The organism is Massilia scottii, assembly GCF_030846495.1.
GTDB classification, from domain to species: domain Bacteria; phylum Pseudomonadota; class Gammaproteobacteria; order Burkholderiales; family Burkholderiaceae_D; genus Telluria_A; species Telluria_A violaceinigra.
The window spans coordinates 1-52,865 of the sequence record NZ_JAVCWM010000039.1 but is presented as its reverse complement, the minus strand read 5'-3'; the positions used below and the strand labels follow the sequence as shown (position 1 = coordinate 52,865).

General features: G+C 49.6%; 74 protein-coding genes. 48 read left to right on the top strand and 26 right to left on the bottom strand.

Annotated features, from left to right (window positions below):
* The 13 genes from RBA41_RS31460 to RBA41_RS31400 all read right to left on the bottom strand — a co-directional run.
* On the bottom strand, positions 1–1,256 hold a 1,256-nt coding region (locus RBA41_RS31460), incomplete at its 3' end, for a type IV secretory system conjugative DNA transfer family protein (RefSeq protein ID WP_306628294.1).
* Positions 1,253–2,215, bottom strand: a complete 963-nt coding sequence (gene virB11, locus RBA41_RS31455; protein ID WP_306628293.1) for a P-type DNA transfer ATPase VirB11 — start codon at positions 2,213–2,215, stop codon at positions 1,253–1,255. The genes virB11 and RBA41_RS31460, both read right to left, overlap by 4 nt.
* A 62-nt stretch (positions 2,216–2,277) precedes the next feature.
* Positions 2,278–3,675, bottom strand: a complete 1,398-nt coding sequence (gene virB10 / locus RBA41_RS31450) for a type IV secretion system protein VirB10 (RefSeq protein WP_306628292.1) — start codon at positions 3,673–3,675, stop codon at positions 2,278–2,280.
* Complete coding sequence (locus RBA41_RS31445; RefSeq protein WP_306628291.1) at positions 3,626–4,489, bottom strand: TrbG/VirB9 family P-type conjugative transfer protein; 864 nt, start codon at positions 4,487–4,489, stop codon at positions 3,626–3,628. The genes virB10 and RBA41_RS31445 overlap by 50 nt, the downstream gene beginning before the upstream one ends.
* Entirely contained in the window at positions 4,486–5,205 is a 720-nt protein-coding gene (locus tag RBA41_RS31440; RefSeq protein ID WP_306628290.1) for a VirB8 family type IV secretion system protein, read from the bottom strand. The genes RBA41_RS31445 and RBA41_RS31440 overlap by 4 nt, the downstream gene beginning before the upstream one ends.
* A 2-nt stretch (positions 5,206–5,207) precedes the next feature.
* On the bottom strand, positions 5,208–6,191 hold the full coding sequence (locus RBA41_RS31435; RefSeq protein ID WP_306628289.1) for a TrbL/VirB6 family protein: 984 nt from the start codon (positions 6,189–6,191) through the stop codon (positions 5,208–5,210).
* 112 nt (positions 6,192–6,303) lie between these two features.
* Positions 6,304–6,939: a type IV secretion system protein gene (locus tag RBA41_RS31430; protein ID WP_306628288.1), complete on the bottom strand. Its 636-nt coding sequence runs from the start codon at positions 6,937–6,939 to the stop codon at positions 6,304–6,306.
* A 3-nt stretch (positions 6,940–6,942) separates the two neighbouring features.
* Entirely contained in the window at positions 6,943–9,354 is a 2,412-nt protein-coding gene (locus tag RBA41_RS31425) for a VirB4 family type IV secretion/conjugal transfer ATPase (RefSeq protein WP_306628287.1), read from the bottom strand.
* The gene (locus RBA41_RS31420) at positions 9,317–9,706 is read right to left on the bottom strand and encodes a VirB3 family type IV secretion system protein (protein WP_306628286.1); all 390 of its coding nucleotides are present in this window, start codon (positions 9,704–9,706) and stop codon (positions 9,317–9,319) included. The genes RBA41_RS31425 and RBA41_RS31420 overlap by 38 nt, the downstream gene beginning before the upstream one ends.
* 6 nt (positions 9,707–9,712) lie before the next feature.
* Positions 9,713–10,024, bottom strand: coding sequence for a TrbC/VirB2 family protein (locus RBA41_RS31415; protein WP_306628285.1), 312 nt, complete (start codon positions 10,022–10,024; stop codon positions 9,713–9,715).
* A complete protein-coding gene (locus RBA41_RS31410; RefSeq protein ID WP_306628284.1) occupies positions 10,024–10,476 on the bottom strand; it encodes a hypothetical protein in 453 nt (150 codons plus the stop codon). The genes RBA41_RS31415 and RBA41_RS31410 overlap by 1 nt, the downstream gene beginning before the upstream one ends.
* Entirely contained in the window at positions 10,473–10,658 is a 186-nt protein-coding gene (locus RBA41_RS31405) for a hypothetical protein (RefSeq protein WP_306628283.1), read from the bottom strand. The genes RBA41_RS31410 and RBA41_RS31405 overlap by 4 nt, the downstream gene beginning before the upstream one ends.
* Before the next feature lie 49 nt (positions 10,659–10,707).
* Positions 10,708–10,977 carry a hypothetical protein gene (locus tag RBA41_RS31400; RefSeq protein WP_306628282.1) on the bottom strand — a complete coding sequence of 90 codons (270 nt, stop codon included), beginning with the start codon at positions 10,975–10,977 and terminating at the stop codon, positions 10,708–10,710.
* 722 nt (positions 10,978–11,699) lie between these two features.
* Here RBA41_RS31400 and RBA41_RS31395 point away from each other — a divergent pair.
* From RBA41_RS31395 to RBA41_RS31365, 7 genes are all read left to right on the top strand, one after another.
* A complete protein-coding gene (locus RBA41_RS31395; RefSeq protein ID WP_306628281.1) occupies positions 11,700–12,116 on the top strand; it encodes a hypothetical protein in 417 nt (138 codons plus the stop codon).
* Between the two features lie 928 nt (positions 12,117–13,044).
* Positions 13,045–13,287, top strand: a complete 243-nt coding sequence (gene kleA, locus RBA41_RS31390) for a stable inheritance protein KleA (protein WP_306628280.1) — start codon at positions 13,045–13,047, stop codon at positions 13,285–13,287.
* A gap of 66 nt (positions 13,288–13,353) precedes the next feature.
* Positions 13,354–14,124: a ParA family protein gene (locus RBA41_RS31385; RefSeq protein ID WP_306628279.1), complete on the top strand. Its 771-nt coding sequence runs from the start codon at positions 13,354–13,356 to the stop codon at positions 14,122–14,124.
* 2 nt (positions 14,125–14,126) lie between these two features.
* Positions 14,127–15,407 (top strand): ParB/RepB/Spo0J family partition protein, encoded by a 1,281-nt coding sequence (locus RBA41_RS31380; protein WP_306628278.1) that lies wholly within the window; start codon positions 14,127–14,129, stop codon positions 15,405–15,407.
* 60 nt (positions 15,408–15,467) lie between these two features.
* Positions 15,468–15,800, top strand: a complete 333-nt coding sequence (locus RBA41_RS31375) for a hypothetical protein (RefSeq protein WP_306628277.1) — start codon at positions 15,468–15,470, stop codon at positions 15,798–15,800.
* Positions 15,801–16,005: 205 nt separating this feature from the next.
* Positions 16,006–16,230 carry a hypothetical protein gene (locus RBA41_RS31370; protein WP_306628276.1) on the top strand — a complete coding sequence of 75 codons (225 nt, stop codon included), beginning with the start codon at positions 16,006–16,008 and terminating at the stop codon, positions 16,228–16,230.
* Positions 16,231–16,420: 190 nt separating this feature from the next.
* Complete coding sequence (locus tag RBA41_RS31365) at positions 16,421–16,891, top strand: TrfB-related DNA-binding protein (protein WP_306628275.1); 471 nt, start codon at positions 16,421–16,423, stop codon at positions 16,889–16,891.
* 275 nt (positions 16,892–17,166) lie between these two features.
* Here RBA41_RS31365 and RBA41_RS31360 read toward each other — a convergent pair whose 3' ends face one another.
* Positions 17,167–17,760: a replication/maintenance protein RepL gene (locus RBA41_RS31360; protein ID WP_306628274.1), complete on the bottom strand. Its 594-nt coding sequence runs from the start codon at positions 17,758–17,760 to the stop codon at positions 17,167–17,169.
* A gap of 1,451 nt (positions 17,761–19,211) precedes the next feature.
* Between RBA41_RS31360 and RBA41_RS31355 the strand changes: the two genes are divergently transcribed.
* The 4 genes from RBA41_RS31355 to RBA41_RS31340 all read left to right on the top strand — a co-directional run bounded on the left by RBA41_RS31355 (position 19,212) and on the right by RBA41_RS31340 (position 23,663).
* A complete protein-coding gene (locus RBA41_RS31355) occupies positions 19,212–20,186 on the top strand; it encodes a DNA-binding protein (RefSeq protein WP_306628273.1) in 975 nt (324 codons plus the stop codon).
* Positions 20,183–20,926, top strand: coding sequence for a TraX family protein (locus RBA41_RS31350; RefSeq protein ID WP_306628272.1), 744 nt, complete (start codon positions 20,183–20,185; stop codon positions 20,924–20,926). Before RBA41_RS31355 ends, RBA41_RS31350 begins: the two co-directional genes overlap by 4 nt.
* Positions 20,927–21,865: 939 nt before the next feature.
* Positions 21,866–22,771 (top strand): hypothetical protein, encoded by a 906-nt coding sequence (locus RBA41_RS31345; protein WP_306628271.1) that lies wholly within the window; start codon positions 21,866–21,868, stop codon positions 22,769–22,771.
* A 514-nt stretch (positions 22,772–23,285) separates the two neighbouring features.
* Positions 23,286–23,663 (top strand): hypothetical protein, encoded by a 378-nt coding sequence (locus RBA41_RS31340; RefSeq protein ID WP_306628270.1) that lies wholly within the window; start codon positions 23,286–23,288, stop codon positions 23,661–23,663.
* Between the two features lie 96 nt (positions 23,664–23,759).
* Here the strand turns inward: RBA41_RS31340 and RBA41_RS31335 are convergent, their stop codons facing one another.
* The 4 genes from RBA41_RS31335 to RBA41_RS31320 are packed head-to-tail and all read right to left on the bottom strand — an operon-like array spanning position 23,760 to position 26,094.
* Positions 23,760–24,497, bottom strand: coding sequence for a hypothetical protein (locus RBA41_RS31335; RefSeq protein WP_306628269.1), 738 nt, complete (start codon positions 24,495–24,497; stop codon positions 23,760–23,762).
* A gap of 23 nt (positions 24,498–24,520) precedes the next feature.
* Complete coding sequence (locus tag RBA41_RS31330) at positions 24,521–24,970, bottom strand: hypothetical protein (RefSeq protein ID WP_306628268.1); 450 nt, start codon at positions 24,968–24,970, stop codon at positions 24,521–24,523.
* A 6-nt stretch (positions 24,971–24,976) separates the two neighbouring features.
* Complete coding sequence (stbB, locus tag RBA41_RS31325) at positions 24,977–25,687, bottom strand: StbB family protein (RefSeq protein ID WP_306628267.1); 711 nt, start codon at positions 25,685–25,687, stop codon at positions 24,977–24,979.
* 20 nt (positions 25,688–25,707) lie between these two features.
* Positions 25,708–26,094, bottom strand: a complete 387-nt coding sequence (locus RBA41_RS31320) for a hypothetical protein (RefSeq protein ID WP_306628266.1) — start codon at positions 26,092–26,094, stop codon at positions 25,708–25,710.
* A gap of 352 nt (positions 26,095–26,446) precedes the next feature.
* On the opposite strand from RBA41_RS31320, the gene mobC reads away from it, so the two are divergent.
* From mobC to RBA41_RS31135, 37 genes are all read left to right on the top strand, one after another.
* Positions 26,447–27,040, top strand: coding sequence for a plasmid mobilization relaxosome protein MobC (gene mobC / locus RBA41_RS31315; protein ID WP_306628265.1), 594 nt, complete (start codon positions 26,447–26,449; stop codon positions 27,038–27,040).
* Positions 27,041–27,119: 79 nt separating this feature from the next.
* Positions 27,120–27,491 carry a hypothetical protein gene (locus RBA41_RS31310; RefSeq protein WP_306628264.1) on the top strand — a complete coding sequence of 124 codons (372 nt, stop codon included), beginning with the start codon at positions 27,120–27,122 and terminating at the stop codon, positions 27,489–27,491.
* A 66-nt stretch (positions 27,492–27,557) separates the two neighbouring features.
* A complete protein-coding gene (locus tag RBA41_RS31305) occupies positions 27,558–28,088 on the top strand; it encodes a hypothetical protein (protein ID WP_306628263.1) in 531 nt (176 codons plus the stop codon).
* Between the two features lie 17 nt (positions 28,089–28,105).
* A complete protein-coding gene (locus RBA41_RS31300) occupies positions 28,106–28,453 on the top strand; it encodes a hypothetical protein (RefSeq protein ID WP_306628262.1) in 348 nt (115 codons plus the stop codon).
* 594 nt (positions 28,454–29,047) lie between these two features.
* Positions 29,048–29,290, top strand: coding sequence for a hypothetical protein (locus tag RBA41_RS31295; protein ID WP_306628261.1), 243 nt, complete (start codon positions 29,048–29,050; stop codon positions 29,288–29,290).
* Positions 29,291–29,361: 71 nt separating this feature from the next.
* Positions 29,362–29,508 carry a hypothetical protein gene (locus RBA41_RS31290; RefSeq protein ID WP_306628260.1) on the top strand — a complete coding sequence of 49 codons (147 nt, stop codon included), beginning with the start codon at positions 29,362–29,364 and terminating at the stop codon, positions 29,506–29,508.
* 216 nt (positions 29,509–29,724) lie between these two features.
* Entirely contained in the window at positions 29,725–29,931 is a 207-nt protein-coding gene (locus tag RBA41_RS31285) for a hypothetical protein (protein ID WP_306628259.1), read from the top strand.
* A gap of 274 nt (positions 29,932–30,205) precedes the next feature.
* The gene (locus tag RBA41_RS31280) at positions 30,206–30,424 is read left to right on the top strand and encodes a hypothetical protein (RefSeq protein ID WP_306628258.1); all 219 of its coding nucleotides are present in this window, start codon (positions 30,206–30,208) and stop codon (positions 30,422–30,424) included.
* 60 nt (positions 30,425–30,484) lie between these two features.
* Positions 30,485–30,655 carry a hypothetical protein gene (locus RBA41_RS31275; protein WP_306628257.1) on the top strand — a complete coding sequence of 57 codons (171 nt, stop codon included), beginning with the start codon at positions 30,485–30,487 and terminating at the stop codon, positions 30,653–30,655.
* Between the two features lie 337 nt (positions 30,656–30,992).
* Entirely contained in the window at positions 30,993–31,271 is a 279-nt protein-coding gene (locus tag RBA41_RS31270; RefSeq protein ID WP_306628256.1) for a hypothetical protein, read from the top strand.
* Between the two features lie 265 nt (positions 31,272–31,536).
* Complete coding sequence (locus tag RBA41_RS31265; protein ID WP_306628255.1) at positions 31,537–31,899, top strand: hypothetical protein; 363 nt, start codon at positions 31,537–31,539, stop codon at positions 31,897–31,899.
* 47 nt (positions 31,900–31,946) lie between these two features.
* A complete protein-coding gene (locus RBA41_RS31260; RefSeq protein WP_306628254.1) occupies positions 31,947–32,195 on the top strand; it encodes a hypothetical protein in 249 nt (82 codons plus the stop codon).
* A gap of 19 nt (positions 32,196–32,214) precedes the next feature.
* Entirely contained in the window at positions 32,215–32,607 is a 393-nt protein-coding gene (locus tag RBA41_RS31255; RefSeq protein WP_306628253.1) for a hypothetical protein, read from the top strand.
* Between the two features lie 7 nt (positions 32,608–32,614).
* Positions 32,615–32,890, top strand: coding sequence for a hypothetical protein (locus RBA41_RS31250; protein WP_306628252.1), 276 nt, complete (start codon positions 32,615–32,617; stop codon positions 32,888–32,890).
* A gap of 88 nt (positions 32,891–32,978) precedes the next feature.
* A complete protein-coding gene (locus RBA41_RS31245) occupies positions 32,979–33,227 on the top strand; it encodes a hypothetical protein (protein WP_306628251.1) in 249 nt (82 codons plus the stop codon).
* 746 nt (positions 33,228–33,973) lie between these two features.
* Positions 33,974–34,216, top strand: coding sequence for a hypothetical protein (locus RBA41_RS31240; protein WP_306628250.1), 243 nt, complete (start codon positions 33,974–33,976; stop codon positions 34,214–34,216).
* Positions 34,217–34,625: 409 nt separating this feature from the next.
* The gene (locus RBA41_RS31235; protein ID WP_306628249.1) at positions 34,626–34,991 is read left to right on the top strand and encodes a hypothetical protein; all 366 of its coding nucleotides are present in this window, start codon (positions 34,626–34,628) and stop codon (positions 34,989–34,991) included.
* Positions 34,992–35,013: 22 nt separating this feature from the next.
* A complete protein-coding gene (locus RBA41_RS31230; RefSeq protein WP_306628248.1) occupies positions 35,014–35,322 on the top strand; it encodes a hypothetical protein in 309 nt (102 codons plus the stop codon).
* Between the two features lie 81 nt (positions 35,323–35,403).
* Entirely contained in the window at positions 35,404–35,571 is a 168-nt protein-coding gene (locus tag RBA41_RS31225; protein ID WP_306628247.1) for a hypothetical protein, read from the top strand.
* A gap of 111 nt (positions 35,572–35,682) precedes the next feature.
* A complete protein-coding gene (locus RBA41_RS31220) occupies positions 35,683–35,910 on the top strand; it encodes a hypothetical protein (RefSeq protein WP_306628246.1) in 228 nt (75 codons plus the stop codon).
* Between the two features lie 53 nt (positions 35,911–35,963).
* Positions 35,964–36,524 (top strand): hypothetical protein, encoded by a 561-nt coding sequence (locus RBA41_RS31215; protein ID WP_306628245.1) that lies wholly within the window; start codon positions 35,964–35,966, stop codon positions 36,522–36,524.
* A 35-nt stretch (positions 36,525–36,559) separates the two neighbouring features.
* A complete protein-coding gene (locus RBA41_RS31210) occupies positions 36,560–36,841 on the top strand; it encodes a hypothetical protein (protein ID WP_306628244.1) in 282 nt (93 codons plus the stop codon).
* Between the two features lie 73 nt (positions 36,842–36,914).
* Positions 36,915–37,145 carry a hypothetical protein gene (locus tag RBA41_RS31205; RefSeq protein WP_306628243.1) on the top strand — a complete coding sequence of 77 codons (231 nt, stop codon included), beginning with the start codon at positions 36,915–36,917 and terminating at the stop codon, positions 37,143–37,145.
* Between the two features lie 360 nt (positions 37,146–37,505).
* Positions 37,506–37,844, top strand: a complete 339-nt coding sequence (locus tag RBA41_RS31200) for a hypothetical protein (RefSeq protein ID WP_306628242.1) — start codon at positions 37,506–37,508, stop codon at positions 37,842–37,844.
* A 210-nt stretch (positions 37,845–38,054) separates the two neighbouring features.
* The gene (locus tag RBA41_RS31195; RefSeq protein WP_306628241.1) at positions 38,055–38,525 is read left to right on the top strand and encodes a hypothetical protein; all 471 of its coding nucleotides are present in this window, start codon (positions 38,055–38,057) and stop codon (positions 38,523–38,525) included.
* A 362-nt stretch (positions 38,526–38,887) separates the two neighbouring features.
* A complete protein-coding gene (locus tag RBA41_RS31190; protein ID WP_306628240.1) occupies positions 38,888–39,913 on the top strand; it encodes an IS5 family transposase in 1,026 nt (341 codons plus the stop codon).
* Positions 39,914–40,325: 412 nt separating this feature from the next.
* On the top strand, positions 40,326–40,538 hold the full coding sequence (locus RBA41_RS31185) for a hypothetical protein (RefSeq protein ID WP_306628239.1): 213 nt from the start codon (positions 40,326–40,328) through the stop codon (positions 40,536–40,538).
* A 164-nt stretch (positions 40,539–40,702) separates the two neighbouring features.
* Positions 40,703–41,047, top strand: coding sequence for a TrbG/VirB9 family P-type conjugative transfer protein (locus tag RBA41_RS31180; RefSeq protein ID WP_306628238.1), 345 nt, complete (start codon positions 40,703–40,705; stop codon positions 41,045–41,047).
* A 17-nt stretch (positions 41,048–41,064) separates the two neighbouring features.
* Positions 41,065–41,325, top strand: a complete 261-nt coding sequence (locus RBA41_RS31175; protein ID WP_306628237.1) for a hypothetical protein — start codon at positions 41,065–41,067, stop codon at positions 41,323–41,325.
* A gap of 55 nt (positions 41,326–41,380) precedes the next feature.
* Positions 41,381–41,881, top strand: a complete 501-nt coding sequence (locus tag RBA41_RS31170; protein ID WP_306628236.1) for a DUF2726 domain-containing protein — start codon at positions 41,381–41,383, stop codon at positions 41,879–41,881.
* Positions 41,882–41,955: 74 nt separating this feature from the next.
* Positions 41,956–42,117: a hypothetical protein gene (locus RBA41_RS31165; protein ID WP_306628235.1), complete on the top strand. Its 162-nt coding sequence runs from the start codon at positions 41,956–41,958 to the stop codon at positions 42,115–42,117.
* 64 nt (positions 42,118–42,181) lie between these two features.
* Positions 42,182–42,418, top strand: coding sequence for a hypothetical protein (locus RBA41_RS31160; RefSeq protein ID WP_306628234.1), 237 nt, complete (start codon positions 42,182–42,184; stop codon positions 42,416–42,418).
* A 75-nt stretch (positions 42,419–42,493) separates the two neighbouring features.
* Entirely contained in the window at positions 42,494–42,670 is a 177-nt protein-coding gene (locus tag RBA41_RS31155; protein ID WP_306628233.1) for a hypothetical protein, read from the top strand.
* Positions 42,671–42,704: 34 nt separating this feature from the next.
* On the top strand, positions 42,705–42,977 hold the full coding sequence (locus RBA41_RS31150) for a hypothetical protein (RefSeq protein WP_306628232.1): 273 nt from the start codon (positions 42,705–42,707) through the stop codon (positions 42,975–42,977).
* Positions 42,978–43,040: 63 nt separating this feature from the next.
* Positions 43,041–43,514 carry a hypothetical protein gene (locus tag RBA41_RS31145; RefSeq protein ID WP_306628231.1) on the top strand — a complete coding sequence of 158 codons (474 nt, stop codon included), beginning with the start codon at positions 43,041–43,043 and terminating at the stop codon, positions 43,512–43,514.
* Between the two features lie 81 nt (positions 43,515–43,595).
* Complete coding sequence (locus RBA41_RS31140) at positions 43,596–43,910, top strand: H-NS histone family protein (RefSeq protein WP_306628230.1); 315 nt, start codon at positions 43,596–43,598, stop codon at positions 43,908–43,910.
* A 123-nt stretch (positions 43,911–44,033) separates the two neighbouring features.
* Positions 44,034–44,228 carry a hypothetical protein gene (locus RBA41_RS31135; RefSeq protein WP_306628229.1) on the top strand — a complete coding sequence of 65 codons (195 nt, stop codon included), beginning with the start codon at positions 44,034–44,036 and terminating at the stop codon, positions 44,226–44,228.
* Between the two features lie 465 nt (positions 44,229–44,693).
* On the opposite strand, the gene RBA41_RS31130 is transcribed toward RBA41_RS31135, so the two are convergent.
* The 8 genes from RBA41_RS31130 to RBA41_RS31095 form a co-directional block, all read right to left on the bottom strand.
* Positions 44,694–44,951, bottom strand: a complete 258-nt coding sequence (locus tag RBA41_RS31130) for a hypothetical protein (protein ID WP_166895643.1) — start codon at positions 44,949–44,951, stop codon at positions 44,694–44,696.
* Positions 44,952–45,108: 157 nt separating this feature from the next.
* On the bottom strand, positions 45,109–45,288 hold the full coding sequence (locus RBA41_RS31125; RefSeq protein WP_306628228.1) for a hypothetical protein: 180 nt from the start codon (positions 45,286–45,288) through the stop codon (positions 45,109–45,111).
* A gap of 68 nt (positions 45,289–45,356) precedes the next feature.
* Positions 45,357–45,599, bottom strand: a complete 243-nt coding sequence (locus RBA41_RS31120; protein ID WP_306628227.1) for a hypothetical protein — start codon at positions 45,597–45,599, stop codon at positions 45,357–45,359.
* Positions 45,600–46,595: 996 nt separating this feature from the next.
* Positions 46,596–47,276: an SEN1982 family lipoprotein gene (locus RBA41_RS31115; protein ID WP_306628226.1), complete on the bottom strand. Its 681-nt coding sequence runs from the start codon at positions 47,274–47,276 to the stop codon at positions 46,596–46,598.
* Between the two features lie 38 nt (positions 47,277–47,314).
* On the bottom strand, positions 47,315–47,551 hold the full coding sequence (locus tag RBA41_RS31110) for a hypothetical protein (protein WP_306628225.1): 237 nt from the start codon (positions 47,549–47,551) through the stop codon (positions 47,315–47,317).
* Positions 47,552–47,753: 202 nt separating this feature from the next.
* The gene (locus RBA41_RS31105; RefSeq protein WP_306628224.1) at positions 47,754–48,905 is read right to left on the bottom strand and encodes a relaxase/mobilization nuclease domain-containing protein; all 1,152 of its coding nucleotides are present in this window, start codon (positions 48,903–48,905) and stop codon (positions 47,754–47,756) included.
* Between the two features lie 127 nt (positions 48,906–49,032).
* The gene (locus RBA41_RS31100; RefSeq protein WP_306628223.1) at positions 49,033–51,831 is read right to left on the bottom strand and encodes an LPD7 domain-containing protein; all 2,799 of its coding nucleotides are present in this window, start codon (positions 51,829–51,831) and stop codon (positions 49,033–49,035) included.
* Between the two features lie 10 nt (positions 51,832–51,841).
* Positions 51,842–52,865 (bottom strand): type IV secretory system conjugative DNA transfer family protein (locus RBA41_RS31095; protein WP_306628222.1); only part of this gene is annotated, 1,024 nt, incomplete at its 5' end.

The window sequence follows — 52,865 nt, the reverse complement described above, 5'->3', positions numbered from 1 at the left end:
GATGCCTTCTCAATGATACCCACGCGACCCATGGCCGTGAATTCATCGAGAACCAAAAGACACTGATAACGCAATGCTGGGTTATCTTCTGGCAGCTCATCCATATTAAGATTGAGCAATTGTTGGAAGAAGAGATTAAGTAGCTTCCCAAATTTCTCAATATTTTTAGGTGAAATGACCACGTAGATACTCATGCGCTTGCGCCGAACGTCCAGGAAACTGAACGAATTCTTTGAGGTCGCTTTCGCCGTAATTGGATCAGCAAAGATCAACAGAGGTTGATCGAAACTAATCATGATACTGTTACGCAGCTTTTCACTCGTTTGCGCATACTTCCTAAGCTGATAAACGCATTCCTCCGAAAGAGGCTCAAAAGGCTCACGCGACTTAACGTAAGCCATAAGCGTGTCTTCATCCTTTAAAAACGGTAGCATCACCGGCAATTTCTTGATATGGGCGATGTTGAAATTGTCCCGCTCTTTCGCCGTTTCCATGCAGTAAAGTGCAATACCGAGAAACAGACTTTCCGCTGTTGAAGCCCAAACATCATCGCTTGGCGGATACAGGGTATTCGTAATGGTCATCAGATCACTAACACGGAAACGTGGATCATCACGAACATATGCCATTGGATTCCAGCACGCCGTAGCATAGTCCTCGTCATCAGGCGAGAACTTATGTACTTCTTGCCCACATTTGGCGCGGAATCCTGAAGTCTTTTTGAAGTTCTCTCCTTTAATGTCAAGTACCACCACAGAGTCACGATAATGCAACAGGTTAGGAATAATTATGCCCACACCTTTTCCGGACCTCGTTGGGGCGGCGAGATACATGAATTGTTGCCCCCGGAAAAACAAAAACTCCTTACCCATTTTGCCGACAACAATTGATGGAAATTTGTCACCCGGTTTATCTGCTTCAAGCAAGCCGCCCTTGACTAACTCCATTCGTCCAGCAAATTTACCTGACCCATGAAGCTCGCGCTTCTTTGGCACAAATATCGTGTAAATCATCAGTCCGAAAATCCCGAACGGTATCCCGCCGCTCGCAATCATGGATATTGCAGCGAATCCCTTAACCCGTTTATTTTCTCCGGATTGCGAAAGATCGTATGCAGTTCGTAACCCTGGCTCAATTCCTTCTAAATGGAGATTGCTTATTAACATCGTGGATGTAAACCAAAGTGCCGCGCAGATGGCGCCGGCACACATTAATAACAGGAAGAGTACGCCGCCTGCAATTTTTCCTTTTTTCATCGTGCGCCCCTTAACAGCTTTAATTTTTGGTGCGGATCGTAATAAATCTCGACCAGATGTGTCTTTTCAAAATACAACACAACGTCAATCGTCGTTTGCACTTCCCCTAAGATGTAGCTCATATCTAACGTGCGCCCTACTTCCGATTGCTTGATGTACGACGCTATTTTGTAAAGCGCCCCGCGACAATCATTTGCGTGGATGGATGTGATCGAGCCCTGATGACCTGATTTTAGAGCCATCAAGTAATCCCAGGTCTCGTCACCCCGCAGCTCTGCCAAAAAGATATGGTCCGGCTTCATACGCATGCAGCTTGCCAAAACCTCTTTTGCATTAAAAGTAGGGGAAAAGAAAAGATGAACTGCATTTTTATGACGCGGCGTTGTTAATTCATGCGCATCCTCTAAGGTAAAAATTCGCCGGTCAGCAGGATATAAATCAATCATCGCCTTGGAAAATGTCGTCTTACCAGAACCAGTACCACCAACGGTGACGATGTTCAGAAGGTGTTTTGCCGCCCCTGCAAAAAATTCGACCATACGCCCATTTTTAACGCATTGCAGTAGATCGGCTTCCCAGGGCTGGATATCTTCTCCCAGCCCGGCCAAGCGCGGCTTTAAACGCCCTGAGTCGGCAAACTGTTGAACACTAAAGCGATCAGGAGACGGCTTCCGGATGGTTAAACTGATTGTCCCATCTGTACAAACGGGCGGATATACGATCTGAGCACGCTCCCCATCAGGTAGTGTTAAAGATTGGATCGGTGAATCGCTGTCAAGTTTCTTATGGCAGAACACCGAACTTGCTGTCCCAAACCCTTTTAAAGTAGACAGCGTTAGTGCCGGATGCTCGATACAGTGCCATCCGGCTTGATTCTCGATCCAGTATTCGCCAGGACGGTTAACTGCAAACTCGGTAATCTCACCGCTCAAGGCGTCACTAATTCCCATCTTTTGCATAAGCTGCCGTACCGATACGGACCTATCTGCATGAGCAGGGCGAACAAACTGTGGAGACGTCATTATTTCACCACGCTATATACGGATTCAAAGGAAATATCACGGGCCACCATCACGTTAATGATTTTCCCCGGCAATACGGTAATTGTTGGAGGAATATTAATGGTCCCTTTTAGCGCTTCTGATGCCATTGCCGATCCAGTTCCGCTTGTATTTGAAATCTGAACGGCGCCCGGATCACGACGATCAACCGCAGCACCAACAGCATCTTGAATAAGGCTCAGCATGATTGCACCGCCAAAGCGTTTCCAAAAATGAGTTTCAACATGCCCTCCTACGCCGCTATAGCCCATTTCGTCTGTCGCTGGACTATCAATATCGGCAAACACGCCAGATGGATTATCAACACGAGTCCAGACCACAAAAACACGCGCCTGACCTTGCGCAACATTCGACTTCTGCTCGCCAAAGAACGTTGCGCCCCGGTCGATTAATTTCACCGCGCCATTAGCGGAATACACGTCATTAATCGCTACACACGTGAGAAACCCCGGCAATGTCGTATCAATGCCTGTCCGAAGGGCACACGGAATCGTCATCCCTTTCTTGAGCAGAAAATCGAGATTGCCTAAGCGGCCAGCACGACGTGCTTCGAGCACGGTCGGTTGCAGCATCTCCCCCATGCTTCCGGGTTTCTGTCTTCCTCGACTGGCGATCGCCTCATCAAGGCTTTCGTCACGCATGCGCATCCGAGGCGCTGCCTGCTGCTGCTCGGAGATGCCACCAGTTGGCGCAGTTGCGGATACGGCAGGCTGGCCGTTACCCGCTAACAGAACGTCACCGGCCAAGCGCTGCTCGCTTAAAGTCAGCGGGCGTGGCGCAACCACCTGCGGAGCCCCTTGAGAGCCAGGCGCGCCGGCCGGCGCCACCTGAGCGGCCCCTGGAGCGCTTTGGACGCCCGTAGTGGCCATTCGGTTGCCTTGGGAAGCAGCAGGCGCCCCGGCAGCGCTTGCGGGTTGTGGCGTGCCATTTCCGGCCGCACCAGCGGCCTTGGCGTCGGCATCTGCTTGCGCTACCGCCGCCGCTTCTTCTTTATGCTTGATCTCTGCCTTCACGCGTTCCAACGAATCGCTATCAAGCGCTGTATTCTTCACCTTCGTGGGATCGACCTTGGCTGCAACTACTTGCTGCGCACCTGGAGCCTTTGCCCTGCCCTTAGCGAATAACAAAATACCAAACACGAAAAAGAGTGTTCCACCGAGGCAAGCAAGCAAAACCCCAATTTTCCCAACGTTCGTTTTCCTTTTCGTCCGACTTTCTGGAATGCCCAAAACCCTATCGTTCGATGCGGCATCGAGACTTGGAATCGCGCCTTCATCTGCGCTGTTATCAGTTTCCTGGCTATTGTTATCACTCGACATTTCGCACCCCACCTGATTTTTCAACACGAACTGCTCCATGCACCGACGTGCCAGTATTATTGTATTCAGGCACTTTATAATTACGGTTCACTATTTCGATCATATCTTCACCTAAACGAGCGCGGATAATCGGAACTATTTCCTGTAGCACCGTCACATATCCAGATGAAGCGGCGACATTTTGATTAATCAACGCCTCCGACCCATCAGGTAACACCTTATAAAATAGCGGCAATTCAGCAGAATGCTTGTATTCAAGATGCGTGAATAACCCGTCATCCCATGCAGCCGTGGGCCGTAAGCGCTGATTTTCACCACGCCAGTTATATTCGGTGTTAACGACAATACGTTTCGCCCTGGCTTCCTCAGTGATCTTATCCTTACTCGCTTGCGCGGATGCGGCGAGCGCCGCCATGCGATTAGCGTTTGCAATCTGTTCAGCTTGCTCGCGTTTCTGATCTTCCGGATAAGTGAAGGTAATCACATACGTCGGCTTAACACGATTCGGTGCAAGCTTCACATCAAAGACGTAGCGCCGCTTGTTCGTCACGAGAATCAAATTCGAATCGGGCTTGACGTGTTTTGGCTTCAACAAAAATGTGTGTGCTCTTGAGCCGATATCCCAGCCAGAACCAAAACCCATCCCCAACACCGACAAGTCTGTCTTTTTAGGGTCAATTGTTTCACCTTCCTGAAATTCTATAACCGTCGCCTTTCCGATCTTGGCATAGAAAGTATAAACTTTCCGCGAGCTATACACCTCTTCCCGGATGCGCCCTTCCGGTTCAAAATCGTTAGCAGAGGCGAAGCAAGACAAAGAAACGAGCGAGATTGTCAGTAACTCTTTAATCATTTAATTACCTCATCAACAACACGATACGTCATTGTTTTAAAACCCAACGGATTCGACAGCCGCTGCTGATCGGTCATCGCGCCGTTATCAAATCTATATGATAACGTCGCAATGAAACTCTGTTCAGGAGAACCATCCAGATTTTCACCGCTCGTATTCACACGTTGCTTTGTGAATCGCACTTGAGCGATTTCACCGACAAACGTTATAGAAGCGATTTTGACAACGATCTTCCCTTTATCCTTGAGCATATTTAAAGGCGCAGTATCCGCTTGAATTGTCCGCATATATTCCGAGCCTACATCAGATGCAGACATCAGCTTAACGATTTCGGATTCTGTGCCGACAGTATGCCAATCGTAGCCCTCTCGATGTCTTATGTAAGTCGCGATCCAATACTTGTCAGTGACTTCATCAGATTTCAATGGCGTGTCTTTCAGAGTTTTCATTTGAATGATGCTGCCTGTTTTCGAATCCTTCTCATAAACAACAGGTTGCGGGTCTGTATGATTGAATAGTGCAACCAACAACGCCAACACGCACAGCAGTGAAATCAGCAAGGCCGCTGCGGCTACCGCCCAAGCTATCTTGCGAGATAGCTTTAAACCAATGATTTTTGAATTCTCAAAGTCCAATGCCGCTTCTTCAAACGATTGAGGCGCCCTACTAGCCTTTTTTGGCGACTGCTTCTCTATATCCACTTTTTCCATTTTCATAATTACCCAGCTTTCCGAATACTATTAAACTTATTAGCAATGCTTGTACGAAGCCCCTTTGTTGCCCCCCACGCTTTATGAGCACCCTTCATTTCCTTCGCTGTTCCTTTCATCCCGGAGCTTATTCCACCGGTCAGTGTGCCAATGCTACCCGGCATTGAAGCATTAATACCGCCAGCGCTTAGCGATGATGCTATCGATGCAACCTGTTTGACGAAGAACAGCAACACAAGATTGCCTACCGCAGCCAGGAAAACCGTCTTAAATGGAACTCCATCCAATGTTGAACCAGCGGGAATCATCTTCTGTGATAATCCGACAGATATTGAAGCTACAACCGCTATTATCATCGGTATTAGTGCATAGCTAAAAGCAGTATTTAACCACGCTGAAAAATATTGTCGCGTAGCTGGAAATAAAAGAAAAGCGAAAAACAACGGCCCGACCATAGCAATAATTTGTGATCCAACATTTGCAGTAATGATGAACAATGTCGCGGCTACTAGAAAAGGCACTAAGCCCAAAATCACGATTGTGGCTTTCATCGCTACCAACAAGGTTATGCCAATACCGTCTAGTCCCCCGACCTCTTGCGCTTTAGCGAATCCTTCATCAATGATTTTTAGATATGTCAACGCCAGGGTATCAAGTGCTCCCGAGGTTACGTTTCCTCCACTAACAATATCCGCAAGACTTGTCCCAAGGCCGGTAACAATTGGCGCAACGGTGCTGTTATAGTTGCCCGCGTTTAAACCGAAGCCAATGATAAGCGCCCAGGATGCCATCTTTAAAGAGAAATCAACTACCGGCTCGGTTTCGTTACCACGCAGGTAGTTTAGCGTCATCAAAATGAGATAAATGCCAAAGCATGCCGACGCAATTGGAGCTATACCGTTCGCAAGTCCGGTAGAGACCGTGCTGGCACCAGCGCTGACAATGGCATCTATTTCTTTTATTAGCCAAGTAATAGGTGCGGCTTCATCCATTTTTTTTCCAATCCTGTCACCGTAAAAAAAATGGTGACACATCTGCTAACCAGGTGCAGTAAATGTGTCACCAATACTCTACAAAGTTTCGCCTCCGCGAAACTGGTCCAGCTTATGGGCAGTTCTTCTTGAATTCAGCACAAATGTACTTGCGGTGTGCATCTTGCCGCGCATCTATGACTTCTTGGGCCTGCTTTTCCTTCAAAATCGCCAACAACTGCGATGTTCCAGCAATTGCATTTTGCTCACTGATAATGCGGCTTTGCAAATCAGCCTTTGCCGCAGGATCTTCTGCGGTATCAATCGCACCTTGTAACTTAGCGACCGTTTCCAGCCGTTCGCCGGCAAGCTTGAAATACTCCACCATCGTCGCATTATTGGTCGCCATCGAATCATAGATGGCATTTACCTTAGCATCCTTGACAGTGGGGAACTTGGCACGCTCAGAAGAATAAGTTCCCGTTGAGCGTACCTGCCCCATTACTTTGGCCCAATCCTTCGGCAAATGCGACTGCATCGAGGGGTCAGTAAGAAGCGTCCCCATTCCGCGTGAGCCTTTCATCGCGTCAAGCTGGTTGTTTGCCGTCGAAAGCTGACTTTTCATTGTCGTATATTGCTGCATCATCTGTTGGTATTGAGTTACCAGATTCAAGACAGCAGCGCCGTCAAAGACGGGCACACCAGCGTGCGCGCCGGACACTGCAAACATGCAAATGACACAGGCAAGGAATTTACGGATTTTATTCATAATTTATGCAGCCTTTTTTAATGTATTACTTGTGATTTTTCCGGCACGCCGGAGCTTGATAAAAAATGGAACCCACGCATCAGGATGATTACCAACTTCTGCTTTTGCAGCGTCTAGGTATTTAAAGTCTTCTTGGGCCATCGCCAGTACCGGAATGTAGTCGAGAACGGCGGACATATCCAGTTTGACGATATTCGCTTGCGAGCCCTGCTTTACCAAAAATTTGTAATCGTATTTACCCAGCGCACGAATCTTTGAAAACTCTTTCGTCGATACATTCAATCGAACATAACCACCTCCCTCCGCATTTGTATACTCAGCATCAGGATTGGCAAGATAAATCTTCGTCGGCGTTTGCTGCAAAATATCCGGCAAAAGAGGACTCTTAATAGCATCTTCCGGTGACTGCGAGACAAGCATGATGAATTCATCGCGCCGCCGCCCCACTTTAAGAATGTCAAGAATCTGTTCAGCAGTCGTTGGATATTGAAGCGGCAACCAGAATTCCTCAACCACCGTACACATCAAACCGCCCTGCTTCTTCATCAAAGATTTCAAATGAAGAAGATAGGAAAGGATAGGTTCCGTTGCAGGATGCCCCTTCTTGAGGAAATCGGTTACATCAAAAGCCACCCGCCGCAGGTTAGACCACTCAAACGCATTGGTCGGATTATCCAAGGCATACGCATATTGACCGTCTGTCTCGTCATAGCACCAGTTCGCTAGGCGACGAACAAGACAGTCTTCCCCGCGATCCGGAATGTTTTGCAGCAAGATGCCAAAACGGCGCACTTCAAACGGAAGCTCGAAAACACTGTCCACTGCCTGTTTAATATCCTTGATGTCCTCGCTGCTATGTTCTTTACCATCCCGACGGCCACAAGCCCCAACCAGATCATAAAGAAACGACCGGTTCATGGGGGTATCATCTAGCTGAAATGGATTAAGCCCGGTCGGTTCACCAGCCCTAAGATTGAAATACGTACCGCCAACGCCTTCGGTTAATCCCCGCATTGAGCCGTCTTTATCAATTCCGAAAAGCATATAGTCGAAGCGCTCCAGAAACGCTAATAATGTGGTCTGCGCGGTCGTCTTGCCAACACCAGTTGCGCCGATCATCAGAACGTGCCCAGGTATCTTCTCCCCTTTGAAATCTTTATCCGGTAACGTGTAGTGACAATTGAAATGGTAAACGCCCTTCGCGCTTGTTTTAAGTGGCAGGATAGCCGAACCATCGCCAATGGGATTCCCGAATTGCTTGCCACTACTGAACGTATTCATACTAAACATACCAGAAAAATTTCGCGTATTTTTCGGCATTGGTCGTGGCCGTTCCTTAGCATTGCCAGGGAACATTGCATAGAATGTTGAAGGTGCAGACAACGTCGCTGGCACTACTTGAGTACCACATAGCGAACTCATAGTGGTGCGCATGGTGGCCCCCCTATTCTCAGCTTCCTTTTCGCTGGCGCCATGAACCATTACGCCCAAGTGGAATTCGCCGAAGTAAACGCTACCGCTCGCCACTGCTTGCCGTCCTGCTTCCATGTCTTCATGCTGGTCGCTTGCAAGATCACCAGCGGACCCCATTTTGTTTAATGCGTTACCAATCATTTTCAAAGACTCAGCGGACGTGAGCAAGGTCAATGAACAATTGACCAAAAAGGGGAAAGGTAACGACAACAGCGGATTCAACATTCCCTTTTTTGTAGGCTCCGGAAAATCCTTCAGATCATAAAGCGCACTAAACCGCCGTCCCCCATCCGGGAACCGGGTTTCTAACAGCGTGAAACCGTGATATAGCGAGCTGGACTGGATTGTTTGATGCAGCGGAAGCGAGGTACATGGAATACGCTCCCAAAAACCGTTGTACAAATATGCCAGGAACTCGCTAATCTCACTGAACAGATTGGACTCGTACCTGTAGCTAGTAAGCGTCACCGGCTCATAAGGCCGCAACGATTGCATTACACGAATCTGAATTTCTTCCAATTCCTTGATGCAATCTTCGAGGTCATCGTTTTTACCCGGCTTAAGAACAAACGTCAGATAAAAATCATTTTCAAAGCTGGGCTCCTTTAAAAATTGCTCCATATATTTTTGCGACATATCTTTAAGCCACTCAAAAGAGAACTCATACTTTGTCGAAAAGAGCGTTTCATAATGGTCTAGATGAGCCCATACAGCCATCCTTGGAGCAGTCGTTTTGGCAATCGACAAAAACAAATCGTTGAGCGAGTGGTAATTGTTTCTCAGCACACCATCACTGATTACTTCAAATGGCAACCCTTTGCATCGAACGACGAACATTACACGTCCATCGTCGATACGTGTAATGGTCTCACGGACGTGATAAGTGTACTTCGGCAAGTAATCTTCACCTGCCAATGTGCTCTTTAAAATATTGCTTAACATCTTTTCTCCGTCGTCCATAAGTGATTGGTGCTATCGCCGTGGTCCCGCCGAAATATTTAGCCGATCCGCTAAATTTCTTGCGTAAAACCCATTTGATTTCGATTAGCAGAATGTTGACGGCCTTATCATCGTTTTCAGAAATGATCCGGACAAAGATCAAAACCGGAACAGCGACAAGGCCGACAAGCCAGCCAAGCGGACCAAAAAACAGCCCGCACATCATACCTGCCAATAACGCACCGGACCCGACGAATAGAATAAACATGTACGGTACGCCCCAAATCACAGGCGACCGTCCTAAGCCGTTATAACTGATATATATTTCCGGCTCGATCTCTTCATCTGGTTCCATAGTGTTTTATTGAAAGAGAGCCCACGCCCAGGCGGCCAGAGCAACTGACGCACCCACCAGAGAGACATAGACGACTGCCATGCCGAAGTCGCCCCAGGTCTTCTTATCCATGAAGGCCATAACCCCAGTGAAAATCAAATAACTCGCGGCGCCGGTGCCAACCAGCGCAAAAAGCCCTGTTTGAATATTCTTTGCGGTTGCCTCCGCCGTTGCCAACCCACCAGCAGTGCCAGGAGCCGCAAACGCTACGTTTGCGATAGCGAACAGGAGCAGGCCAAGCGCAGCATTGCCAATTTTTTTGTTCTGAAACGATTTCATTATTTATTTACCTTTTTCCCAAAGTTTTGAAAAACATCCCAAGCTTCGTATTCAGCATCAGTCACCTTGACCTCTGCCATCTGCGGAGCTGGAGACAAATCACCAGCGGCAGGTGCCGCTGTTTTTTTTGCCGCAACCACTACGCTAGTGCGCGGGGCTTCGGCCCGTACGATCTCGCGATCAATTGCCTGCAAATCGGCCTGCAACCTTGAAACACCCTTCAAGGCTTCTTGCATATTGGGCGAATTAGGTAAAGCCGCAACGACCGCATTTAAATCATTCTGAATCTGTGCCCTCTCGTGTTGGAGGATAGCTAACCTATCCTCGTGCGCTGTGGGCGACATACCATTACTCATAGCCGCCTTCATCTTCAGTTCCCCAGGGCCTGCCGATTGAGCCGACAGAGAAAAGAGAAGAACACCAAGGCCCAAAACCAACACGCGCCCTTTCATTTGCTATGCGCTTTCCTGATTGCGTCAGCTTGCGCAGGACTATTAACAGGGGTCTCCGGGGTGTCAGGATCAAGCTGCTTCAACACCGGCTTTTGAGCACACGCAGTCAGCACAAAAACGATCCCCAAAACAACACCAAATCGAACAGTTTTTCGCATCATATTTTCGCCAGATTTTTTCATAGATTTTACACCATTTTTCGATGCAATAATGGTAGCACTACTGAGCCGGCTACACGGCCTTTTTTTGCTCAGTTTTTTTACCTGCAAATCCTAATATGTTCTTCACCTCGCGGACTGTGGTTTTTACGCCGCTCTTTTTCAGTAGGGCAACTATCTCCGAAGGAGAATAGTTCTTCACGTTGTGAAGCACCCTAATCTCTTTCGTTAGCCTCCTCAAAACCTGCTCTTGGGTTAGTGTCTTTGGAGGTAACGGCGGGGCTGCTGCTATCTCGGTCTCAACGGTTTCCACTTTTTCAATAGGGTAGATTTTCGGTAGCATGGTCTTTGTGTGAAAACTTCAATGTTGTTTGGCCCGCACGCTTTTTTCCTCGACTTGGCTCGCGCTCAGACAAACCCTGCATATAGGTAGAACAAGAGGCTAGTCACTACCTATAGCGCAAACTACCCAATGACGAAGAATCCGCCAATCTCTCTGGACAGGCTTCTTCATACCAGAAGGCGTTTTCAGGAAATTATTAAGTCCGAAAGGCAAGACCAAGATTCTACGCGAAAGTTGCCTTTTTGGGTCCAATGATTATTTTTTTGTTACTGTTTCTCCCTAAGCTCGCGATGCTTTTGCTACGGTTTTTTTGAGCTAGAAAGTCAGCATTTTACCGGTGAAAACGGGCGAAATTTTGCTGGTGCGAGTAGATCCAAGAATTCTGTAGCATTTCAGATAGAGGTTGCCGGACTTACGGGTTAAGGACTAACTTGGCAAGCAGTCAATTTATGTCGCGTATAGCCCGCGAAAAAGCGGCATTTTCTCTTGCAAAAAAAACAGTCGGTTTAGATGATCGTTTTAGGCGCCGAATGACATCGAAACTGTGGCTTGACAGTGTACAGATTTTGAACACAACAGTTGACTGAAATTGCGCCACGCTCGGCAGATCAAGGCGGGACACTTTGTTCTCTATCAAGGTGGCGAGGTGTGCTCAGCATGCTTGTTGCCGCTACAATACGCTTCCGCGCAAGGCGCTTAGAAAATCTTGAGGACCCTGGAAAATGTCTACAGACCGCTTAATTTACATCTCTCGTTTGATAGCGTTGACGCTCGGTAGCATCACAGCACTTTCTACATTAGGTGGTTTTGTTCTTGGTTTCCTGCTTCTTCTTCCACAATTTCTCGATGTCGCGACTAGATCAATTGAAGTAAGTTCAGCATGCTGGTTATGGTGGTATTACGCAAAAGAAAAACATCATACCGACGGATTTATTAAGCTTCTGGTGCTTATAGCATTTATATTGATAACAAGCAGCGCGCTTAAAATAAATCTGATATATCTCCTTTGGGTATCAGGGTATGCATTTTCCACCGAGGAAGAAATTAATAGAACTATGCGCGATCATCTTTATATAGGCCCGTTTTTAATTTTATACGCGCTTTTATTATGGGTAGCAATAAAACGCCAAAAGAAATAATCCTCAATGTTTGCGAAGCATTCTTATGATTCGACAGGAACCCAACGTCAAGAGCAGCGGCTGGGGCATTTTTCGCCAAGGCGAAAAAACGGGATGCCCTTCTCAGACTCCGCTCTCGCTCGGTCCCTGCGGGACTGGACGATAAAACCGTCCATCTTTCAGGCCACCACTTGCCGACGTCAAGGACAAGTAAGCCTTGTTAAAAGCCCCTAGACGCCACGATCACCGTCCACCGGCACTTGCACACGTCGACGGCCGTCCACAGGCTTACAAGCCCTCTAGCCATCCCCAAGCATTGGTGTCACCATGCAGCTACGTGCGCCGAACAACTGACACCAATGCGACATGGTGTCAGATCCACGCGCCAGGTACAGCCGCGGCGACACCAATACCCAAAAAATGGTGTCAGCGCCGGCGCCGGCTGGCGCCGATCGCTACACCATCGTGACACCAAAGTTTCGCGGAGGCGAAACTGTTATCCGCAGCAATATCCAACTGCCCTCCCCTTTTCGCCCAGGTGTTTATCTGCGTCGTTGGTCTGCATACAAAAGGCGCGCTCTTTAGAGTGGAGCTATCTGGTGACGTGATCCAACAGGGTGCTAAGCAATGCGCCGGACTACCCGCTAAAACTTTTAACGCGTGTCGCTACACGCTCCGTTACGGGACTACTCCGGACGCAATCAAACCAACTCCCAACAGCTTGGTGTATCACGCCTAAAAAGATTTTGCCCTTCGGGCCGCTTGTGCTTCGGAGGAAAACCGGGCTGCAAATACCCATGGTCAGATGATGCAAAAACGCGAAACTAAATGCTTTTGACAAGCGAAAACGCTTTACAAGAATTTCGCCGCATGCGATAATAGCTTCATGGTGGACGACACGATTCACCTGTAAAAAGTAGTTTAAACGTCAATGCAGAAGGAAATAAATATGAACAATAAGCAGATGTTGGAGTGGGTTGGAAATCTTCCAAAGGTACGTGGCAGTAATTGGAATGCCATCATGTTTGGGGCGATGCGTGAAGAAGTAGTTTCCTTGGTGGAAAAAGCGCAGGCTTTGGAAGCGCAAGCAGAGGCGGCGCGTGCGGATGCGTACACCGCAGCCTTGCGGATCGAGAGCGAGGCGCATCATGTTTGGAGCGCCGAGGAAATCGCAAAGGCTAAATCCCTGTAGTAGTATTGCCCCGGTGCAAGCCGGGGCATAATCTTCACGATCAGAATAGATACAAGGCTGAACAATATGAAAATGAAAATCTTGTCAGTAGCAAACCAGAAATCCACCGGTAAAAGCACTGTTTGCATGCATCTCGCGCATCTTGGTTTGGAAAGTGACCTGCGCGTACTGCTCGTCAGTCTCGACGCCCAAGGCAGTCTCGATCTGGTTTTTCCACAAACCGATGGTGCCGCTCCCGGCCTGTTCGCGTCGCATCTGTTCCAGAATGTCCCGGTCAGCGGCGATCCTGAATATATCAGCGAACGACTCGCAATTTTCCGCGCCGATGAAAGCCTTTTTGAGTTGGACGCCGCACCTGATAGTTACCTCAGGCGCTTGCGCGACAACTTGAAACAGTACGAGAACCAATTCGACCTTTGTATTATTGATACTCCGGGCCGCATTTGTATGCCTCTTAAAGCATCACTCGTCGCCGCAGATGCCGTGCTTTGCCCTGTCACGATGGGTTTGTTTGAGTTGGCTGCACTTTCTGTTTTATGGAAGTTTATCCAAGCCGTAAAACAGAAAGGATTTAATACAGAACTGCGCATTTTAGGAATCTTGCCTAATCGCATTAACACTCGTAGCAAAGTAGAACTGGCGGCATTGGAAGGACTACGCAAGCGCTTTGGCACGGCGATCATGCCGGAAATGCTTGCGGAACGAGTGGCAGTACAACAAACACTGACCCGCCAGCGGCCCGTGTGGTATGCAACCAAAGGAGCAGGACACCAGACCGCCGGTATCGAATGGAAGAATGTTTGCAAAGCTATTTTAACTAAACTTGGAGTTTTATAAATATGAACGCACCAATTAAAAACGCCACGGTCAAACCATCCAAGACCCCTGTGCCGAAGAAAAAATCATCTGTTGAGATGCTGGGCGATGCGGTGGGAGACATGGGCGACTTGATGCAAGAAGGTGACCAGTTTGCCAATGTCCCATTGAAAGCCATCACCATCAAAGTTCAGGTACGTACCGAACTTTATGATGAGGAGAATACAGCCGAGGAGATGAGGGACAGTATTAAGGCTCATGGTGTTATTCAACCTGTCTTGCTTCGCCCAACCCCTAACGGCCCTACTCCGTATGAACTGGTAGCCGGCGAACGTCGATATCGGGGTTCCGTGGATGCAGGTAAAGAAACGATCCCGGCAATCATTCGTGAAATGTCCGACGCTGTTGCTGATGAATTGCAGTATGTCGAAAATGTCCAACGCAAAAATTTACGGTTGATCGAAGACGCGCAAAAAATACAGCGTGAGATAAATGAACTTGGCAGCGTTGCAGCCGTCTTGGCTAAATACAAAAAGGGCAAATCCTGGCTTTCTAAAATCCTGTCAATGCTTACACTGCCGGAGCAAGCTCAACGCGTAGTTGATGAGAAAATCAGTGCTGACCGAGACGTAATTAACAAAGTGAAAGAGGTTGAAAAGGTTAGCAAAGAGAAAGCCAAACACCTTGTCGACAACCTTAAAGCCACACGCGGCAAAGCTGATGCGCGCAAAATGGCGGATAAAGTATTGGAGGAAGTAAAGCCCGCGACGGCTGCTAAAGCCGCAAAAAAAGCAGCTAAACAAGCAGAGGAAGCGGCGAAATCTGCAAAAACCGGAACCGTGGCGACGCCAAAGGATGAGTCCGAAAAAGAGCCCGGAGAAGTAGAAAGTTTCGCGGAGGCGAAACCGGAGCAAGACGAAGCATACTGGCCGTTTCCGGGTTCGGACCAGACCTCCGAAAAAACGGAAACGCCCGCCCCGCGCCACGCAGCACCGCTTTTGCCGCCATCTGAAACACTGAACCGTGCCTATGGGCTGATTAGCGAAAGTGGGACAAACCCTCGCGTTTTCTTAGAAACGCTGGAAAAAGAGGACCGCGCCGATGTTGAAGCATGGTTGAACGACCTGTATGACGCCGGAGCAAAAGCGCCGTCGATCACTGAGGGAGTTGTCAAAGGGTTTCAGAGCGGTACTTTCGCAAAAGACGGATACGGCGCTTTCGCAATGATCGCCTATTTGCAAGGCGCTGAGAAGGCTGTGGCGGCGTTTAGCGCAATAGCTGTACTTGGGATGGTAAAGCCCTAAATAATGCCCTAGCGGCCCTCCAGGCCGCTAGGGAGTGATTTTAACGAAGGAGCCTTAATTATGTCTAACGAGGTCGATGACGATAATATTTTTGTTTGGCTCGTGATTCTTATAATCGCAACTGTTTTTTCGCTCATTGGGCTAAATTTCTCACTGGAAAAAGAGTCAGAGGAAAACTGGAAGAAGGAACAAGCCAGTCTAGCCGGAACATCTACGTTAAAAGACTTGGCATTCAGTTGTACAAAGGCTCGGGTTACATTTCCTTTATCCGAGGTGCAAAAAATGACAGTCGGAGATGCGCGAAATCACAGAGACAAATGCGATAGCATCGTAGCTCAGCAAGTAGATGCAGAAGAACGCGCCAAAACGATTGAAGCACTCACGCGGAAATAATGGAGAACATTATATGAATTTAGAGACTATCCCTTTCTACCTTGTAGTACTCGTAGTAGGGTCATATTTCGGTGGTTGCCTTGTTACTTATGCGCTACTAAGCAGGCGGCATGCTATATCAGACACACGGTTCCTAGCCGTGCAGGAAATCGCTCGCCGGTCTTCCCGAGGAATTCACAAGCGAATTGACGAAAATCGGGAGTTGATGGAACTACTTCAAGAAAAAGCCCCGCATATATTAGACGAATGCTTTTGGATTTACAGCTGGCTACGCTCTCAAGACCACTTTTTAGTAGAGTTAGAAAAGGTTGTCGAGGTGGAGAATGAAGCGCTCAGATACCACTCTAACCGCCCTTATCCCCGTCCCCTGCCGCAGCGGTTTGAAAAAGATAGTTTTGGTGGTGTCAAATCAAACCCGTCCAGCAGCTGAGATTGACGCCAATCAAAAGTAGACACCTTGATGCCAAGACTACGCCCAGGACAGTTACGCGTGACACCAATTGGTGTCACAATTGCAGCCTGGCCACTGGAGTCATGACACCATAGGATAGAACCGCGCTTTTGAAGTGGCAAGGCGCGGTTCGTATTTCAGCACCAAAAATCTAAAGGAACTCTTAGCAATGCCAAAAGTAAAACGGCGTATGTCCTCACCTGAATTTGATGCTTTACGGCCATGGCTAACCGGCCGTATTTCGGAAGATCGGATCAATGCCGCTAGAGCCGTATTGGTGGACAACGCGAAACATCGAGAGGTTGCCGCTATCCATGGCTGGACTCGGCAAGCTGTGAATGACGCTATCAGCGCTGTATGGCGCGCGCACGAGCGGGATCTGGAATCGAAAAAAACAACAGCAAACGCAGGCGCACTTCTTCCCCCCGGATGGGAACTAGTTTCACTAATCGCCCCAAGCTGGATGATTCCCTTGTTTCGCGAAGCGATAGCACGAGGTGACTTTCCAAGCACGGATGCAGCAAGGCAAAAGGATAGCACCCCAACAAAATCCCGCCTCGCTCATCCCACGGCCAACCCGGATACGCCGACCGCAGCAACCAAAACCCGCAAAAGCAAGACCGCTATCCCCTCTTCGTAATTCCCAATGGTGTCAGCATGGTCCCGGCGCCGGCGCCGAACGTGACACCATGGCGTCACGGCCGCCGCGCCGGCAACCCTCGATTGTCACCAGTCCATATCGTATCCAACAGCGCTACACAGCCAGAAGAAAGAGCCCATGGGTTCAACCTTCGCGCACCAGGTTGATCTGATTGACACCAAAAAAAAACCCGATGAGCGCAAAGCGATCATCGGGCACAAGTCAATGCAGCAAAATCAGAAATGATCCTTGCGTGCGGTACGAATTATAGCAAATTACAAGAGCTTGCCTTGCCTATCAACAGCATCGGCTTGCGTTGTGGTGGAATCTTCATCCTCAGGCATCACCACCTGGGCATCACCAAGATCAATCTTTTCATCGAACTCCATAATAGGCACCGGCAACATCTTGTATGCCTGCTCAATCAGTTCATCAACCGGCTTTTCTTGTTCCTGTTCATCTATGGTAATTTCAGCATTAAAATGCGCAAACCGGCTCCCTCGCTCGCCTTGCCATGCAACATGCGCGTTAATAATATATACATTTGTATTGCCCGTTTTAAGGACTTGGACAAATTTACAATCCCGAAGAACTGTGATTGTTGATTGAACGGTGCGCGGAGAAATCCCCATCTGCTTTGCCAGAGCAGCGGCGCTAATGATAACGCCGTTTGTACCTCGATTTAGTCTAGAAACCATGAAGTGCAAGACGCTTAGAGCCATCGGGTGCTTGATGCCAAGCTGCCACATGGCCTGATGCGCCTTTTTATCAGTTTGCACCCATCCTTGGGTTCTGTTGCCGCGAGCATCAGGCAAATCGCCGTCATCGTCCGCGTCAGGAACAGTTACGTTCTTACCAGTTTTAGCCATGGCCTACACCTTGTGTTGGTACATCATAGCGATATTATAGCATGCAAAACGCACCATGGCGCTAGGAAGTTGCGATATCAGCGTAAGGAAATAACGCTAATGTCTATGCTATGCGCACCACCGTGCGTAGTCCAAAGCCGTGAGCGTTCGGAACATACGGCCAACTTGCGTAGTCAGCAGCACCGCAACGGGGAGGAAATGACGCTAATGTCACTTCGACTGCGCAATCTGAGGGGGTACAACCCGCAACCTATCGAGCACAACATCTGCAAAATCCTGTCACCATGCCATAGGAACACCTTTCCCATGGGGGGAAGTAACGCTAATGTCACTTCGACTGCGCAATTTGAGGGGGTACAAACCGCATTTCTGTCACCAATTGCATGACAGCGGGACAGCAATGCGCAAGAGCCTTTGATTTTCCCTAAAGTGCTCAATATAAGAGGTTGCGCTAACTGGTTAAGTGTGGTAGAAAATATTAAAACCTACGCACCGTGGTGCGCAGTACTACGCACCACGGTGCGTAACGCCAAAATCGAAGGGAGCCACGCGGCACTTGGCCTCCTTTCGAATTTCGCAAATCTTTTGCCTTTCTTGGTTGTTCCAACCAATCCGCAAAATCGCGGGGTAAGTCAAATACAAAAAGTGACTGCGCCCAAAGGGCGCACAAGGAAGACTCAACCCCAATATCCAGCTCGCTATGCTCGATGGAGTACGCAAATGCAATAAATGCGGGGCTGGAGCGCCCCGAAAAACTCGGAGGGGGGCGCAGCCCCCCTGCCTACGCGCTACCGCGCTCGCCTCCACCACCCCCGGAGGGCGCTGCGCCCCTCCACGGACTCGCCTTACGGCGATCCGGCTCCCACCTGGCTAAAAAGCGTCTACAAAAAGCAAAATCGCAAATACCGTGCCACTGCATCGTGTAATCCTGTGGACAACGGCTTTATGTTGTCCACAGGCCACTGGCCGCCGCATAGGTCGGGGTTGGGGTTGTTTTTCACGGTTTGTTTTCCTACGGAAAAACAAACCACCCCGCCCAAAAGTTTTCCGCAGGAAAACTGCGGGAGTCAAGCGAGAGCGCGAAGGTGTCCCGTTAACTCTTGCATCAATTGATGTCAGTGGCGACTCATTTCGATGCACAGTTGCAATTTTTTAAACGAAGATGTAAAAAACGCGTCCTCTCGACCTCTGAATCGGCGTTTTGAGGCGTTTTTTTTAGGCGCAGCCTGTGTGGTGGTCAATCTGAGCGTACGTTCAACCTGAGCGGTTCTGATGCGTTTCAGGGGCATTGCGAACTTACAACGGCCGTCACTTGGGAAACTTTGCAATATTTTCATCAGTGGTGGCAGTAGTTAGATGTAAATAAAATAATTTAATAAGATAACGTAATTTAGTAAAGTAATATGGTAGGATAATGCAGTAATCTTACTAATTTATTGCGAGGTGTCAAAATGGGCCGTAAAGCAAAACATACACAAGAGCAGGTTTTTGCCGCAGCAGATGAAATAGCGGCAAGCGGACAAGAAGTGACCGCCACCGTTTTACAAGCCGCGCTGGGCGGCAGCATGACCACAATCTATAAGCACTTGGACGAATGGCTGACTAAACGTGCACAGGAAGACGCACCACTTCCTGTTGAGATGCCTGCAAATGTATTGGCATCGTTTTCCAATGCATGGCAAGTTGCCTCACAGGAAGCATCCAAAGAGGTTGCAGTTATCAGGGAGAAAGCCGATAGCGAGGTCAAGGCGCTTACGAAGCGTGCCGAGGAAGCACGTAAAACCATCGAACGGTTGGAGGTCGAGGCGGAAAAGGATGAAGCACGAATAGAAATGCTTGAACAGCAAGTTTTGGACACAAAAAGAGCCGCAGACCTTGCCGTAACAGAAGCAGAAAAACGCGAGGCTGTTTTGACAGCCACAGTCGAGCAGAAGCAGCAACACATTGAGGAGCTTCAATTGTTGCTGCAACGCAGCCATGATGAACATCAGGTATTTCGTCAGGATAAAGCAGATGAACATTCTAGGCTCACTATCGACTTTATGCGCAGATTAGATGAGCAGACAGAAGCGTTGCGCTTAGCTGGAAGCGAAGTTGTCAACCTTCGCGGGAAACTTGATGAAGCAGTAACCCAGCTAGCTAGCGCTCGGGACGAAACGCACACGGTAACAGCCACGATTAGCAACCTGCAAGGCAGGTTGAAAGATTCATTAGAAGCGCTTGCTACGGCAAACGAAAAAGCAACAGACGCCGTGGCTCAAATTTCAAATCTTTCAGGAAAGTGTGAGGCGCTGCGCGCCCAGGTACAGGAACAAAGCAAACTTCTACAGAGTTTCGCGGAGGCGAAACAGAAAACGATTACACCGGGAAAGCCTAAAACCAAACCAAAACCACCCACTGATAACACACCAGAGGCGGAAAAATGAGCATTGACGGCAGCGAAATTTCAAACGGGCACCGAGATAAAAAGACTGCGGCGCTTCCAGTCATTATTCCGGATGGCGCAATTGAGGTGTTGAAATGGCTTGGTCTTGTCCTTATGACCGGCGATCATATCAATAAGTACCTGCTTTCCGAGGCGCAGCCGTGGCTTTTTGCTTTTGGCCGTTTGACTTTACCTATCTTTTGTTTTGTGCTTGCATATAACCTCGCTCGTCCTGGCATCTTAGAAAGTGGGGTATACCGTCGCCTATTGCGCCGATTAGGGTTTTTTGCAATTTTGGCAACGGTTCCGTACATTGCATTAGGTAACTTAACGCCCGGAGCAATTTTGTTCGGATGGTGGCCGCTAAATATACTAGCAACACTAGCGATAGCGGTGCTATGCATTTTCTTTCTCCATCGCAATCACTCGATAGATAAGATTCTATTCACCATTGTATTTTTAATTGGAGGTGCTGTTGTCGAATTTTGGTGGCTCGCGATCACAAGCTGTATTGGCGCTTGGTTATATTGCCGAAGTTCCAGCTTAACCGGATTGTTTTTGTGGGTCGGTTCGACGTTATTACTCGGATTAATCAATAACAATTGGTGGGCGATTATAGCTCTGCCTATTATCTTTATGGCGAGATATATAACCGTTCCTGTTCCTCGGGCCAAGTGGATTTTTTATATTTATTATCCGGGTCATCTGATGATAATTTGGGCGCTTATTAAATTCCATTAACCCATCAAAGGCAACATCAAAGGCAGCAGCTGGGGCATTTTTCGCCAAGGCGAAAAAACGGGACGCCCTTCTCAGACTCCGCTCTCGCTCGGTCCCTGCGGGACTGGACGATAAAACCGTCCATCTTTCAGGCCACCACTTGCCAACGTCAAGGACAAGCAAGCCTTGTTAAAAGCCCCTAGGCGCTACGATCACCGTCCACCAGCACTTGCACAAGTCGGCGTCCGTCCGCAGGCTTACAAGCCCTCTACGCCATCCCGTGCATTGGTGTCACCCTGCAGCTGCACGCGCGGAACAACTGACACCAATGCGCCATGGTGTCAGATCCACCCACCAGGTACGGCCGCAGCGACACCAAAGTACAGTGGTGTCAAATTCGCACACCAGGTGCGACCGCGGCGACACCACTAACGGGAAATGGTGTCAGCGCCGGCGCCGGCCGGCGCCGATCGCTACACCAACCTGACACCAAAGTTTCGCGGAGGCGAAACTTTGCCAGCAACAATCCACCATCTACATACCTCTCGCCTGGCCTACGCCAGCGCCGGTAGTCTGCATGCAAAAGGCGCGCTCTTTAGAGTGGGGCCGTGTGCCAACGTGATCCAGCAGGGTGCTAACCGATGCGCCGGACTACCCGCTAAAACTTTTAACTCGTGTCGCTACATGCTCCGTTACGGGACTACTCCGGACGCAATTACACCAACTCCCAACAGCTTGGTGTATCACGCCTAAAAAGATTTTGCCCTTCGGGCCGCTTGTGCTTCGGAGGAAAACCGGACCGCAAATACCCATGGCCGGATGATATAAAAAGCAAAACTAAATGTGTTTGACAAGCGAAAACGCTTTACAAAAATTCCGGTACATGCGATAATAGCTTCATGGTGGACGACACGATTCACCTGTAAAAAGTAGTTTAAACGTCAATGCTTCGGAGTGAAAATGAATCAAATAACTGTGCGGCGCAATTCCCTCAAGATCATTCGTGCGATGTTATCTAAGTGCGAACTTATCACATGCTTAAAATACGATGACCACGACACAAATACCGATAAGGGTGGCGTTAGTGTGGATGCCGTCATGGCTGCGGGCGATTCCCTTGGTTTCGACCGAGTATATAAAAGTGTGGACGAGTCAGGCGAGTTAAAAAGGATCGTCGTATCAATCAGTCGTCATCATAGTTACACGGGTTATGCGACGAAAGCCGACGCCAAGGAACTTTTAACTTCCGAAGCCTTCGCAAAATATTTCCCGATTGACGCAGAAATAGAACGTCAGGCGCAGGAGGTTGAGCGCCGGATTGAACGTGCGGCCCACCAAGAGGCGTTAGCCGCTGCTGCTGCAACTCTAGTCACCAAAACCACTCCGGAAGCCTTCTACAAGGGGCAAAGGATCATAGCTACCTTCGCGAGCCTCAACAAGAATGGCGACCTTTCAGAATATGTTATGGAGTGCGCGAAGCCTAAAGTCAAAGGTTCGTTCTGGGATCGAACGAGGTACGTTGAAACAAAGAATTGGGATATTAATACTTGTCAAGTTGGCCAAGTCGTAAATATGTCAACTTCTGAGTATGATAATTTTTCTAGAAATCTTATGGCTCCGCTACCAGAAGCATTTGAGGGTTTTACGGGTGGGACTGTGACGGATTACCACCCAGGGCGCGAGATCAAGGATGTGTACGAATTGACCGACGATGAACGCGCACTTTGGATTGCACATAGCTATTCCGTCGTCGCTGTAGTAACTGCGCCGGATCGACGCCCATTTGTGGTTAATCCACAGGGATATAACTACGCTCGATATGCGGGGTTGTCGCCAAAATCTTTGCATACGCCAGCAGGAGATTAGTCGGTTTCGCGGCGACGTTGGTTGACGCCGCCGCGAGAAAACCAGTGTCAGCAATCCAAAAAATGCGAAATCAGAGACAAGCATAAATGCTTGTCTAAGGGCTTGCAAAAACATACCACAGCCAATACCGGCGATATTGACGAAGTGTAGGGCTTTCCGCCTCCATCTATTTTTTGGGAATACCATGGCCACGTTTAATCTTCCAGACCCACGGGACATGCAGGACACAATTGCTGATTGTTTGGATATTGTGCATGTCGGTGAAGACCGCAGGAGTAAAGTAATCACCGAAGCTTTATGTCCAGTGTCGATGCTTATGGACGCGGCACGAATCGCGAGTATGCAGGGACAAGAGGTGCAAGCGGTGTTTGACTATTTTCTTCGGTCTTTATATGCGCAGGTCGAATCTAGCGCAAGAGAAAGGCACCTTTCCGGGCTCGTTAGCAAACTCATAGAATACAAGAACATGCATTAAGTTTCGCGTCCGCGAAACTTTAAAGAACTGGATATAAGAATGAACGAAGGAAATATTTCTAAATTACGCGAGCTTAGTAAAAAGCTCGCGCCATTAATCGAAAGCCACGCAGAGAGATTGGCTAAATTGACCACGGAGATGGCGGCACTGGAAAAAGAAGGATTGATATATGCGTCATCGACTCTACGTGACGGTAAATATTTTTACCTTGTGTATCCATCGAAAAAGATGGAGAAGCGCAAGCGTGAGTATGTTGGGACCGATCCGGAGAAAATCGCGAATGCTTTAGCTGGGATAGCGCGAGCGCGACAATATGAAATACTTAAAGCAGAGCATCAGCAACGCGATGCATTTCTAGCGGATCGCCATCGTACACTATCATACCTGCTGGACGAATTAGGGCGGGGAAATAGATAGTGGTTTCAAGGTGACTCCACCAAGTGGCCGACTTTGTCACCAAGCACACAAAGTCGGCCATTTTAGCATCAACGGTAAAGTTTAATCACGGGCTTATTACTTTGGGTTGTCCAAGTAATATAACAGCCACCGCAGATCATCTAGCTGATCCCGCATAGCCTTAATCGGGTCGGCTGTCGCAGCATGAAATGCCAGTTCGGCTTGGCAATACCCATCTTGCACCCGCCCATACGTATGAACGCAATCTTCAAGCGCTTTATAAGAGGCTACAGACTTCGGAACCTCCGCGAGATAGATCGGATTTAGGTAAGCGATCTTAGCGTTAATCTCGTCTCTTGTCAGAGGCGTGGCCGGGGCAGACGGCTCAACCGGGGGTGGGGTTTCGATAATAGGGTCAGCAAAATTATCAGCGACGCTGCCGTTCCACGTTTCCGTTACAGAATCCCCGTTCTCTGTCCACCATACCCGTTGTGTTGGAATACCCTCGACAGTTACAGTGACCGCACCAGACATTTTGCAAGTGGGTGGGTAGCCCGGTTCACCTGGGACGTAGTAATCAGGGTGGCAATAGTTCTTAGACGCGAACTTATGATCCGCGTAGCTGGTCGCCGGTTTACTCGGCTCACTCCCGCTCTTGCTAAAGTCGCATCCGGGAAATGGCTTTCCTTTAGCCAGATCCTTAAACAGCTTTTTCATCGGCGGGACGCATTCAGCAACCTTCATGGGCCCGCCCGGATTCGCCATACACAATAAAACTGTGCAGCCATGATCGCTTGCTTGAGCTATTGCATTTAAAGACCACAGCGCTACAACGAGCGCCAATTTTTTGACCATATACCCTCCATAAATAATTCTAACTATTTTAGTACAAAAAACGCCAACGTCGCACCCAAAATTATTCCGACAACAAGGGCGCCAGGAACTAGCCACCAAAGCGCGTCAACGGGCCTCTTAGCGGCTATCAAGGGCGCCGGAGGGGGGGGCGTAAGCACTGGAGGCGTTTCGGGCGCCTTGAGCCGCTCCATGGCATCCAGCGTGGCTTTCATTTCGTTAGTGCGCTGCATGAACTTTGCCAAAGCTTCATTTGCAACCTGCACGAAATCATCAACCGCCTCAGTCGTGATCTTTTGGAAGCGACTAGCCGTTGCTTCAATATCCGTCGGAATTTTCGCCAGCCGATCAGACAGTCCATCAAGTTCTTCAAAAGCCGCCGAAAAAAGAGCAGCGTTTAATCTCTCATCGCTATCCAGGTTGTCTTTCAGGAGCGCACCGGCCAACAGCGTGCTTTTCTTTTTCGACGTAGCCATGACGTTTTACCCTTTGTTGAATAATGCAGCGAACACATCATCCAAATTTTGTGTAGCAGATATCGCCCTGCGCTTATTAGCGATCATCGCAAGACAAAGTTTTTGCTCTTTGTCATTTTTTGCATCTTTCAACTTTACGCGGTAGTCTGTTGTGTCGCAGTTCAATTCATGCAAACTTATTTCCAGTTTGTTTAGTTCGGCGTACACAGGATTTTCGTAGATAACAGCATCTTTACTTGCGGAAAACTTTCCATCATTTGCCAGTTTAAATATCTGGCCGTAAGTCTCGTGTAAGTCGGCGTCCTTGGGGAAGCGGTTGAACACCATCTTGATTTTCTCTGTTGGAACACCGAGCCCTGCAAGCAGTAAAGCGGTTTTTACAGACTCTTCGATAATTTTACGGTCCTTCACAAGTGGGATTAAAAAACAGTCGAAGTCTTCGTGACTACCATCGAGTTCCTGCATTTCCTTCAATACACCTTCAATATTCGATGCGCCAATATCGATGATTGCAGAGTCAGTGACCATAATTGAATCCACCAGCGATCCGTAGGAACTTGACCGCATAGACTTGATAGATGCCGATTTCAATTTGATACCGGTATTCATTGACTCAATTTCAAATAGCTCTGCACCAGGGATGCGAGGGTAAAGGAGGTTTTTAGCAATGGTGGTTTTGCCGACGTTTCCAGAAATGTTAATAGTAGCAACGCGCATAATTCAATCCTTTATGTAGATTAGATGTTGTCAAGGTCAAGCGACTCATTCAGTAGTTTATTCATGTCGTTCAATGACATTTTAGACCGCTTTGATTTCTCATTTAATGGTGGTCTTTCCTTCTCGGGGTTAGCCTTAGTTTCTTTCTCAACTTTCGCGATTTCGGGCGGGAGAGCTGTAGTTACTGGTTGTTGTACGGGTTCAGCTAAGGTGAGTTTTTTTTGAGCAGCTTTTCTTGCGCGAGATAGAAGTTGCCGAAAATTCTTGAGAGATATCGTGATCCCATCTTTTTCATTTAAATCGGAAACTATCGAAGTCTGACTTTCCCCTTCATACATTCGTTGTTCAAATTCCGAGAGTCGCTTACGAATGATCCCGGAAACTGTGACTGATCGAGAGTTGTTCACATGAGCCTTCCTTGGTGTGATGTGTCGATATGTTGTAGATGATACCTTATTTCAAGATCGTTTTGTCGATTTTCTGTGAGTTTTTTGTCGATGGCGTGTAATAGGAGTATAATTATCGACAGTTGATCTACAAAAAGACGACAAACTACAGATGAGAGATAAAGGATGGGTAGAGAGTATAATTTCTAGTGCAGGATAGGCTGACGGCGCCATTTGTCCGGACAAATAATTCACGCTTGACGACGTGGTGGGTTTGCTGCACGGCATCAAATAAACGGTATAAACGATTTATACCGTTTTTGGAAAAGCGGCTCTCCCTGGCGGTCGCGACACAACAAAAGGCGGAACGCGGATGGCACGAGACAAAAGCAATATGATGTGGGTTGATGGCATTTCGCCAGAAACTAAAGAGCAGCTAAAGGCGCTCGCTTTAAAAAGATTCGGAAAGGCCAATGCTTCATTGATGGTACGTCATCTGATTGCCGAGAGTATTAATAGAGATAAGGAAGTCGATATTAATAAGATTGATCTCTCGGTAAAAACCACGCGTGTTCATCTGCGATTTCCTGCTTCTGTACTGGAAGAGCTTGAGCGTCGTAGCGAGCAACGATTGTCATCTAGAAACTACTTTATTGGAACACTGGTCTATAAGGCACTAAGTAAGCCCCAACTGTTAGGCGATGAAATTGAGGTGCTACGCCGCTCAAATTACGAACTAACAAAGATCGGAACAAATCTGAATCAGGTTGCTAAAGCTTTCAATCTGCTAGTACTTGGTGGTGGTGGTGGCAAGTTACCGGAGATTGGCAAAAAAATTGCTGCGGTGAGGACGGAGATTCGTGCACATACTTCGCGTGTTTTAGGAATTCTTGAAACGCGTAGTTCCGTTTTGGAAGCTTCTCAAAACGCAAGGGCTCGAAAGCGGCCTACTAAGAAAAAATATTAATCGATGTATCGGTTCCAGTTTCGCGGAGGCGAAACTTTTATTTGTTTTTATATGGTTGAATTTATATAAGGAGTATGGAATGTTGGAAAATATTTGGGCTTTCGCATGCGTTATCGTTGCAATTCTTTTCTGTCTCAAAGCTGCATATAGATCGGTTGAAAATCCAGTAGGCAAGCGATCTGACGATGATATTTATGGTGTAGTTCAAGATCAAGCAATAGCTGGCAGTGCTCTTGGGATGGCATCGTTTTTTACTTTCAGTTCTCTTTGGGTGCCTTTGTATCATTGGTATGTTTCTGTTGTGCCTGATCCATCATCTTCGCTTCACGTTTTTACAACATTGATACTCACGTTTCTTACGTGGTTTGCATGCATGGTCGCCACTCTCGTCGGACTTGGATTAGCGTTTCAATTTCTTCTTTCCAGTTTCTTAAATAGGCATCGAGGCTAATTTGAAGTAAACATTGCCGCTCATCCCAGTTAACAGCTTGTGATTATATATTTGATAGGACTAGATATGGAAAAAACTGATACATTTGCTCTCCAGATGAGTGCTGCGTTAGAAGCGCCAAACAAATTCAAACGTTTTAAGCGTAGAAGGAAAGTTTTTGCAATGGCGATTACGTACCTGCTTTTAATCGGCGCGGCAATGATGGCACCGGCAGACGTGCGTTGGGGCATTGTTGCTGCTGTGACGGTCGCCTTTGGATTAAGTTATATAGATCGGAACGAGCCGATATATCTTGACGATAATACGCTGTTAAAAATATCGGCTATTAATTTTGATTCAAAAGATGCATTAGATCGCTTTTCCTCGCAGCTTCTGATGAATGGTTCGGTAACACTCGACGATGCAGAACAGCTTGCAGAGTCCGAAAAAAAAGCTCGACTTTTGGCTGGGAAACGAACTGGCCCAGGCGCACGCGCTATCCTAACTAAAGGTAGTTCTACTTTGGCAGCATCGGCGGAATTGGTAGCACTGCAATCCGAGCACGCCCGGATATATTCACGCATTGCCGAGCTACGTGCTTTGTCAACGTCACCGTAAAGAAATCGGAGCTAAAAATGAGCAAAGTTTTCTGGCATCTCAATATTTCAATTTGCTTGTGCCTTATTCCGTTAATTACTCACGCGGAAAATCATTCATCTGAGGGGCGGTTTCATTTGACCTCTACAGCTCATACACCATATTTCAAGAAGGCGAAACGGGTAAAGATTAGAAGGGTAAAAATTGATGAGGGGTCACACGGCAAGGAAAATGAAGTCGTTGCTTTTGCTGTCTTGACCTTTGGCGATAGATCAAAAGCGTATTGCACCTATTTAATGCGATATCCAGCGGAATCTGATGATGGGGGCAGATTTAAGATAGAACCTGATAGAGAGCGTTGCAAGACGAGGACTTTTAGTTGGTAAATCTCATGGTGTCACGATCGCTGCCAGCCAGTAGTGATCGTGACACCATTACTTTTTACAGGCCCCGATTGGTGTCAGTGTTGGTCAGCCAGGTGGCGCGATATGTCACCAGTGGGAGTGTTGGTGTCACGCGCCGCGCATCGAGCAGCTGAGAGTTACACCAATCTGAGGTTGCGACCTTATTGTCGCTGTCTGCATGCATAAGACCGCTGCTAAGGCGTTTGGTGTCACGTGAGTGTCGGTGCCGACGCCGGCCAGCGTCAGCGTTGACACCATCGAAGGACGTCCTCACGTACGTGAGCCTTGTTGCAATGGTGCAAATTTGTGCCAACCTGGCCGTGCAGGATGACGCCACGAAAAGGCAGGTGTGATTTCCCGTCTAGCTAATGCGCTGATTCCGCGATTTTTCCGAGAACCTGAGCACGCCTGGCGCAAGGCCACGACATCGACACCTTGATGCTGATCCTCGGCCACGGCGATATCAACGCCTGCAAGCCGTATTTAGAGGTGTCGAAAACAAAGCTAATGGAAATGTTTGAGGCGGTGCTATGATACTCATTGGGTACATAACTAAAATCTACGATGGATAAGAATATGACACAGCAGGACTTCCTGCGAGACGCGAAAGCTAAGCTGGGCTTGACGTGGGCCGACTTCGCACAGCGGATAGGAGCGCCAGAGACGACAATGCGAAAGTGGACACTGCCGGATGATGCAAAGGGCAATGCCCGTGAAATGCCGTCCACGGTGTGGGCGTTGGTCCGCGAAATTCTCGACCACGAGGCACTTAAAGCGCGGCATGAAAAGCTTTTGAGGAAAGTCGAGAAGAGTTGTTGACATACCCAATGGGTACTATATAATTAACTCATGGATCAGCGCATTGGGCGCGGCAAACACCGGAGTAAATCATGGCAACTTTCACCTTTCCAGTTCTCGGCATGTACACCGATCATAAAACCCCAGTTAGCGTCTGCGACGACTTCGGTAATCTTGTGCTGCAAACGGTGACCAATTGGAACTGGATTTATCAAAGCCATTTCCTCGAAGTCGCCTAACTCAACCGGCCTGCTACGGCGGGTCCAACTGAAGGAAAGTGGTTTCGCGGAGGCGAAACTGTATAAATTGTTTATGTCGGGAAAATCATGAAAAACAAGCCGTATTATCAGCATGGGTTTTGGTGGTGGTATAACCTCGACCGCAAGGACTGGTTCGTGGGTCCAAGCCCAAGCATCAGCAAGCCGGAATTCCGTACGGTTTGAAGGGAAAGCGCGATGACCACTGCAAATGCTACCAATGTGCATGATCTGCTGATGTCCTGCCCGGACGACCAGATCGTCCGTCTAAAAAACGCGTGGCAGGATGCCGCTGCTGGGGACTTGAAAGGGGCTGCGCACTGGCTCCGCAACGCGGCCAAGGATGGCGCCACGGCTTGGCATGATGAATGCGCTGTACTTGCCGTCGAACTCGACAATAAGTAAGGAATAGAACGATGACCCCCACGTTCATTGCGTTAGAAAAAGCTGGCCGGAAGTCGTCCGGCCGGAATGGCGATCACGGCAGAATCGCGCACGCTCTTGAAGTAAAAGAGGGGCAGCGGGAAAGGGACTTGGAGGGTAGTACAGCGTCCGCGTTATGCGGCGCGGCGCCTACCGGTCGTGGCAGCTGGAGTGCGTATCAGTCGGATGCGGTCACGTGTCCGAAGTGCTTGCAAAAATTGACCGCTGTAGCGGCGCTGAACTGACAAGGAAAACCATGAGTATTTTTCACGACGAAGCAGCAATGGCCCACGGTGCCGGTAACCCGAAATGGATGGTCGAGTACCGTGATGCAGAAGGCGGCAACTCAGTACAGATCGAGGTCGGCGCCACGGACCGCGAGCAAGCCATCAACAAGGCTACGCAGCGCCTCAATACCGCTGACGTTCGGAAGCCGGCGCGTGCACTGTACTTTCAGTCCGCTAACCGCATCTGATCCCGGAAAATGCGGGTTTCGCGGAGGCGAAACTGTATAAATCGTTTATAGGGAAAACACATGAAGATTACGGTTGAAGTCACGAAGGCCGAGCTTGAAGAGATGTACTGTGAGTCGGTTGAAGAATTCGCTGAGCAACTGCGTCATCAGCTTGACGATGCAATCTCTGATGACGAAGGCGGGGCGGGCGACTGGATAGTCGAATATGACCTCGAAGTGACTATCATCTGATCAGGAAAAATTATGTGCAACGACTGCGGGCTATTAGTGGGCGCCGATATGATGGTAGGAGTGTACGACGACAACGGATGCGTCCTTCGAATCGGTCATGCTGGCCCGCACGAGTTCGTTGCACGTGACGGTACGGCGTGGCAGTGGGAAACGGACTGGGCCTGTGACTGTGAGCAGTGCAGACAAGATGATGGGGATTCGTGCGTGCTGTATTGGCAGAAGGCTAAAGATGAGGACACAGCCACCTCGACACAACCGGCTTAACGGCCAAGGAAAACCCGCGCTTTGGCGCCCGCACCTGGCCGGCCGCCAGCATAAAACAAGATAGGAATTTCCGATGAGCGAAGCATTGAACGAAACTGAACAGACCGCGCTGCGTGCAGCGTCAGAAGCGTTCGTACTAATTCGCATGCTGACAGCACGTCCAATGTCGCCTGAGGCCCAGCAGATTATTCACGACATGGCCGACGCCTTCCATAACGTGCCGGAACAGTGCGCGGGCGGAGCGGAGCAGCGAAAAGCGAATGCGTTTTTGATCCAGGCGGCTGTGCGCAACGGGGTAAAAGCGTACAACAAGCACGGGTTGGCAAGTCGCCATCTGCCCACGGCCGTCTAACTCCCGGAGAATTCCGTGACGCATTTGGTATTCAAAAATGGCGTGCAAGTGACGTGCTGCCCAAAGTGTAAAAGCGATGATTATTATGTCGAAGTCATCGTCTCTGGTCGGTCGTCGTGGCGGAGAAGCTTGGCTACTGGTAAGGACAGTGACAATTCTGGATTCTGGGATCATGTCGATACCAAAGACCTAAAGACCGCGTTTTGCGGTGACTGCCATGAAAAACTAGGGACCGTCAAAGACGGTCCTGCCGCATAGGAAAATTATGAACGTCAACGAAGCAAAAAAGAAGTTTGGTGAACCGTTGTCAGCAATCGAAGACCGACGTGAAGCTGAGCACGCGCACTATCTCCGCGTCGAGGAAGCGGTCGGTCATTCGAGTCTGGCCGAAATTCAAGCGTACTACGCTAGCCTTCATGGGATGCTGGTTGAGGACGTTGTTCTCGATCAGAGATTTCCGTGGAATGCGAACTATCAGTATGGAGACGCAGCAAACTGCTGCGCCAGTTGCAAAGAACTGGAAATGGCGATTACGTGCAATATCGTAAGCAAAGACAGCCCGATGGCGCAGTGGTTTCCACAACTGGCGTTTGCACTGCCGAACGACCCGGCGACTAATCGAACCTGACTAAATAAAACCGCGCCCTTCGGGGCGCACTACCTCGGAAAACGAATATGAGCATTTATACCATTCCAATAAATCAGCTTCGCGTGTCGATGGTGTTAGCCGAAGTCGGTGCCGCAATGCACGAGTTGGCAGGGCATGAAGGCGCAATTTTCAGGTTGGGCCTGTCCCTAAAGCATCAAGCTGGGGTTTTTGAGATGACAGGGCCAGATCAACAAGAGGGATTGGCGCAAGTCCTGCAAGCAGTAAAAGATGCCCGAGAAGAAGCACGCTTGAACCCGCTATCTTGCCGCGCCTAATTGGTATCGGAAAATAGGGATGCGTACGATCGACATTCAACAGCACCTGTCACCTGTTCTCGCGGCACTTCTTCTCAAGGAGTTCACCGATGAACAGTTCGGCGATTGGCTCATGCAGGGTACGCTTTGTGCGGACCGCGATTCGAAAAAAATCGCGCGCTTCATTCTGGCGCTGGAAGAACATCGGCTTGAACTGCACGGCGACGCGGAGCAGGATGTGTTTTGCTCCGTGATGTTGGTCTACCTGGAGGCGCTTCTGGACCCCGGTGTGGACGCACTGAAGCGCTCGGGAATCGAGGCGACGGCATCGGCAGCAACTACTACCTGGCGTAGTATGGGCGATGAACAACGCACAGCGCTATGGCAAGAAGCTGGCAAGCTGCACGCCTCCATCTTGCCGCTGATTCAATAGGAAAAATATGAAGATAGCTATTTTTGTAGTCATCGCTGTGGTTCTCTGTGGTTTTGCCTATTTAGTAACTATGGAGCCTAAAAAGCGATATCCGTTGTCGTTTCGTGTCAAACGCGGTCCAACCGAAGCATACGAGGCTAAAGGTCTGACTGAGGTAACTGACTATCTTAGTGCTCACGGATTCCTAGCGGGGTCGCCGGAATGGGAAGCTGCTCTTGCCGGGAAACCGTTCGTGGTTGATGGCACAACCATGCAATTTATACCGATCAAATTCAGGCCGTGACTCAGGCCGTCTCAACGACAAGGAAAACACGTCGTGGTGATACCGTAGCTGGCCGGTCGCCAGCAGACAAAAAAAAGAGGGAACACCGATGAGTGCAGCACTGAACGAGCCAGTAATTTACGGAAATTTCGATCCGCGCAAGATGGGTCCTAGTCGCCTTGGCAAGCGATCCCATCTCGATATTGCCTTCGATAAAGCGGTGGCAGACACCCACGCCAAGGCAGGCGATGTGTTGGAAGTAGATGTAACCGGCAAGGCCCAAATCGTCGCGCACGATCCAAGCTCTACAGAAATAGTTGTGGCGTTTCATACGCCAGAAGGTGCGTCAAAACCGTAGCTCAGGTAACCACGGAAAATGGGTTTCGCGGAGGCGAAACTGTATAAACCGTTTATAAGGAAAAATGATGGACAACGCCTCAGAACCCAAGGCAGGAGACTCAGTTTGGCCGCTGGTCATACGTGTAACTGCTTACGCACTAGCGACTGCCTTGCTTGCATACGCCGGTCTTTGTATATACAGGGGTACTGATTCGGCATTGGCTAAATTTTTCAGCGATCTTTTCAGTAACAATCCTGGGGAAATCCGCAGTGGACCACTATCGCTTTTCGACTCCCTGCTGACACTACTACAGTGGGGCATTCCCGCAGCGCTCATAACAGGGCAAGCTCGGCGGCTCGCTCGACGTATTGAGATTGGGACTTCACGCTTCCGGCGCGAGGAACAAGTTGAACGACGGCTTGATCGCCTCAAATGGGCAAAGCAAGAACGGGCGCTGCGGGAGCGTCCAGTGAAAAAGTCTAGCGGCACTGTTAGCGCAGTAGTACTGGGCTGGATTATTGGGAAACTTTGGTAGATCGAGGAAAAATCCCGCGCTTCGGCGCCCGCTACCTGGACGGCCTTTAGGGCGATGAAAGCAAATATGGAAAATATTAGAAAAATTGTACGTGTAATCCCAATTGATTCTCCGCACGTTATTCAACCATGCCTGATAGCTCTTTGCGACGATGGGACGTTGTGGACAATAGAAAACGCAACCGAAAACTCAAAGTGGCAAAGAATTCCAGACATTCCTCAAGATGCCGGTGCAATTTAACCTGCGCGATCTGATCGAGAAAAATATGGCACCCATGAACCGCACCCCTGACCAAGCCTACCGTGAATTGAAGACGTCGGCCGACAAGCTACTCGTTGCAGCGTTGGCTTTTTCGCCAAAGCCAAGTATGGAAGATGGTCCCGGTGCGCTGGCACTACCTGGACTATTGGCTGCGCTTCGATCAGCAGCCGATGACCTGGCCGCCGTGAAGCGTGACCACGAAACCACTTAACAGGAAATCATGCCAAACGCTATTGACCATGAACCTTGTCCCCGGTGTGGAAAACAACCAGTGGCGACAAAGGGTAAGACGTACTGGACCGCCAGGTGCGAAGAAAGTAAGCATGTCATGCATCCGGTCGCGGCCACGCCAATGCGGACCAAGACGGCGGCGCTGGAAGCGTGGGATGAGGATGTTAAGTACGACCGGATCGGATAGGAAAATATGTTGAAAGAGTGGTTCTATATCTTGTTTAAAAAACCTGTCGAGGTATGCGGCAAATTCGGACACCCAGGGCATCTAACTGAGATTACGGGGCCGTGTCCGCGATGCGGTTGGAAGTTCCCATCAAGAAAACCTAAACCAGAAAATTAGTTTCACGGAAGCGAAACTGTATAAATCGTTTATATGGGGATAGTTGATGAGTGCGATTGAAAAAGTTGCAGCACAAATTGGCATCCGTCGGTCGGACGACGTTCGAGACCCTCGTTTTCACAGTGTAGGTACTGTTGGCATAACTTTGGCCGACTTAGTAAGTCTGGAGCGCGAGCTACGCCGGGAAATTGCAAACTCAATTTGGTCTGCGCCGGTCGCTTGTAATGCCACGCCGACGCTGTTTGAACTCGCCGAACACGAAGTAGCACGCTTGGAATCTGTCGTCAGCAGTTTGAACCGCAAAGCTCGCAGCGGTTCGCCAGTTGATGTCCAAACTCTAGGAGAACGCAGCGGGGAACTCGATGCGGCAAAAGCTCGCTTAGCTGAGATGCAGCTACCGCTCGCTGTTTGATCAATTTATCAAGGAAATTGCCTTGGCGCTGCGGCGCCCCGATCCGGCCGGCGCCGGCATGACGAAAGCGGCCAGGCCGCGAGGAAAATTGATTTTGACAGAACCGAAGAAAGTCCCCACCCTGGGCCGTCCAGTCACCGGCACCGCCAAGACCTCAACCGAGCGCGGCAAAGCCGCTGACGAGGCGCTGGTGGCCTCAGGCGGCATGATACTGAACAAGCTGCGCCTTTCGCCCGAAGCTGCGGCAGCGCTGAAACAGTTGATCGATTCGGATGGTACAGCGCGGGATGCGATTCAGCAGGCGTTGATTGACCGGGCGAAGAAAGTTTAATTTATCGTTGCGCGCAACGATAAATAGCGTATAATGGTGTTCATGGGCGGCGCAATGTGCGCGGCGAAACTGGAGAAGATCATGGAAGCAATTCAAGACTACGCAGGCCAGCAAAACAAGATAGCTTTCATACGCGGCACGGCATTGAATGAAATCGAAGCACTGCTTACCTTCGACATGGATGTTATCGATATGCGTACGTGCATCGCTCGCATTCTCGCCGACTGCAAAGCAAGGCTCGACGCCTAAATCAACCCGCGCCCTTCGGGGCGCTACCTCGGAAAATGACCTGGCGCTGCGGCGCCCCGATCCGGCCGGCGCCGACGTAACAGAAGCGGCTAGGCCGCAGGGAAAAATCGTATGAATATCGATATCTATCAGAGCAACAGCAATCCAGCGAAGTTCATGTCGGTGGCTGCCGGGGTACCACCGTCCAGCTTCAAAGTGCCGGATACGGACTATGTTTCGGTCAGGCGGTGGAAGACGAATATCGATCTAGCCGTTGATCGGTTCGTACTCGACTCCGCAGCAGCAGAAGCGGCGATTCAAGCTGTAGGCTTCTACCTGCATGCCATATCGACGCCATAGGAAAATGGTTTCGCGGTGGCGAAACTGTATAAATTATTTATACCGGAAAAGATATGGACATACTTAAACTGAAGCACTCCCTAACCTTGACATTGTTTTGCTGTCTGCTTAGCGCCTGTTGGGATCACCCTCACGAGCTAGAAATGCAAAAAACATACGAGAGAAAAATGCAACAAGCAAAAAAGATCGCCGACCCTTGGGAACGCTTCATTGGACTATCGGCAGATGTCGATCCAAACGCTTGGGCCCGCGCTTGGCCGGACGAAACAGATGACCAAGCAAAATGGGCGGCTGCGACGTATCTCGCACTTGAAGAAGCTATCCGAAAGCGCGATCAACGCGCTTTTGACTACGTTGGGAAAGGTGCATATGGCACATACGCGTCGCTACGAGCGTTACGCGCAGAGATACCTGCTCAGGCCGATGATCTGGAACGGTTAAAGGCCGAATGTGACAAAGCTGGCATTGCAATATCAAGGGAGTTTCTGGAGTCCCTCACGCGCGGCGCCGCAGCGGTGAAGATCTCCGCTTGCAGCGATAAAGTACAGGCCGATAATGAGGCAGTGCGTCGTGAGAGTGTACTTGCAGCAGCTAAATCTGGAAGCGCAAAATAGAATTCTTGCGATGTCAAGATGGTTCTAGGAAAAATATGAGTAACCCACTAAATCAACTGCTAGCCGCCGCGCACAACCCAGTGGATGCCTCAGCGCGAGCACTCGATGTCGGTGCATTGGCGGCCGATTTCGTCGCCTCCGCTAACGCGCTGGTGAAAGTATTGCAGTCCGAAGCTAGCGTATTGCGGTCCGCAGGAACGCTTTCTTCTGACCCCAAAGCCGTTGCGCTCGCCCGTGATTTTGCGTACATCGACGCACTGATTCAAGCCACAACCAAAGCCACTACGGCTACCTGGGCGCGACTTCATGATAGGTAAGCGGTATCACATCTAACTGACCGGAAAATGGTTTCGCGGAGGCGAAACTGTATAAATCGTTTATAGGAAATTTATGGACACGACATTGAGCATGATCCGCGCCCTAAAGGAGCAGCAAGTTCGGAACGACGCGTACGCGGAGGCCGAGCTGGTCGCTTCTCGGGCGGAAGGCGCGCAAGCGCTGCGAGACGCGATGAGGCGAGGCGACGCTATTTTGGTGTTGGATGAGGCGTCGAACAATCGCCTTTACAACGCCTTTGCAGTCGGGTGGAATTCAGAGCGAGAACTGGCAGACGTGAAATGATAGGGAAAATGAGGTGTCATCGATGAGCAGTTCGCTATATCTCGGTTGTCATAAAACTAGGCAGTACGTCCATGTGTCAGAGTCATCCGGCGGTGGCTGGTTCAGAGGGGCGAACTGGAGCGTCCTTGTCGGCGCTTTCTGCAGAGTCCACCACGATGAGGTTTTGGTGCCGATGGGGGAGGAGGAAATAGAGGAAACGGGAGGCGACTCCTGGAACCCCATTGATCCATATCGGGAGTGGACCCCGGAAACCTTTGAAGCGCTAGCGGCAGAATTAGTGACAGACGAATACACCGCCTCTTACATCCCCGAAATGGTCCAGTACGTGAAGCAGCATTTGGCTGAATAGCAATCGATCTTATGCCGTTTCGCATCCGTGAATCAATAAAGGAAAAAATCGTGCAACTGAGGCTCAGAGTATTTGATCAAGACGGCGATCCGTTCATTATTCCCGGTGAGGTGGTCGCGTCGAAATTTAAGAAGCACCAGTTCGCTGTGCACAAGTCTATCTCGCTTGGGGACAACCTGTGGGTGGTCTCGCATGTCGAAAGTGGACTTGCAGCGGCTACTGCGGGGACAAAAGAAACGACTGTCCACGCGTTTGCAGAACGTATGAGAGATATGACGCTCGCAAAGCTGGAAACGGCAATCAAGGATGGCAACGCAACGCGAATGAAGCTGGCCTTGGCCAAAATATAGGAAACGAAATGCGAAAGCTACTTTACGCAGATATGGTTAAGCTCCTTAACTTGGCCGCTGAGCGTGCGAACTTAGATGCAACAATCTGTTTGGCCCGTGCCGCTGACACACCAATACCCCCAAACCACAGCATCTACGATAATCGTAAGCGCGTCGAGCTTCAGATTGCGCATCTGCTCGAAAGCTCGTCGATGTAAGCCAAAGGAAATAATGAATTCACCAAAATCGCAGTATATGTCTCGCTGGACAGCAAAACAGGTCGTCATGGGAATCGGGGCGCTAGTTGTCGGAGTTGTGCTTGCAGTTTCGGGCATCGGTTATTGGTTTTTAGGAGCTATATTCTTATCAGTCACCGCCTTCGTATTTGGAACCTTGATCGCTGTTGTTGGAGTGCTTATACTGACTCCAGACTCCGGCTCAGGAAGTAGGCGCTATGGAATGTATACGAGCACACCAGAGCCCGGTGTTATTTACATGTATGACGAAAGAGCTTTTGACGGCATTCCAAGTGTGGATACCGCAACCCGGATTTTGGCTGATATTCAGGCCGACAGGGCATTTCTGCATCCCATTTCTGACCCAGGCGCCTTAGACCGACTGAAAGACATTATTGCAGGGCGCAATGTGGACCCAAGTTCGTGGAACACTCCTGCTGCTGAAATGAACTCCCAAAGGAAATGACAATGATCTTCACCCCACCAAACTGCCCAATATGTGGTCACTCGGCTACCGCACCAACGAGGCTGGGAATGAGCATACCCTACAGATGCACAAGTGAGACGTGCGGTTTTTCGTTCGGTCTAGTTATGTCAGATATCAGCCAATTTCAAAAATTATATGCAGAAAAGTCTGACTTCGTTTTGGCGAACCCAAATGTCAAGCTTTTCCACGTTCCCAATCAGTCGTAACCAGGAAGGAGAGATTTATGTTGGCATTCATTGTTGGATATGTGCTTGGTGCCAGTAAAGACGTTACCAAAGGGCACCTCGAAAAACCGGCGCAGCCGTGGCATCATAGCGGCTCCATGTTGCTGACCTAATTTCATGATCAAGACGAGTCTGTTTGCCGACCAAGAGCGCGAAGCCAAGCTGAACAAGCTTGGTGATGCGCTCAAGGTGATGGAGCAGCATGTCGACTTCCTCGCGCTTGCCGATGCGGTTGACGAAGCGGCTCCGCGTCCCGGCCGCGAACGCGGCGGGCGTCCTCCATTTCCGACCGAACTGATGGTTCGCGTCCTGCTGATCCAGCAGTTGTTCAACCTGAGCGATGAACAAATGGAATTCCAGTTGCTCGACCGCCTGAGCTTCCAGCGCTTTGTCGGACTGCGTTCCAGTAGTCAGATACCGGACCGGACAACGATCTGGACGTTCAAGGAGCGCCTGCTCAAGGCCGGTGCCTGCGAGAGTATCTTTGACGCCGTCAACCGCCAGCTTTCCAGGCATGGTTACATTGCGCGTTGCGGTCAGATGGTCGACGCGAGCATCGTGCAGACACCGAAGCAATCGATGAGCAAAGAGGAAAAGGCGCTCGTTGGAGAAGGTGCCATGCCAATCGACTGGAAGCCTGCGAAACGCCGGCAGAAAGACATGGACGCGCGCTGGACCAAGAAGCATGGCAAGTCCTACTTCGGCTACAAGGTATCGGCCAACGCAGACAAGCGTTACAAGCTGGTACGCAAGATCAAGGTCAGCACGGCCAGCGAGCATGACACCCTTCATTTCGAGGAGGTGCTCGACCCGTCGAATACCAATCGCAACGTCCTGGCAGATAAGGGCTACGTGGATGGCGCACGCGAGGACAGGTTGACACAGCAGGGATGGCGCATGCACATCCAGCGCAAAGGAAGCAAGGACAAGCCAATTTCGGAGACCCAGAAGCGGCGCAATACGCGCATCGCCAAGACCCGCGCCAGGATCGAGCATGTGTTTGCCGGCCTGGCCGAGATGGGCGGCAAGGGCCTGCGCACGATCGGATTGGCGCGCGCCACTTTGCAGCTCAATTGGAAGGTCGCCGCCTACAATTTGCGGCGCCTGGTCTACTTGAAGGAGGCCAGGGTCGAGGCGTTCTGACGCCCGCAGTCCGTCCGGACTGCACAAAACGAGGTTCAGCGCCCATAAAACGGGCGGGAAGCGGCTCGGTCTGACATCAAAAAACGCAACTGCCGGCATCGCGACCGGCGGTCACGCGAAATTTGCCGGTAATTCGAGGTGCCCCAAAGATGTAAGTTGGAAGACAATTGGAATCTTTATTCTCATACTTATGGCAATGAGTGGCGTAGGATGGTTGGTTATTGCGGGTTTGGGGCCGAATAGGGAAGTTGAACAGTGCGGTGGAAATGCTGTCATGGCGTTTCATTGTAATCTCATTGCAAAAGCTACAAAGTTCGGCGTGCTGTTATTGGGTACAGTTGCCGTAGTTACTTTGGTCTGGACTTTAATAGTCACCATGACCAAAAAGTGAACTTTAGTGATCGGAAAATATATGGAACAGGCTCACCACTACCAAAAATTGGAATTCTATTTGCTAGGAGAGCGCTTACGTAAGTTGTATCTCCAACTTGAAAAAGAAGGCAATGGAGGTAGCGATCAGCGATTGGCGCTTGAGTTGGACAATCGTATTGGGAAAATTCCTGTCCAGCATATCGAGGATTACATCGAAAGAGCAGAAGCGCTGCTGGCTCGATATGGATTATAGCCGCCAAGAAAAAGGGTGAGTTTCGCGGAGGCGAAACTGTATAAATCGTTTATGGAAAATAGGATGGAACCGTACCGATATCGTCTAAAATAGCGAAATCCCGAGCCACTTTGCGCACCGCACCGCACCGGCCGGAAGCCGGAGACTACTGAGAAAGATTAAAAATGAAATTGAAACTGCTGATCGCCACTCTGCTGGCCGCTACGGTATCAACGGCTCTCGCGAGCACCGACGTTATAACCTCCAATAAGGAATACAAGATAATGAACGCGTCCGCGCCTATCTTCACGCCGGTGAATGTGTGGAATGATGGCAAGCTCACCTTCATAGAACTGGCTAAGCCTTATCGGGGAGAAATCCCGGTAGTGTTTGCTCTGGCGAATGATGGTAGCCGCTCCTTAGTGAACTTCCAATGGGACGAGAAGAATTCCCGCTTAGTTGTGCAGCGCGTGCTGGACCGCGCAATCCTGGTAATCGGCGATAAGAGCGTTGTCGTCAGCCGTACGTAATCGACCTTAGGAATCCCATGAGCATATTACCTCCTTTTGCTTCATCCATTGATGCCAAAAAACGGGTTATCCAAATTCGCATTAAAGCGCCGGTGGCGTCAGGAAAATCAATAGTGTCTTCAATTATCGCAACCGCACTTCAAGAATTTGGTTTCGATGTAGCTTTGGATGATCCTGATGCGGTTGAATTTAATCATGATGGTACGAGAGCGCGTCAACTCGCGTATCAGCTTGCACAAAGAAAAATCATGATAGTTATCGTCGAGGACAGTCAATAAGAAAATCTCAGCTTTTTAGCAAGCTGAAATTGTATAAATATTTTATATGAAAAACATGAGCCAAAATATTTTAATAATAGTTGTGATGGCGCTTGCGGCTATCATCTTGGCGCAAGTATGGTTGAAAGGCAAGGGACGATCCGGCGCATATAGAGCACGTGCGCTGATGACACCCAACGAGGCCGAATTTTTTGGTCGGCTTGTAGCAGCCCTACCGGACCATTACATTTTCCCGCAGGTGGCAATGTCGGCTCTTATTGAGGCTGCGACCAACGATAAGAAGATAGCCCACAGTGATCGGTTGCGCATCGCGCAGCAGCGCGTGGATTACGTAGTGTGCGATAGATACTGTAAGGTCATCGCTGTCGTTGAACTGGACGACAGGACTCACTCGGCAAACAAGGACCAGACGCGTGATGCACGGCTAAAGCAAGGAGGTGTACGCACGGTGCGGTTCCAGTCAAAGAACAAGCCGAGCGTTGACGCTTTGCGCACTGCAATACTCCCGGAGGTTGCTGTGTCACAGGTCCAGCAGCCTATCGCCGCAAGTAAGTGAGAACGGAAAATGTCCTGGTGCTGAGGCGCCCCGATCCGGCCGGTAGCCGGTTCTTCACTCTGAAAGTTTTCTCTATGAATATCGAAATTTTCGTTGCAGTGGTCGCGGCCTTGATCACGTATCGCGTTCTCTCACCCTTGATCGACTCCTTCAATCCACTGGCTTATGCCACCAAAGCCAAAGTGTCCGAAGGCGTAGCGCGAAGCGCTGGCGCGGCCTCTGGAAACGCCCAGTGACTCATCGGAAAATTCGCGCTTCGGCGCCCGCCACTTGAACGGCTTCCAGGGTGAGGACGACCATATGAACATGAAATCTCAACATGACGCCTTTGAGGCATTTGTACGCAGCGGCGCAAGTCCTGTGCCGCCCAGTGAACTTGAAAGGCCGTTAGATGACGGTTCCTACCGCACGTCTGCTGCAAATGCCGGGTGGGCCTTCTGGCAGGCTGCGCAAGCGGAGCTGCAATGTGTGGAATTTGGCGAGCCGTATATCCTGACGAAGGGCTACCAAGAAAAGTCAGCCTTTCCTCAAGTTTGACCCAGCGGCTTAACCGCCGAAGAAAATGGTTTCGCGGAGGCGAAACTGTATAAATCGTTTATAAAGAAAATTTCTATGAGTGATCCAAAAGAAGCTGCCGCACAGGAAGCGCTTAAAGTCGCCCTACTGGCATTAGCTCGTGCAGGCGAACTGTGTGAGATTGCAGGGTATGGAAGCCAGATCACATGCCCATTGGCGGATGCTCAGCGCGAGACGAACTATGCGCTGGCTACGGCCCTCGGCCGTAATTAGAATCTACGGAAAATTTATCATTACCCGAGGTGGTATGAATGCAGTCGAAATTAACGGTGACCTTGCCATCGCCGCAATGAAGCGAGCTCAGCTGCTAATGGTACTCTACGGTGTGTGCGAGATTGTGTACTTCGTGTTGGCTTTCGCGATTCGTCCAGACAATGAAAGCAGTCGAATCGTGAACGCGGTACAGGAACCGATTTCCTTACTGTTTTTAGCTGGTGCCGTTCTCAGCACATTAGGCATTGCCTGGAATGCTTGGATATGGTGGCGCGCATATAGTAGGCCAGAAGTTTACTTTGATTAGGAATTCCCGCGCTACTTAGCGCACCGTACGGCCGGACTGCCAGAATTTTAATGAGGAGTATCAATGACAGCAGCAACTCTTGATAGCCCGCTTCGCAGCGGCAACCGCACAATCATTACCGTTACTGTTCACGGTAAGGATGGAGGCGACCGGAAAAATTATTCGATCAGAGAGTCCGGCCTGATCAAATTATTCTTGGCTGTTACAGCCGTAGTGGCAGCTATCTCGATAGGTGGCGGTGAGCTTGATAGATGGGAAAAGCGGAACAAGGCAGATGCGCTTAAGCCGAAAATGGAGGAGCTAGCCAATAAGGGTCACGACGAGGCAGCACTTTGGATGATGAAGCATTATTGGACAAGCAACAAACAACGCTTGGCCGCACTAGCTACTAAGGGAAATCCAGAAGCGATGCTTCAACAAGGTTTCATCCAGTTGGAAAGCGGCGATAAAGCAGGCGGCATGGGCTGGATCGAAAAAGCTGCTGCTGTTGGCAATGCCGACGCCATACGGTTCATAGAACACACAAAGAAAGAGTAACTCAGAAAGTCGGAGTAAATAAACGTCAACGCGTTGTTGGCTCAGCAAGAAGTTATAACTATTTTTATATCGAGAAAATGTATGAAACAAATTGACCTGTCCAACATGTCGCTTAATGAATTGAAACAATTGAATACCGCTGTCGAGAAGGCAATCGACGCAGGCGCCGCGCAGCAGTTGAGCGATGCGCGTGCGCAAATCGCTGAAATCGCCAAGAACGTTGGAATGTCGCTAAAAGATTTAATCACAATGAAAGCCGTGTTAACAAAAAACTCCGTTGCTATCAAATATCGCGATCCAACAAATCCGAAGAATGAGTGGACGGGTCGCGGGCGCGCACCACATTGGGTGGCCGCGATGCGTGAAGCAGGAACACTTGATAAAGCTTTGGTCTAATTCAAATCAAAAAGTTTTTAGTGAAACCGAATCTCTCGATACCTACAACGTCGATGAAGATAGATTAATTTACGCGTCGTCGTGCGCCCGCTGCTGACCGGTAGTCAGCTTTAGGAAAGTTAAATGAAGATTGTTCAAATCATGCCCGCTTCGGATTGGTATTTCAAGCACGATTCTACAGTTTGGAACATTGCTGCATTCGGCCTCACTGACGATGGAGAGACAATTGGCTTGGTCGGCGCTGGTAGTGACGGCACTCTGAAAATTGTCCCTACCCGGACAAATGGCGTCTATCTATCTTCATCGACGCCAACTTAATGAAGCAGAGATCGAAGCGGCCGATAAGAAACGTTAGGAAGCCACTGATTTATCAGTTTCTTTGAAGATCGCTAGTCTAAATGGTTGCATCTGATTCCAGCGCCGTCGATAACGGCGGCGTAACGACCCCCAGAAGGCTCCCTGGCGCCGCAATGGCGGTCAATCGACACTTGCATGCGTCGGCCAGCATTAGCGGTGTACAAGCCCTCTACGCCGTCCGTCGCATTGGTGTCACCTGGCAGCTGCGCGCGCGGCCGCGGCGACACCAACAGCATGGTGCCAAATCCACGCGCCAGGTGCGGCTGCGGTGACACCAATTGTCACTTTTCGAAATTGATGCGACTGCCTATCACTCTACGCCCGGCGAGATCGCGCGTAATCGGAAATAGATGCGACAGTTTTGCGTCTAATAGCTGCGACTCTCCCCAGGAGAGTGGAAATAGACGCGACTGCCTCAAACTTCGATTACTCGGCACCGCTCACGTGCGTTTCCTCAAGTTCCTTAAGATGGGCCTCATGAAGCCCAATTAGCTCACGCAGCTCGTCCACACACTGCTGCGCATCCTCCGCAGCATCCGGTGATGCAGCATATGTCAGCGCCTCTTCTAGATACCTCTCAAATGATGATATCGACCTCTTGATGTCTTCGACCTGCTCACCGACAGTCAACGGATTTTCATCGTCATCGTCCTGGCCGACCATGTTATGCAACGGCGTATTCATGTTTGGTTCGCTTTCCGTTAGTTCCGTCTGTAATTTAGAGAATGTCGCATTTAATTCAAAAAGTCACACCAATGTTCAAAATCTACACCCTAACGTCCCATCTCAGTGCAGTGACGCCAGTACTAGTTTCGCCTCCGCGAAACTAGTTCGTCAAGAATTAATAAATACCCGTGGGACCATCATAATCTAGCGGCAAGTTTTTTAATATTTCCTGCATTTTTTTCTGCGATTCCAAAACACGCATATTCGTGTCCATGGTTTCTAAATCTGGTACATCGTCACGTGTTGCTGCACAGCCAGATAGGAAGAGCGCAATAACTAGTGCAAAGATTTTCATCTTATAATATCTCATGATGGATTATGGTTAAATGACAGCAGTTTCGCGGAGGCGAAACTACTATATTTTTATGGTATGAGAGGAAGTATAGATTCTTGTACGGCGATCGAATGGTAAGCTCGATCCAATACGCCGCCCTCGCCATGCATCATCGGAAATTGCGCGACAAAAGGCAATGCATCGCGCTCGCGTTGAATATTAGCCTTGAGTGCAGCCCTTACTTCATACCATTGTTCAGGCGTTAAAGCCGCTGATTTTACATGCTCAGGATTGGTGCCGAGGAGGGCGCTCAAATTATCAAAGATTTTCATTTCTCTCTCATCACGAAGTTGGTAATATTTTTTATTGCGCCGTTGTGCGGACCCCTCTAAGCCACGTCCAGGCTGGGGCAAGAATCGGCGCAAGGATTAATGCGACTAGCGAGAAATACATGCCAGCGATAGCGAAAATACATGCTACAGCAAACCAAGTCCCGAATGGCATATACCGGCTGGATTCTCCTTCAGATATAACACTACGCACCGCATCGGCTGGCAATGTTACTTCCCCAAGCTGCGATGTAGTTATAACGGCATCGCCTGATAGGAAACGATGTGAGATCGAACCAAAAAGTCTGCATTCCTTCGGGGCGGTTAGGGACGTGGGGCATTTGTCTGCGGATAGAAAGATATCAGCGTTCGATGTAATCAGCATTGCAGCATTAGCCCGAAATGTGGCCTGTATCCAAATTGGCATCAGCAACCACACCACAATAAGCCTGATTATGACATTTAGCATCATTTCCCCTTGTGCTAGTTAATAGAATCACTGGCGAATCTTGTGCCATTTTTTGACCCCAATATCTAGAGAAAGTTCCTTTAGTTTTGCTTCCGTAAAACCCTTAGTTAATCTGTCTACACGGTCATCATCTAAGAAATTGAATGGTCGAGCAGTCGAGCGACGAATCGGAGACAGTACCTTAGACTTTTTCATATATTCCTTTCAGCGCACGTGATAAACATCGAGATGAGCAGGCTAGGGGGCTTCTTTCTTTTCCTTCGCATCTAGTAGAACAAAGACTGCGATGGCAAAAGTAAATGTGCCGTAAGTTGTGAAAATTCGTGTCCACCAATAAAGCGGCGTCAACATGGCCCAAACTGTCAACGCCAACGATATCACCGCGAATCCGATCCGTAATACCCGGCTGGGGATAAGGCGACAACAAATGAAAGCCAGAAATACGCCTATAACTAGCCCGGATAGCAATGCTGGCCAAATTGGTGTGCCAGGAGGAGCTAAATAACTCAAGAGCACACCGCTATTTCGGATCATATTGCCCTTAAGCCACGCGGCACTATTCCCATCGCAGTCACTTTAACCCCGTGCGTTTGTTCTGATTTATGCGCCGCAGTAATTATTTTTTCCGCGCTTGGAAACGCTTTCTGAAAATCAGGTGTTTTGGCCCATTCTGCCAGTCCATCGACCTTGTAAAAATAGCGAACATTAAATTCATTGCCGCCGGATTCGGGCAGTGCATCCCAGCGGATAACCTTCGCTACAGATTTTTTCCCGTAACAAAGATCACCCTTCACCTTTGGCGAAGAACCTGACAATGCAGCATGCTGCGGTACTTCGTCACGGAAAAACTTTTTCCCTTCGTCAGTGAGCGAATAGCTACGAATACGAAACTTGCGCCCGGTAGGCTGCTTACCTAGCATTTGGTCAACTTCGCTATCGGACTTGATTACCAACCCCAAAGACGCTAATACGGTCATCTGGTGCGCAATGCCCGCAGGCATAGTCGCTTCAATATTCATATCATGCTCTCCAACCTCCACAGGCCATTTCGGCAGCATCAGGCAGAGATCACCAGTTTTCGCCAAATACTTATCAACGGCAGCGGCCATAGTCTCATCGTTCACATCCTGTTTCTTATCTCCGCATCCAGTCAATGCAAGCGCGCTTGCAATTGCCAAGCAGGCGATGTTTTTACTTGATTTAATATTCATATTTCTGTCCCCATTTAGTTACATTGACATTGGCGAGCTTAGTTTTTAAGCTCAACCCGTATAAATTTACCACGCGCCACCATTTTCATTTTGTCAGAATTTCGACGTTGCTGAAATTTACTCGACTGCTCTTTTTTCTCGACAACTACCAAGCCAGAAGCAATAAACGCTGGTACAAGTTCAGCGGGGGATAAATACCAATTTCCTTGAAAAAATACTTGCGCCGATTTACTTGCGGCTGTCTCAGTGCAATGCAATACAGGTAAAGACTTCATCAGAACTCCAACATTTCTATGTGCAAATAAGTAAAGCTAAGATATTTAAATGTGAAAGCCATTTTTCCATAAGTATATCGACATAGTCAAGGCATTTAACTTGTCAATAGTCGGGAGTAGGGGGAGGGTGTTTGGTGTCAGATTATGCCAGCCTGGCAGGGGCATTTGACACCATTGGAGCAATTTCGCGGAGGCGAAACTTTTAACGGTCAAGTTCGATATCATCCTTTGCCGCCTCCTTGCCAACCCGCCCGGTTTGCACGTCAAAAAGTGCTTGGTTCCGTGAAATTGGTTCCGACCGCCCAGCTTGCATGAGTTCGCGCACTTCGGCGGCAAGCTCGCGATCACCGGATTTTTCCAAGCTGGATGCAACTTTGTCCCAACCAGCAAGGTGAACTTGGCGATTGCGCTCGATTTTTTCATGAGCAGGATTAGCCGGGCGCTTGTTAGTCGCCACAGCACCATCCAGTTCGTTTTTAAGCTTCAGGTAGACGTCGGGGACGCGTGGGGCAGGGTATGGGCCCACAAATGCCTTGGCGGGGGCTGTAGCGGCCCGCAGCGCCCGTTTTTCCAGCTTGGCCTGCGCCCGGTCGGCATCGTAGACAGCCGAGGTAGGATTGTCAGCCCTGATCTGACGAACAACGGGATGCTCCGCCTTTTTGTGATTGAAGCGGTGACGGCGCTCACTCGCAGCGGCATCAACGCCCTGTTCACGCAGTTTGTCGGCAAAACCTTGCCGCCACCTGAATAGATCATCCTTGCGAGGACTTAACCGCGCCTCGTCTGCTCGATCTATGTCACGTGTGCTTACGCACACGTGCACATGGCTATGATCCGTGTCGTGATGCTGCGCCATGACATAGCGTCGGTTTGAAAACTCCTCTTGGCAAAACTGGGCAACCGCGTCACGTACAGCTTTCTCACTTGTCCCAGGGGGCATTGAAAACATGACGTGAAGAAATTCGCGTTTCTTGCCCTCGTCCGGGATCTGAGAAGCCTTTAGCTGTTCGCGCAAACCCCGCACCTCCGCAAGTCCCTTGATAGAGTGGCCGGTTTCATCGACCAGCTCAACCTGGCCATTTCGCGAAATGTACTCAAGATGGTTTTTAACGGTTTTCATGCCTTTGCTTGAACCGGTAATTTTTACCATCACCTCCGGAGCTTTGCGAATGACGCTCTTGATGTTTTTCGCCTTTGCGCCAGCCGAAAATTTTGCTCCGCCCCGGCTGGCCGGGCCCGACCCGCCGCCCGAGCGAACGCGATCGCGCTTAGCGCCTTGCGTCGACGCGGCTTTCTGCTGACGGACGCGAAAACCCTTTTCAAACCACGAATCTATGGAATCAAATGAAGACATAAAAATCTCGGAGATGGTGTCACCGCAGTGCCGGCGCCGGCGCCGGCCGGCGCCGAGCGTGACACCATGGTGGCAACTTCACCGCGCCGGCGCGCGGGGAGTGTCACCAATTGAAATAACAGCCAGCCTACAGCGACAATTCCGACGTATCGCGCTTTTGGGTAGCTTCCTTCGACGCTGTTTGCTGCTCGCTCTTAATTTGCGGATCAGGGAGCGCCTTGACCATGGCGGGGTCGCGCATGGACACATCGAACTTGGTAAGCGATTCATCCTTCACCGCTTGCGGCGCATCTTTATCACGTTCAATGACAAGGGCGCGATAGAACGCAATCTTGGAAAGCTCCTCCATTGAATACCTGTCCATACCCGGTTTTTCCTGCAACTCCCGCATGTTCACTGTAGTATTTTGGGCCGCAGTCGAAGCGGTGGCCGCTTGATTTTTGTTGAGGTCATGCCTTGGCGCGGCCACCGGCTGTTCAAGCGTTTTGCGATCCTTAGCACGATCCTGCATCGGGGTAATGCTGTTGGTGGCGCGCTCCATCGTCAAGGTTTTCAGTTCGATCAAATCCTTTTCCCGAGGCGTAAAACCTTGGGTTTTGATGCCCTGTGATTCCGCTTGCAACCACGCTTCACGCCTGAATTCTTGCGAGCCGGTCAACTTCAAACTGTCCCATTGTTTGGCTTTTGCATACGCTACCATATCGGCAATAGCGGCCTTATCAGTGGTCGATGTCGCCAGCTTTTCGCCCTGATCGTGAAACATCATCCGGCTAGTTTCTTTCGCATAAAACTTGCCGTCTTGTTCCGTATAATTTTGGGTAATTCGACGCGGGATGATAAATTCTCCGCGCTCCAATTCGCCGCCCTTGCGCCGCACATCAACAGAGTTATCAGCCGTGTCCTCACGGTCAACCATCTTGTTTGCTGCTACTGTCCTTGCGACGGACGTCGGCTCTCTATCGATGGCTGGTGCGGGTTTGTCATCTTCGCTAATGCTACTAGGCTTCTCCCCGGCTTCTTGAGATAGTCCAGTAGCGGCAGCAAGCGCCTCGCGGCGCTTGCTTTCCGCCAGTACGGCCGCTTCCTCTTGCTCACTACTGTTACGGCCTGGCGGTACTTCTGCCGCAGGCACAACGCGTTCAGCGACCGGCGCTGAGCGTGTTGCGCTTTCTTGAACCTGGGCCGGACGCGTAAGCGTCGCGGAAATCACGGAGCGCGTTTCTTCAATGTATTTTTCGGAAATGCCTACAAGCTGCTTATCTACCAGCGGCTCAATACGCTGCATTATCTCGCCATCGGCAAGAATGGCTTTCAAATCAGCCGGGGCATTTTCCGTATTCTTCGTGATTTTTTCAGGCGTCAGATTGACATTAGAACCGATGAATTCGGCCACTTTGCGCGCATCCTCTCTATCTTGTGTGGCTGGCCGGATACGATGCAATTCGGACTGTTCGGCTACAAGCGCCTCTGCTTCTTTCACTACACCCTGAGCATCACTGCGCCCAGCGGCCACCGCCATAACGGCTTTTGTTTCAGCGATATAGGCGCTATTAATGCCGCTCAGCTTCTGGTTTACATCTTTCTCAATCGCCTTCATTCTGTCCTTATCGGCCAGCAGCGATTGCAACTCAGGCGGCGAATTCCGCACGTTTTCCGTAATTTTTTCTGGCGTCCGGTTAATATTCTTTGCAATGAAATCCGCGACGACTTGCGCTTCCGCAGAAACTACGCGCTCAACAACGGGTGTTAATTGCACTTCGCTTTCTCGCCCCTGGGGGCCGACAGAAGCACCACCTGGCAGAGGCACGGCAGAAAGCGCAGCCTCACGACGTTTTTGCTCTTCCAATGCATCAGCAGCTTCTTTCACGGCTTGTTGCAACAGCACCGGCGAATGGTTTTCCATCGCTTGACTATACGCCGGGCTAACATTTGCACTTACCGCGATCTCCTCACGGAATTTTTCCGCGCCGCCTTTATCCCCCATTTTAGAAATTGCCGCATGCACGTCTGTATCAATTTGAGCTTGTGAAAACGCTTGGTCAGTCGTCCATGTTTTAGCAAGATCGACCCGCATTACATTTGGGGCCGCTGATTGAATAGAAGCTTCCGCCATGAATTTTTGATAATCACCAGTATTCATCGTGGTACTTGTTAAAGCCTCGTCACGCCCTGCTTCGCGATTCAGTTCAGCATCAAGCCCCTCATCACGTAGCTTGAAAACATAATCCCGCACCTGCGGATCGGTATCCAAGGTGCGCGTATAGTGATGCATGTCTGAATCCAAGTGACGCTCATACTTATGATTTTCCACCATCGCCAATGCGGCAAATTCCTTGCGAGCGGGGTCAACGATCTCTTTCAAGTCTTCGATGTCTTTCCGGGCCCAATCTACAATACTGGTCTCGTCGTAGTCCTTCCCTGCGCCAGTACGGGACACGATTGCAAGCATACGGGCCTTATCGTTCGCCTCTTGGCTTACGACGGGCTCCGCCGAGCGAGGTTGAAGGGACTCTGGCATGGGCCTACCTGCATAAGTATTTTTCTGCCATACATCAACAGCGCGCTCGGGAGAAAAGCGATTAAGCCTGGCTAAGTCAGATTCAACCGATGAATCCACCTCAACGGTGTCCATTTCCTTCAATCGGACTGCCAATGACTTTTCAATCTCACCGTAAAAGCCATCAATAAATTCCTTGCTTCCTTCGCGAGAATCGGGCGGAAGACCCTTTCCGAAAGTGGCCTCATCACCCATCCCGATCTTAGATGTTGCGCCCCAAGTCACGGCGCTATTATTGGGCAAGTTCTCTATAACCTGTGGACGACTACGGCCGTCAATCTTAGCGTAAGCTTCCCCGGCCTCCCTAGGGTCATCAAACTCTTGAATCCCACCCTTTAAACCAGTCGTATAAATATTGAAACGTGCCATAACTTACTCCTTAAAGTCCAAGTGATTTTAAAACGGCTAGGCCGCGATCCACAGCCATGATAGCATCGACTCCCACTTTAGGCTCCGTTGCTAAACGGGTCCATTCGGTTATATAAACCTCTGCCAATTCCGGAGAATTTCGGAACGCAATTGCGGTTTCCGCATTCCGCAAGTTAGCCGACGATGTGTAATTGAAACTACCCAATTGCACATGCGTGCCGTCCGCAACCATGAACTTATGATGCATAGCCGCATAGTTTTCCGAACGGAAAACAGGAATATCTTGCGAGCTAAGATAATCAACCGCTTTATACCCGCCCTGCTCGTCAGAGTTTTGATGATGATCGACTACCACACGAACATCAACGCCTCGCCGCTTAGCATCGACCAGGGCCATAGCAATCTCTTTACTCGTGAAGCTGTAAGCCGCTACATAAATTTTCTCTTGTGCCTCAAGGATTAAGGACATCACCACTTCCAGCGCATTTCGCTGTGGCGAGAAACCCACTTCAAAAGTTGCCCCCGGCGAGAATACCTGCGGCTTTACAGCACCGGCAAAAAAGATGGCCGGCGGCTGTTGAACACACTCTATCGTGTTATACAGCTCGAATTGGACAGGAACTGGTGGCGTCGGCAGGTCGGCCCTTGCTTTGAAGATTTCTTCTTCATACCAGAAGATTTTGTCGACTAACGCAGGCGCCATATTTTCCATACTGACGATTTCCTTCCTCATCCCAATGGCTTTAACTTCTTGCGGCATTAAAACAGCACGCTTCTGGTCACTAATCGACTCAGAACGCCCACTCTTGCCCGAAAGTTGACGCGACGTCGAACGTCCCTTTTCAGTCATATACCCGATCATTTCAGAGTATTCTTTTGCGTCATCGTCATCCCGAGGCGCGTAGATGACTTGTAAGGCCATGTTGGTGAGTAACGTCTGTGCTCCCGTTTCATCGTACAGACGTTTATCCTTAACCTGTGACTTACTTTGAAACACCAGAAGAAGTCTCATATTATATCCAGCCATAAACGCC

Excerpts from the sequence above, each read along its gene's own strand:
- RBA41_RS31385 (WP_306628279.1), top strand. The coding sequence starts at position 13,354 with ATGAAAATGAAAATCTTGTCAGTAGCAAACCAGAAATCCACCGGTAAA.
- RBA41_RS31150 (WP_306628232.1), top strand. The coding sequence starts at position 42,705 with ATGAATGCAGTCGAAATTAACGGTGACCTTGCCATCGCCGCAATGAAG.
- RBA41_RS31110 (WP_306628225.1), bottom strand. The coding sequence starts at position 47,551 with ATGAAGTCTTTACCTGTATTGCATTGCACTGAGACAGCCGCAAGTAAA.
- RBA41_RS31445 (WP_306628291.1), bottom strand. The coding sequence starts at position 4,489 with ATGATTAAAGAGTTACTGACAATCTCGCTCGTTTCTTTGTCTTGCTTC.
- RBA41_RS31205 (WP_306628243.1), top strand. The coding sequence starts at position 36,915 with ATGGACACGACATTGAGCATGATCCGCGCCCTAAAGGAGCAGCAAGTT.
- RBA41_RS31305 (WP_306628263.1), top strand. The coding sequence starts at position 27,558 with ATGGAAAAAACTGATACATTTGCTCTCCAGATGAGTGCTGCGTTAGAA.
- RBA41_RS31165 (WP_306628235.1), top strand. The coding sequence starts at position 41,956 with ATGAATATCGAAATTTTCGTTGCAGTGGTCGCGGCCTTGATCACGTAT.
- RBA41_RS31380 (WP_306628278.1), top strand. The coding sequence starts at position 14,127 with ATGAACGCACCAATTAAAAACGCCACGGTCAAACCATCCAAGACCCCT.
- stbB (WP_306628267.1), bottom strand. The coding sequence starts at position 25,687 with ATGCGCGTTGCTACTATTAACATTTCTGGAAACGTCGGCAAAACCACC.
- RBA41_RS31215 (WP_306628245.1), top strand. The coding sequence starts at position 35,964 with ATGGACATACTTAAACTGAAGCACTCCCTAACCTTGACATTGTTTTGC.
- RBA41_RS31410 (WP_306628284.1), bottom strand. The coding sequence starts at position 10,476 with ATGAAAGGGCGCGTGTTGGTTTTGGGCCTTGGTGTTCTTCTCTTTTCT.
- RBA41_RS31175 (WP_306628237.1), top strand. The coding sequence starts at position 41,065 with ATGAGCATATTACCTCCTTTTGCTTCATCCATTGATGCCAAAAAACGG.
- RBA41_RS31155 (WP_306628233.1), top strand. The coding sequence starts at position 42,494 with ATGAGTGATCCAAAAGAAGCTGCCGCACAGGAAGCGCTTAAAGTCGCC.
- RBA41_RS31280 (WP_306628258.1), top strand. The coding sequence starts at position 30,206 with ATGAGTATTTTTCACGACGAAGCAGCAATGGCCCACGGTGCCGGTAAC.
- RBA41_RS31160 (WP_306628234.1), top strand. The coding sequence starts at position 42,182 with ATGAACATGAAATCTCAACATGACGCCTTTGAGGCATTTGTACGCAGC.
- RBA41_RS31285 (WP_306628259.1), top strand. The coding sequence starts at position 29,725 with ATGACCACTGCAAATGCTACCAATGTGCATGATCTGCTGATGTCCTGC.
- RBA41_RS31170 (WP_306628236.1), top strand. The coding sequence starts at position 41,381 with ATGAGCCAAAATATTTTAATAATAGTTGTGATGGCGCTTGCGGCTATC.
- RBA41_RS31115 (WP_306628226.1), bottom strand. The coding sequence starts at position 47,276 with ATGAATATTAAATCAAGTAAAAACATCGCCTGCTTGGCAATTGCAAGC.
- RBA41_RS31130 (WP_166895643.1), bottom strand. The coding sequence starts at position 44,951 with ATGAATACGCCGTTGCATAACATGGTCGGCCAGGACGATGACGATGAA.
- RBA41_RS31335 (WP_306628269.1), bottom strand. The coding sequence starts at position 24,497 with ATGGTCAAAAAATTGGCGCTCGTTGTAGCGCTGTGGTCTTTAAATGCA.
- RBA41_RS31200 (WP_306628242.1), top strand. The coding sequence starts at position 37,506 with ATGCCGTTTCGCATCCGTGAATCAATAAAGGAAAAAATCGTGCAACTG.
- RBA41_RS31365 (WP_306628275.1), top strand. The coding sequence starts at position 16,421 with ATGCCAAAAGTAAAACGGCGTATGTCCTCACCTGAATTTGATGCTTTA.
- RBA41_RS31310 (WP_306628264.1), top strand. The coding sequence starts at position 27,120 with ATGTTGGAAAATATTTGGGCTTTCGCATGCGTTATCGTTGCAATTCTT.
- RBA41_RS31440 (WP_306628290.1), bottom strand. The coding sequence starts at position 5,205 with ATGAAAATGGAAAAAGTGGATATAGAGAAGCAGTCGCCAAAAAAGGCT.
- RBA41_RS31270 (WP_306628256.1), top strand. The coding sequence starts at position 30,993 with ATGAGCGAAGCATTGAACGAAACTGAACAGACCGCGCTGCGTGCAGCG.
- RBA41_RS31185 (WP_306628239.1), top strand. The coding sequence starts at position 40,326 with ATGGAACAGGCTCACCACTACCAAAAATTGGAATTCTATTTGCTAGGA.
- RBA41_RS31300 (WP_306628262.1), top strand. The coding sequence starts at position 28,106 with ATGAGCAAAGTTTTCTGGCATCTCAATATTTCAATTTGCTTGTGCCTT.
- RBA41_RS31140 (WP_306628230.1), top strand. The coding sequence starts at position 43,596 with ATGAAACAAATTGACCTGTCCAACATGTCGCTTAATGAATTGAAACAA.
- RBA41_RS31430 (WP_306628288.1), bottom strand. The coding sequence starts at position 6,939 with ATGAATAAAATCCGTAAATTCCTTGCCTGTGTCATTTGCATGTTTGCA.
- mobC (WP_306628265.1), top strand. The coding sequence starts at position 26,447 with ATGGCACGAGACAAAAGCAATATGATGTGGGTTGATGGCATTTCGCCA.
- RBA41_RS31375 (WP_306628277.1), top strand. The coding sequence starts at position 15,468 with ATGTCTAACGAGGTCGATGACGATAATATTTTTGTTTGGCTCGTGATT.
- RBA41_RS31435 (WP_306628289.1), bottom strand. The coding sequence starts at position 6,191 with ATGGATGAAGCCGCACCTATTACTTGGCTAATAAAAGAAATAGATGCC.
- RBA41_RS31275 (WP_306628257.1), top strand. The coding sequence starts at position 30,485 with ATGAAGATTACGGTTGAAGTCACGAAGGCCGAGCTTGAAGAGATGTAC.
- RBA41_RS31235 (WP_306628249.1), top strand. The coding sequence starts at position 34,626 with ATGAGTGCGATTGAAAAAGTTGCAGCACAAATTGGCATCCGTCGGTCG.
- RBA41_RS31350 (WP_306628272.1), top strand. The coding sequence starts at position 20,183 with ATGAGCATTGACGGCAGCGAAATTTCAAACGGGCACCGAGATAAAAAG.
- RBA41_RS31100 (WP_306628223.1), bottom strand. The coding sequence starts at position 51,831 with ATGGCACGTTTCAATATTTATACGACTGGTTTAAAGGGTGGGATTCAA.
- RBA41_RS31145 (WP_306628231.1), top strand. The coding sequence starts at position 43,041 with ATGACAGCAGCAACTCTTGATAGCCCGCTTCGCAGCGGCAACCGCACA.
- RBA41_RS31360 (WP_306628274.1), bottom strand. The coding sequence starts at position 17,760 with ATGGCTAAAACTGGTAAGAACGTAACTGTTCCTGACGCGGACGATGAC.
- RBA41_RS31195 (WP_306628241.1), top strand. The coding sequence starts at position 38,055 with ATGAATTCACCAAAATCGCAGTATATGTCTCGCTGGACAGCAAAACAG.
- kleA (WP_306628280.1), top strand. The coding sequence starts at position 13,045 with ATGAACAATAAGCAGATGTTGGAGTGGGTTGGAAATCTTCCAAAGGTA.
- virB11 (WP_306628293.1), bottom strand. The coding sequence starts at position 2,215 with ATGCAAAAGATGGGAATTAGTGACGCCTTGAGCGGTGAGATTACCGAG.
- RBA41_RS31425 (WP_306628287.1), bottom strand. The coding sequence starts at position 9,354 with ATGTTAAGCAATATTTTAAAGAGCACATTGGCAGGTGAAGATTACTTG.
- RBA41_RS31225 (WP_306628247.1), top strand. The coding sequence starts at position 35,404 with ATGGAAGCAATTCAAGACTACGCAGGCCAGCAAAACAAGATAGCTTTC.
- RBA41_RS31260 (WP_306628254.1), top strand. The coding sequence starts at position 31,947 with ATGAGCATTTATACCATTCCAATAAATCAGCTTCGCGTGTCGATGGTG.
- RBA41_RS31125 (WP_306628228.1), bottom strand. The coding sequence starts at position 45,288 with ATGAAAATCTTTGCACTAGTTATTGCGCTCTTCCTATCTGGCTGTGCA.
- RBA41_RS31190 (WP_306628240.1), top strand. The coding sequence starts at position 38,888 with ATGATCAAGACGAGTCTGTTTGCCGACCAAGAGCGCGAAGCCAAGCTG.
- RBA41_RS31210 (WP_306628244.1), top strand. The coding sequence starts at position 36,560 with ATGAGTAACCCACTAAATCAACTGCTAGCCGCCGCGCACAACCCAGTG.
- RBA41_RS31295 (WP_306628261.1), top strand. The coding sequence starts at position 29,048 with ATGACACAGCAGGACTTCCTGCGAGACGCGAAAGCTAAGCTGGGCTTG.
- RBA41_RS31370 (WP_306628276.1), top strand. The coding sequence starts at position 16,006 with ATGGAACTACTTCAAGAAAAAGCCCCGCATATATTAGACGAATGCTTT.
- RBA41_RS31250 (WP_306628252.1), top strand. The coding sequence starts at position 32,615 with ATGAAGATAGCTATTTTTGTAGTCATCGCTGTGGTTCTCTGTGGTTTT.
- RBA41_RS31135 (WP_306628229.1), top strand. The coding sequence starts at position 44,034 with ATGAAGATTGTTCAAATCATGCCCGCTTCGGATTGGTATTTCAAGCAC.
- RBA41_RS31105 (WP_306628224.1), bottom strand. The coding sequence starts at position 48,905 with ATGTCTTCATTTGATTCCATAGATTCGTGGTTTGAAAAGGGTTTTCGC.
- RBA41_RS31415 (WP_306628285.1), bottom strand. The coding sequence starts at position 10,024 with ATGAAATCGTTTCAGAACAAAAAAATTGGCAATGCTGCGCTTGGCCTG.
- RBA41_RS31220 (WP_306628246.1), top strand. The coding sequence starts at position 35,683 with ATGAATATCGATATCTATCAGAGCAACAGCAATCCAGCGAAGTTCATG.
- RBA41_RS31330 (WP_306628268.1), bottom strand. The coding sequence starts at position 24,970 with ATGGCTACGTCGAAAAAGAAAAGCACGCTGTTGGCCGGTGCGCTCCTG.
- RBA41_RS31290 (WP_306628260.1), top strand. The coding sequence starts at position 29,362 with ATGGCAACTTTCACCTTTCCAGTTCTCGGCATGTACACCGATCATAAA.
- virB10 (WP_306628292.1), bottom strand. The coding sequence starts at position 3,675 with ATGGAGCAGTTCGTGTTGAAAAATCAGGTGGGGTGCGAAATGTCGAGT.
- RBA41_RS31265 (WP_306628255.1), top strand. The coding sequence starts at position 31,537 with ATGAACGTCAACGAAGCAAAAAAGAAGTTTGGTGAACCGTTGTCAGCA.
- RBA41_RS31420 (WP_306628286.1), bottom strand. The coding sequence starts at position 9,706 with ATGGAACCAGATGAAGAGATCGAGCCGGAAATATATATCAGTTATAAC.
- RBA41_RS31180 (WP_306628238.1), top strand. The coding sequence starts at position 40,703 with ATGAAATTGAAACTGCTGATCGCCACTCTGCTGGCCGCTACGGTATCA.
- RBA41_RS31245 (WP_306628251.1), top strand. The coding sequence starts at position 32,979 with ATGAGTGCAGCACTGAACGAGCCAGTAATTTACGGAAATTTCGATCCG.
- RBA41_RS31255 (WP_306628253.1), top strand. The coding sequence starts at position 32,215 with ATGCGTACGATCGACATTCAACAGCACCTGTCACCTGTTCTCGCGGCA.
- RBA41_RS31340 (WP_306628270.1), top strand. The coding sequence starts at position 23,286 with ATGAACGAAGGAAATATTTCTAAATTACGCGAGCTTAGTAAAAAGCTC.
- RBA41_RS31345 (WP_306628271.1), top strand. The coding sequence starts at position 21,866 with ATGAATCAAATAACTGTGCGGCGCAATTCCCTCAAGATCATTCGTGCG.
- RBA41_RS31355 (WP_306628273.1), top strand. The coding sequence starts at position 19,212 with ATGGGCCGTAAAGCAAAACATACACAAGAGCAGGTTTTTGCCGCAGCA.
- RBA41_RS31405 (WP_306628283.1), bottom strand. The coding sequence starts at position 10,658 with ATGAAAAAATCTGGCGAAAATATGATGCGAAAAACTGTTCGATTTGGT.
- RBA41_RS31120 (WP_306628227.1), bottom strand. The coding sequence starts at position 45,599 with ATGAAAATCTTTGATAATTTGAGCGCCCTCCTCGGCACCAATCCTGAG.
- RBA41_RS31395 (WP_306628281.1), top strand. The coding sequence starts at position 11,700 with ATGTCTACAGACCGCTTAATTTACATCTCTCGTTTGATAGCGTTGACG.
- RBA41_RS31400 (WP_306628282.1), bottom strand. The coding sequence starts at position 10,977 with ATGCTACCGAAAATCTACCCTATTGAAAAAGTGGAAACCGTTGAGACC.